Here is a 56065-nt window from a genome sequence, read left to right on the forward strand (position 1 = left end):
GCTTCCGCGAAGATCTATGGTACCGGCTCGCGGTGTTTCCGCTGATTCTCCCGCCGCTGCGCGAGCGGCCGCAGGATATCCCCGCGCTGACCCAGCATTTCGTTCAACGCGCGGCCAAGCGCCTGGGCGTCACGGTGCCGCTGGTGCGACCAGCCGACATCGAGCGGCTCCAGGCCTATCGCTGGCCCGGCAATGTGCGCGAGTTCGCGGCAGTGATCGAGCGCGCCGTGATCCTCGGGCAGGGGACACGGCTGGAGGTGGATGCGGCGCTGGGTATCGATGCACCGCGGCAGGCGTCGCAAATGTCGCCGGCGGCGACTCGCGAGCGCGACAGCCCCTCTGCGGCCGCGTCGGTGGAGGGCACTGGCATCGAGGCCCTCGATACGGTCATCCAGCGCCACCTGCAGAAGGCGCTGCGCGCGACGCGCGGCCGCGTCGACGGCCCACACGGCGCGGCGCGCCTGCTCGGGGTCAACGCGAGCACCTTGCGCGCCAAGCTGCGCAAGCACCGCATCGACCCGCGCGCCTACCGGGGCTGATGACTCACCACTTCATCATCGGCAGCGGGTGTAGCGGATCGGTGCACAGCTGGCGCAGCGTGAGCTGCACCAGGCGCTTGTGGAAGCCGGCGTTGGGAAAGCGCGCGCGCACCTCGGCGACGAAGGCGCGCGGCAGGCCGAAGCGCACCATGCCGAGTGACACGTCGACCAGGTCGGCCTTGCGGAAGGCCTCGACCAGTTCGCCGCCGGGTGCATCCCAGCGCCGGAAACGGTGGTGCTGGTCGATGATCGCGTCGATCTCGTCGGCCCAGTCGCCCAGTCCTTCGGCTTGCAGCCACTCGCGGGCGAGGTCTGCGGACGGACGCAGATAGTCGATGGTGCCGTGGGTCCAGATCGCCAGATCGTGGAACACGGCGGCGATCACCAGCTTGCGCTGCGCGTCGGTGTCGGGGCGGGCGAGGGCGAAGCAGAAATTCAGCATCCGCAACAGGTGATTGCGGTAGGCCTCGTGATCGGCGCCGAGCGCGTCGCGCCAGCGCTCGAGCAAGGCATCGAGTTGCGGGAAGTCCTGGTGGATGTGCATGAACCGGCGTCCGAGGGCTGGCTGGCCGCCACAGCTTCGCCGATTTCGTAGTGGTGATCGCCACCCGGCCGAACGGCGCGGCCGCCGCGGCGCTGTCGAAATCAGCCGCGGGCGTTCGACCATCCAGTGTGCACGGCCGCGGGCGGCCGTGCGCGCTCACCTGCACTGGAGATCCGCGATGTCCTCTCTCGATCCGCCACCCGGCCATGCTCTGGGTTATGGTGCGGCGGCTGCCGACCCGGGGCGCCATTCGACGACGATGAAGCGCCTCCAGGATCGCAGGCGCCGACGTGCAAGCAAGGAGAAGACGATGAAGTACCTGTGTCTGGTGTACTGCGATGAGCGCAAGCTCGAAGGTTGGGACGACGCCGAGTGCATGGCCTGCGGGCAGGCGTTTCGGGACAGCGGCCATCTGGTCGCCGCCGAGGCGCTGCAGCCGGTGCATACGGCGACCACGGTGCGCGTGCGTGGCGGCAAGGTGTCGATCACCGACGGGCCGTTCGCCGAAACCAAGGAGCAGCTCGCCGGCTTCTACTTGCTGGATGCGAAGAACCTCGACGAAGCCCTGGAGATGGCGGCGAAGATTCCGCCGGCAACGGTCGGCAGCATCGAGGTGCGGCCCATTCGCGAGCTGATGCCCCGCGAGCTGCTGCCCAGGTAGCGCCATGTGGTCGCTGCGGTTCTGCCTGCCGCTCGGTGCTGTCGAAAACCGTCGCAGCCGATCGACTGAAGAACAGCGGCAGTCGTCGCCGCGAACACCGGAGTGCGAGATGAAGTACCTGTGCCTGGCCTACGAACAGGAATCGAAGCTGGCGGCGCTGTCACGCGAGCAGTGGGCGTCGCTGCGCGAGGAGACGCTGGCCTATGTCGAGGAGCTGCGTCGCGGCGGCCACCTGATCACGACCGAGCCGCTGCAGACGGTGCGCAGCGCGATGACCGTGCGGGTGCGCAACGGCCAGTTGTCGGCCACCGACGGGCCCTTCGCCGAAACCAAAGAACAGCTCGGCGGGTTCTTCATCGTCGAGGCGCGCGATCTCAACGAGGCGATTCAGCTTGCCGGGCGCTGGCCGTCGGCGCGCATCGGCAGCATCGAGGTGCGGCCGATCGCCCAGGGGCTGCCCCAGGAGGGACGCAATGAAGCGAACTGATGTGATCACCTGCGTCGTGTCCGCGGCCTGCGCGCTGCTGGCGGGCGTGCCGGCTGTCGCGGCGCCGGTCGTCTACGAACTCGATCCGCTGCACACTTTCCCGAGCATCGAGTTCCCGCACATGGACATCTCCATCTGGCGCGGCAAGTTCGACCGCAGCAAGGGCACGGTCGTGCTCGACCGCGCGGCGCGCAGCGGTCGCGTCGAGGTCGAGATCGACACGGCGAGCATCAACTTCGGGCTCGATGCGATGGACGAGAAGGCGCGCGGCGAGGAGTGGTTCGACGTGGCGCAGTATCCGTCGGCGACCTACGTCGGCGACTTGCGCTTCGACGGCGATACGCCGGTTGCGGTCGACGGCCAGTTCACGTTCCGCGGCAAGACCCTGCCGTTGACGCTGACGCTCAACAGCTTCAAGTGCATCGAGCATCCGTACTACAAGAAGGAAGTCTGCGGTGCGGATGCCTACGGCGAGCTCAACTGGGGCGCCTACGGCATGAAGTACAGCGAGTTCGGCCAGGGCGACGCCGGTCGCGTGACGCTGCGCATCCAGGTGGAGGCGATGCCCAAGTCCGATTGACGGTGCATTGTCGAAACGGCGTCGGCCGGTTCGACCATGGAGTGGAAGCCATCGCGCATTGCGACGGCAGTCGATTCAGGGAGCTTGAGCGATGTCCACGATGATCTTCGTCAACCTGCCGGTCGCCGATCTGAACAAGTCGAAGCGCTTCTTCGAGGCGCTGGGCTGGCATTTCAATCCGCAGTTCACCGACGACAGCGCGGCCTGCCTGGTGATCAGCGACACCGTACACGCGATGCTGCACACACATGCTTCGTTCCGCCGCTTCACGCCCAAGGCGATCTGCGATGCGCACACGACCAGCGAGGTGCTGATCGCCCTGTCCTGCGACAGTCGCGCCCAGGTCGACGAGCGGGTCGACAAGGCGGTGGCCGCCGGTGCGAAACTGTTCCGCGATCCGCAGGATCACGGTTTCATGTACGAGCGTGCGTTCCAGGACCTGGATGGGCACATCTGGGAGCTGATGTGGATGGCCCCTGCGGCCGTATAAAGTCATGAGCGACCCGCGCCTGCAGATGGATCCGGCGACGATGCCGTTCGACGGCAAGCGCATGTTCTGGGGCGGCTTCAAGCCGTTCCTCGAGTTGTGACGCCACCGCGGCAATGAAAGTGCCGCAGGCCATCGACACCCGCCGCATCGTCGACGCGGTTTACCACGACGAGTCGCGGCGGGTGCTGGCGACGCTGATCCGTCTGCTCGGCGATTTCGATCTGGCGGAAGAGGCCTTGCACGAGGCCTTCGCCGCCGCGGTCGAGCAATGGCGCGACGAGGGCGTACCGGCCAATCCGCGCGCCTGGCTGGTGTCGACGGGCCGCTTCAAGGCGATCGACGTCATCCGCCGGCGTGCGCGCTTCGATGCCTCGCTCAACCTGATTGCGGACGAGCTCTATGCCGAGGCTGACGAGGAGCGCGACGACGAGCACCTCGAAGACGATCGCCTGCGGCTGATGTTCACCTGCTGTCACCCGGCCTTGCCCGCGGATGCGCAGATCGCGCTGACGCTGCGCGAGGTCTGCGGGCTCACCACCGAAGAGATCGCACACGCGTTTCTCACCGCGCCGTCGACGCTCGCTCAGCGCATCGTGCGCGCCAAGAACAAGATCCGCGACGCGAAGATTCCCTACGAGGTGCCGGGTCGCGCCGAGCTGCCACAACGGCTCGAAGCCGTGTTGCGCGTGATCTACCTGGTGTTCAACGAGGGCTATTCGGCCTCGTCGGGCGATGCGCTGACGCGCCATGACCTGTCGGCGGAGGCGATCCGCCTGGGTCGCCTGCTGCTCGAACTGCTGCCGGACCCGGAGGTCATGGGCCTGCTCGCCCTGATGCTGCTGCAGGAGTCGCGGCGCAGCGCGCGCAGCACCGACGACGGAGACCTGATCCTGCTCGAAAACCAGGACCGCAGCCTGTGGAACCGCGAGCTGATCGCGCAGGGTCGGGCGCTGGTGGAGCGCGCGCTGTCGTCGCGGCGCTTCGGTCCGTACAGCCTGCAGGCGGCGATCGCCGCGGTGCATGCCGACGCGAGCACCGCCGCCGAGACCGACTGGAGCGAGATCGTCGGGCTCTACGAAGTGCTGTACCGGCTGGAGCCGTCGCCGGTGGTCGAACTCAACCTCGCGGTCGCCGTCGCGATGCGCGACGGGCCACAGGCCGGGCTTGCCCGGGTCGACGCGGTCCTCGAACGCGGCGAGCTGCGCGACTACCACCTGGCGCACGCCGCGCGCGCCGAGTTCTGCCGTCGGCTCGGCCTGCGCGCCGAGGCGCGAGCCAGCTACGAGCAGGCGCTGGCATTGGCGCGGCAGACGCCCGAGCGACGCTTCCTCGAGCGGCGCCTGGACGCGCTGCAATGACCTCGCAGGTCATCGCCGCGACGGCAAGCCGGCGCTAGGCTGCCCGGGTCCGATCACGGGAGTAACCCGATGCACGCGTTCGCCGAGCGTTTCGCCGATGCCTGGGCGCGGCCGACGCCGGCGCGGCTCGTTGCTCTGCTGCACGATGACATCGTGCTGCGCCAGCCGCATCTGCCGGCCATCCGCGGACGTGCGGCGGCGAGCAGTGCGATGTCGAAGCTACTGCGCTGCCTGCCCGAGCTGCACGGCGAAGTCGATCGAGCCAGCGGTGACGCGAACGCCGTGTTCATCGAATGGCGCATGAAGCCTTTGCGCGACACCACAACCGCGATCCACGCGGTGGACCGCTTCATCCTGCGCGACGGTCTTGCCGCAGAGCGCACGGTCTACTTCGATCAGCTCGCCATGCGGCGCAGCGTGCTGCGTCATCCGCGCCTGTGGTCGGGCTTCGTGCGCTACTGCCTGACGTGATCGTCGCGACGCTGGGCAGTGCTACAGGCTCGGGGCGACGGCCAAAAGGCCGAAGGCGATGACCTGCGCGATACCGACGCAGAAGCCCAGCGCGGCGCCGACGGCGATCAGCATCCACTCGTCTTCCTTGAACGCTGGGCGCAGCATGCTCTCGAACTCTGCCGGCGGCAGGGCTTCGAGCCGCTGCGCCAGCGTCTGGCTGATGTCCATCGCGTCCTTGGCGTAGCGGTCGACGGCGCGCACGGCCTGCGGCAAGCGCGCGACGATGCGGCTGACGGCGGCCTCCTTCATAGCGACGTAGCGCTTGGTGCCGATGGTCCATGCGATGAAGGGCCGGGCGATGCCGGACTGCTCGTCGATCGTGCGCTTGACGTGCTTGGCGATCATGCTGAACACGCGATCGGCAAACGGTCCCTTGAGCACCGATTCGATGATGTTCGAAGGCGTGACGATGCGGTCCGCGATCAGCCGCCCGTAGTCGCGGGAGATCTCTTTCTGCCGCTTGAAGAACAGTCCCTGTATCGTCAGCGGGCCGATGCGGCGCGGCTCGTGCGGGCGGAAGATCATCTCTAGCGCAAGGTAGTTCGTCGCCCAGCCGACGACCAGGCCGAACAGCGGCAATTGCCAGTCCGCCTTGTAAAACATCCAGCCGATCATCTGGAAGATGCCGAACAATAGGCCGAAGTAGAAGCCCGAGCGGCCGATGAACTTGAACTCCTCGCGGCCGGTTTCCTGGAAGACGGCGTTGATCAGCGCGGGCTCGCGCAGTAGGGTCGTCGTGACCATGTCCTTGAGGTCGAACACCGTATCGACCTGCTCACGCAGATCGTTCATGACTTGCGCGACGACTTCCGGCGCATCGTCCTGCACGCGCCGGATGATGAGGTTGCGAACCCGCAGCGGCAGTGTCTCCCACAGCGTGGGCTCGTACTCGCGCATGATCTCTTCCATGAGATCCTCGACCAGGTCGAGCAACGGCTTCTCGATCTCCGAAGCCACGCGTGCGGGATCTAGGCGATCGAAGATCTCGCGCTCGCTGATCAGTTGCGGCACCAGGGTGTCGCAGGCGATCGCCGCCATCTTGCCCGCCTTGCGCGGGATGATGCCCTGCCAGCCGAGATACGGCGGTATCCCAACGAAGTGCAGCGGATAGAACATCATCTTGATGGCGATGACGTTGGTCACGTAGCCGACCAGGCCGCTGGTGACCGGGATCGACAGATACAGCCAGAACTTGGCCTTGAAGTCGGCGATCGCCGCTGCCAGCAAGCTCATGCCGATGACGTCGTTCACGATGACTGGACCTCGCGAGGCGACGGTGCGCCGGCGCAGGCCTGCCAGAACGCCTGACCCAGACTCGACAGCCGCAGCACGCGCCGCTGATAGTGCACGCCGCTCAGCGGACCGGGCTTGGCCTGCTCGACGGCGGCCCGGATCGCCGGGTCGGCTTGGAGCATCTGATACTTGACTTCGAAAGCAGCATCCTCGGCGCCCGCCTCGACCAGTCCAAGCGCGCGCAGGCGTTCGATATAGCCGGGCAGATGCGAGGGGAGCTTGATTCCCGCCAGCTTGCCGAGCGTGCCGAGCGAGGACGCCAGTCGCTGCGTGGCCGGCCCCAGCCGTGGTCCGATTGCGGCGTGCAGCATCGGCACCGCGCCTTCCTTGGCCAAGGTTTGCAGGATGAGCATCTCGTCGGCGACGAGCTGGTTCAGCAGGGCATGGAATAGTTCATCGGCAGCCTGCTCCGGCGTCTGCGCCTGCGCGCGTTCGATCAGGCGCGCTGCTCGCGCGGGTAGGGCGGATGCCGCGCCGCGGTCCGTATCCGCGGTCTCCAGATGATCCAAGCGGTGTTTGAGCTCGGCAAGAATGCGCGCCTCGGCCCGTTCGATCTGGCGCTGTGCCAGGTGCGCGCCCGGCAGCGTTCGGACCATTCCTTTCACATGGCGGAGCAAGGCGCGGAAATCAAGGCCGGCGGCCGCGTGCTGATCATCTTGCATTGGCTGGTCAATCCCCCGGACTGTACTGGCCGGCGCATCAGAGTTCGCCTAACGCAGTGCCAAGCCCAACAAAACGGAAGCCTACCATCAATCGATGGCGAGATCGCAGCTCGCTCGCGCTCGCGCGGCGCCGCATGCACCGCTGTACACTGCGCACCCCGACACCGCGCCCGTAGCTCAATGGATAGAGCATCAGGCTTCGAACCTGAGGGTTGGGAGTTCGAGTCTCTCCGGGCGCGCCAGCGTCGATGCGGGGTCGGCACCGCTGTCTCCGCGGCAACGGCGCCGTGGTGCGCATCAAGACCGGGAGGTTCCGCGTCTGTCCGCATCGCGGCCCAAGGGCCGAGTGCGGTGGCTGACGTGGCCGCCGCGGTTCGGCCATGGTTAGCCTTTGATCCTGGGGCGCTGTGCTGTCCCTTGTGCGTTGCAGCAGGGTTGACAGGTCATTTTTGCTAATGGCGACGGCTGGGGCGGGGACTATCATTGAGGGTCCGTTTGCGAAGCGATTATGCGGGACGGTTGCGAGGGTGCCTCGCCACCGTCGGGAGGAGGTGGGATGAGAACCAGGACGAGGTCTGCGGGTGACCCCGCACGGGTCATGACGGTACTGCTGCTCGCTCTGGCCGCCGCCGGCTGCGGTGGCGGATCACCGACGGGCGATCCCGGTGCCAGCCCCAGTCCCAGCCCCAGCGCCAGTCCGAGTCCGAGCCCGAGTCCGAGCGCGAGTCCCAGCCCCAGTCCGTCCCCGACGCCGGGCGTGGGCGTGGGGCGCAGGTTTCTGATCACGCCCGGCGCGGATGCGACCACCGAGATGATCGCCGCGATGGTGCAGGCACTGCCTGGCGATGTCATCGAGTTCGGCTGCGGATACTTCGAGCTCAGTTCCGCGCTGCAGCTCACCAACACCGAAGACGTGACCATCCGCGGCTGCGGCCGCGACGAGACGGTGCTGTCGTTCAAGACCAGCACTACGCCCGAAGGCATCCTCGCGGTCAACGTGCATGGCCTTTGGATCGAGGACCTGACCGTGCTCGACACCGGCGGCAACGGCATCGAGCTGCGCGGTGTCGATCATGCGCGCATCCAGCGGGTGCGCACGATGTGGTCGTCGGGCGGCGGTCGCGAGAGTCCGAGCCCGATCACCGCCGACAATGCCTTTGCCAACGATGCGGCGCTGCTCAACGTGGCCTGCACCGATCCGCCTACGCTCAATCCGGATGCGCCGGAGAACCAGTTGCCGGGTCTGGACACGAGCTCGCCGGATTACACGGTGAGTCCCAAGTCGGGTCGCTACGGCATCTATCCGGTCGCGTCCGAGAACATCCTGATCGACGAGGCGGAGTCGATCGGTGCATCGGACGCTGGCATCTACGTTGGCCAGACTAACAACGCCATCATCCGTAACAGCCGCGCCGCCTACAACGTGTTCGGCTTCGAGATCGAGAACGTGCAGGGCGGCGAGTACGCCAACAATCTCGCCGAGTGCAACACCGGCGGTTTTCTGATCTACGACCTCGACGGCCTGCGCCAGTACGGTGACCGCTCGCGCATGTACGGCAACATCGCGCGCAACAACAACACTTACAACTTCACCTCGGGCGGCTTCGTCGGCAACGTGCCGCCGGGCAGCGGCATGATCACGCTGTCCTACGATCGCATCGACATCTTCGACAACCTGTTCGAGAACAACAACACCGCCGGCATCATCCACGTGAGCTACGAGCTGTTCCCGGAGGGTGCCGGGCGTCCGGTGGAAAGGCGCATCGACTGGTACAGCGAAGGGGTGCGCATCCGCAACAACCGCTTCGTCAACAATGGCAACGGTCTGCCGCGGCCGACGACCACGGATTTGATCAACGGCGACATCGCGCGCGTGCTGCCGGCACTGGTGGGGCTGAAGAATGCCGCCGCCTGCCTCAATCCGCTGAATCTCGCGACCTGCCTGTCTGCGGCCGCGGACGGTGGCATCGGTCTGCAGGCGCTGGGTTATCGCGGTGCGCACATCATCTGGGACGGCCTGCTCGACCGCTTTGATGCCGACTGCCCGTATCCGGTCGACGCCAACGGCGATCCGGTCCCGGAGGACGAGCGCGGCAAGCCGCAGCTCACCAACGATCATCCCAACCCGAGCTGCCACTACAACGCCTACAAATTCGATACCGACGCGCCTGGTGCGCCGCGCATCGTGCCGGACTGGTTCGCGTCCTGCATCGACGCCGACAACGACTTCAGCGGCGATAGCTTGAAGTTCGCGCGCTTCAACGGCACCAAGGGGCTGGAGGCCGTGATCGCCGCGGCGACCGCAAACCCCGCATCCGGCGGTGAGGCGCTGGTGCGGATCCTGGGCGGCCTTACGGCCACTGACCTCGCCAATTTCGCATCGAGCTTCGACACTGCAGCGCACGACTGCCCGACGGCATACGGGCGCAACCTCGATCCGCTGCCGCCAGTGGTGATCCCGCCATTCCAACGCAGCGGCGAGTTCGATCCGGCCCCCAGTGAGGCCGAAGTGCGCGACCTGTGCGAGGCGGCGGTGGCCGACGGCGCGGTGAACTTCGCGGCGGCCAAGGTCAATTGCCCGACCCTCGACCAGTATGCGCTGTTCGCCGATCCGCAAGACCCGACCAGCGCGCCGCGTGGGGGCGGCGTGCCGTTCGCGCTCAACACCCGGCTGTTCTCGGACTACGCGCTCAAGTATCGCGTCGCTTATCTGCCGCCCGGCACTCAGGCGGTCTATCGCGACGGTGCCACCGACGGGGCCAACGCGGCGATCAGCTTCCCGGTCGGCACCATCATCGCCAAGACCTTCGTCTTCGCCGACGAGAATGCCGGTACCGAAGTGCCGGTGGAGACGCGCCTTTTGATCAAGCGCCGCAATTCGCGCGGACTCGAACGCTGGGACGGCGTGCCCTACATCTGGACCACCGAGAACGGGCGCCGCGTGGCCAAGCTGGCGATGGGCGGTGGCAAACGCGAGGTCGCGTGGCACTACACCGACGTCGATTCCGGTGCGCTCTTTACCGGCAGCACGCCGGCGTACCAGATCCCGCACGCCAATCAGTGCCTGAGCTGCCACGCCAACGAGGATGCCGATACCGGCTCGGCGCCGATCGGGCCGAAGATCCGCAACCTCAATCGGCCGTACCGCTCGGAATCGAACCGTGTCACCGGGCAGGCCCTGCACGAGGTGGCCGGCCAGAACCAGATCGCCTACTGGTGCGCCAGCGGCCGGCTTGCCGGCTGCCCGGCGGACCTGGGCGTCGATCCGCAGACGCAGATCGCCACCGCACTCGAGCGCCTGCCGGTGTTCAACAAGCCGGGCGACGCCGGTGCCGCGCCCGGCAGCGCCGCCGACATCGAAGCGCGTGCGCGGGCTTATCTGGAAGTGAACTGTCAGTACTGTCACAACCCGCGCGGCTTTGCCGGCAGCACCGGGCTTTATCTCGACGTGTTCCGGCCGGTCAACGAGAGCTACGGCATCTGCAAGCGGCCGACGGCGACCGGCCGGGAAGGCAACGGCGGACGCACCTACGACATCCACCCGGGCAACGTCGGCGACTCGATCATGCCGTACCGCATCGGCCCCGAGGCAACGACGCCGGCGGCGCGCATGCCGCCGCTGGCGCGCAGCGTCGTCCACGCCGAGGGCCACGCGCTGATCGAGCAGTGGATTCGCGACGTCGTCGTCAAGGACGAGGCGAAGTATCCGGGCTCGACGAGCTGCACCGGCGATTAGGGCTGACTGATTGGGAAGTCGACCTCCGGCGGGCGTGCGCAGACGAGGTCGGCGAGCGCACGGCCGGAGCCGCAGGCAAGGGTCCAGCCGAGCGTGCCGTGGCCGGTGTCGAGGTAGAGGTTGCGGTAGCGCGTGCGCCCGATGCACGGCAGGTTCGACGGTGTCGACGGCCGCAGTCCGCACCAGTACTGCGCCTGCGTGGCATCGCCAGCACCCGGAAACAGCGCCTCGGTGCGTTGCAGCAGCAGGGCGCAGCGGCGCGGATCGAGCGTCGTGTCGACGCCGCCGAGTTCCGCCATGCCGGCGATGCGCAGACGCTCGCCCAGCCGCGAGAACACCAGGCGATGTTCGTCGTCGGTCAGTGACACGTTCCAGGCGCGGTCCGGATCGCGCACCGGCATCGTCAGCGAGTAGCCCTTGGCCGGCTGGATCGGCAGATGCAGTCCGATCTGGCGGGCAAGGGCAGTGCTGTGACTGCCGAGCGCGAGCACGTAGGCGTCTGCGCTGATCCGATGTTCGCCGTCCGCGCCAGTCAGCCGCACCGCCGCGATGTGCTCGCCCACTGGTTCGAGCGCCTCGATGCGCTGGCCGAGCAAAAAACGTACGCCGCGGCGGCGACAGTGCTCGGCGAGCTGCTGTGTGAACGCATGGGCATCGCCGGACTCGTCATCGGCGGTGTAGGTGGCGCCGACCAGGCGCGATGCGCTGCTACGCAGTGCCGGTTCGATGGTCAGTGCCGCGTCGACATCGAGGACCTCGCGCGCGCAGCCGAACTCGCGCATCAGCGCCGCGGCCTTTGCCGCCGCGCGCAGTTCACCGGCATCGGTGTAGATGTGCAGGATGCCGCGCGTGCGCTGTGCGTACTGCAGGCCGAGCTCGGCGCGCAGCGCCTGAAGCTGCGCGCGGCTGTACAGACCCAAGCGGACCAGATCGCGGATGTTGCGGCGCACCCGTTCCGGGCGACATTCGCCGAGAAACGCGAACAGCCAGCGCCACAGCGCGGGGTCCGCCGTCGGCGACCAGCGCAGCGGAGAGTCGCGATCGAGCAGCCAGGCCGGCAGCTTGCGTAGCGCGCGTGGCGTCGCCCAGGGCTCGGCATGGCTGACCGAGATCTGGCCACCGTTGGCAAAGCTGGTCTCGGCGGCGACCGTCTCGCGGCGGTCGATGACCGTGACCGTGCAGCCGGCCCGCTGCAGATACCAGGCGGCGGCGACGCCGACGACACCGGCGCCGAGCACGGCTACGTGCATCGGGCATTCCTCGATGGTGTTGGCTGGGACGGGGAGGGGCAGTGCATGCGGTGTGCAGTGTAACGACGCACGGGTGCCAACGAGGTGCGGGCGGCGTGCCACTGCACGCTGGTCCACAATCACGCCGACGTCCTGACCCTCGCTTACGGTCCGACGGATACTGCCCTAGCCCGGATCGCCCATCGCTGGGCGGCGGGCGAGCCAGTCGGGGATGTCGACGCCGGTGTCTGGGCTGCGCCATCCCCGCCACAGCAGGCCATCGAAGACAGGCTGGGACGAACGAGCGGCATGAGATGGGGCGTCGAACGCGCCGACGGTTCGGTCCCGGGTGCGGCAACGTTAACCGCGCGGAACCGCTGCGGCGAGGCCTTCTAGGGCAAGTCCTAGTTCCAGCTCTTCGAGCACTCGGCGCTTGAGTCGCTGGGTGCAGACATGACGCGTGTAGCGCAGAAGGTGCTTGTCCCGGATGGCCAACTGCAGCGCCAGCGCGTGCGCCCGCGGGAGGAGCTCGTGCGACGGCAGCACTTCGGCCACCACGCCCAGCCGTTGCGCTTCGGCCGCGTCGAGTTCGGCGCCGGTGAGCAGGAAATGCCGGCCGCGGTTGAGACCGAGCAATTCCAACCAGATCACTTGCACTCCATCGCCAGGGACGAGGCCGTTCTCGAAGTGTGGTGCATCCTTGAACAGCGCGGTCTGGCTGGCAAGTACGATATCTGCCATGACCGCGAGCTCGGAGTGGGCGCGCGCCGGACCGTTCACCGCGGCGATTATCGGGACGTCGATGTCGAGATACTGGGTGATCAGACGCTTGCCTTCCCAGAGGATGCGGTCCCACAGCCCCGCCGGCACGCCTTCCCGGGCCAACAGCCCCGCAGCTTCGGTGGCGTAGTCGATGAAGTGCGATCCGGTGCCGGTGAGGATCACCACCCGGTTGTCTCGGTCGGCAGCCACGGCAGCGAACAGCTCGGGCAACTCACGGTGCGGACCGCCGCCCCACCACAGAGGGCCGCCATCGCTGTGCAGACGGATTTGCAACACTCCCTCGGGGCTACGGTCCAGGACGGCGTGGCGCCAGCCGTTTCGATAATCGTCGAAGTGCATGCCGATCTACCTCAGAAAGTGGTTCAGGGAGCTCAGCGCCGCGTCTACGCGGATAGCGCCGTCGGCGAAGAGTCCCGTGATGTGACCGTGGGTGAGGAATAGCGCATCGAGGTCGCCGGCGGCGTCAAGGGCCGCCCGGTAGGGGGCTCGTTGCTCGAAAGGCGCGTCGTCGTCCAGCGTGGCGTGATACAGGAATACCGACGGGCCGGGACGGTCCATCGCGTTACGCGCCGATACATGCTGTTCACCAAAGAGATTGCCATGCGTCGTCATTTGGGTGGCGGGGCCGCTCGATCCGGCGCCGGTCGACCCGCGTGCAAGCTGGGCCCTCGCTTGGCTCGAAACACCTCGGCGAACAAGGTCTGGGGCCAGTCGTACGGGCTGATCGTCACGTCGCCCGTTGCGGGATGGCGTGAGATCATCCGGGTCGGCGGCGTGACCGAGCGACCGCGGTGGGGCGCCGCAGCCCGCCAGAAGCAGGACCAGTGCAAAGGCAAGGTTTCGCATCGACCGCGCCCTTCGAAGAGCGTCTGCGTTACGTGGCGGCACGCCGTCCGGACGCGGCGCTGCGTCCAGAATCGCCGTTCCCACGTTTGTTGCACACGCCTTGGAGAGTCTGCCATGTGGATCCCCCGACTGATCGCTGTCATCCTCAGTCTGTGCCTGGGCGCTTGCGCGAACCTCGACCCCCGTGCGCCGTCACCGGTGCCGCTGGCGGGTCCGATCGATCTGGAACGCTTCGCCGGAGATTGGTATCTGATCGCCCACATCCCCACCGATCGCGACCGCGAAGCTCACAACGCCATCGAGCGCTATCAGCCGCGGCCGGACGGCTCGGTCGCGATCGTTTACACAAACCGTTTGGGCGGTTTCGATGGTAGGCCCAAAAGAATGACGCCCACCGGTTTTCCGGTGGCCGGATCTGGAAACGCGCTCTGGGGAATTCGCTTTCAGATTCCAGGGACCCGCATTCCCTGGCCCTTTCTCTACGAGTACCGGATCGGCTGGCTGGAGCCGGATTACTCAGTGATGATCGTCGCGCGCTCGAAACTCGACTACCTCTGGCTGTTCGCCCGTGAGCCGCACATGGCTGACGAGCACTTGGAGCGCTACCGCCGAATCATGGCAGGATGGGGCTACGACACCACCCGTTTGTTGAGGGTGCCCCAGCGCTTGGATTAGCCGCTTCCATGTCGATCCGCTCTTCCCAGGCGTGGCTCAGAGCGCCTCTGCCGTCCGAGCGGGGGCAGGATGCCTCTGCGGGCCACCGCCGAGCGCGACTACCCGCCTCGTGTTCGCTCGTCTGGCGATCCGGACCTTGGAGCCGACCTGTTCTCACGGACACCTGATCTTTTGAGAGTGGATGAGCGTGAACCGCTCCGGCTTCTCGGAGGCTCCGAACCTAGAGAGGCTTGGAGCATGAGCAGCTACGCCCCTGAGGTGTGTGAGCGGGCGGTTCGGATGGTCCTGGACCACCCGGGCGAGCACAGTTACCGGTGGGCGGCGATCACGTCGATGGTCGGAAAGATCGGCGGCCCGCCGGAGACGCTGCGGACATGGGTCCGGCGGGTCGAGCGCGACAGCGGGCGGGCGATTGATCGCCCGCGCTCTGGCCATGTCCGCAGCGTTCAGGTCGCGCCCCGGACATCGGTTTGGCGCCGCTCGGCGTGCAGCTCGGCCTCGTGCTGCAGTACTGCGCGGCGCAACTGCATCAGGTTCTCGCGCAGCATGTCGGCGACCAGCTCGTCGGTGCGCGGGTCGCGCAGCACTTCGAGCACCACGCGAAACCCGGCACGGGTGACCGCGCGCACGATCTCGTCATAGAACGGCAGTCGCGCGAGAAGCCCGGCCTGTGGGTCCTCACGCAGCTTCTCGGCGATCATCGCCTCGATCTCACGCTCGTTTTCGAGTAAGGCGCGGGCGATGTTCTGCGAGTAATGGCCCTTGGACATCACTGCGGCGACCTCGCCGAGCACGCCGGCGGTGATCGGCGCCTTGATCGCCTCGACGATGGCGCTGCTGAAGCGGTTGACCAGCCGATAGAAGAACTCGTCGCCGAAGGCGCGATCGGCGGCGCGGCCAAAGCGCGACAGCAGCACGAGGATGCGCAGGATGCGGAACAGGCGAAAGCCGCGCAGCGCCGGCTCCGACAGCGGGATCATGCCGATGATCTCGTACCAGTTGCGCTGGACGTAGCGCCATTGCCAGCCGGCGCCGCGCCAGCGCCAGAGGAACTCGACGGCGAAGATCGCGCAGATCGCGATGTCGATGCGGATGATCCAGCGCGTCGTCTGTGCAGGCAGATCCCAGAACGTCTCCCAGCACAGCAGCGCGACCGAGACGATCGCCAGCAGCAGCATGATCCAGTCGATCATGCCGATGCGGTGTTCTTCGACGGCTTGCGGGGCGCTGTTCATGTGTGCGGCTCGGCATCGACCGGTCTGACGCCGTCGCGCTCGTGCACAGTGGTGGGCAGCACCGGCAGAAAACTCGGCGTCATCACATCCGGACCGCGATACGGCGCACTGCCGCCGCCGATGCCGAGCGCTGCGGTGGTCATGTTCACCAAAGGATATCCCGGTAGGTGAAGATCGCGAGTCGCAGAAGGTAGCAGAGCGAGCGCGCGGGCAGAACGTTGCCGGCGCCCCGTGCGTCCGACGCGCGCGGCACGGCGGGCAGCACGGTCGAACTCGATTCCCGTTGCCCGACCTTGGCTGATCCCACCCCGCCATTTGTGGTTCAATACGCGGCGCGGGAGGAGAGCCACAAGGAAAACCCGCCCACGCCAATCCAAGGCGTATCCATGGACGCATTGCTGCTCTCGCGCATCCAGTTCGGTTTCACCGTCGGCTTCCACATCCTGTTTCCGACGCTGACCATCGGCCTGGCCTGGTTCCTGGTCTTCTTCGAGGCGCGCTGGCGGCTGACGCAACGGGCGCACTGGCTCGAGCTGTACCGCTTCTGGGTCAAGATCTTCGCGCTGACCTTCGGCATGGGCGTGGTGTCCGGCTTGGTGCTGTCCTACCAGTTCGGCACCAATTTCTCGCGCTTTTCAGAGCTCGCCGGTCCGGTGTTGGGGCCGCTGCTGTCGGTCGAGGTACTGACCGCCTTCTTCGTCGAGGCCGGCTTTCTCGGCGTGATGCTGTTCGGCTGGGACAAGGTCGGCCCACGCCTGCATTTTCTGGCGACGCTGCTGGTCGCGATCGGCACCACCAACTCGGCGTTCTGGATTCTGTCGGCCAACAGCTTCATGCACACGCCGCAGGGCGCGGCCTTCGTCGACGGCGTGCTGATTCCCAAGGACTGGTGGGCGATCGTCTTCAACCCCTCGTTCCCGTACCGGCTGACGCACATGCTGCTGGCGTCGGCGATCACCACGGCGCTGGTCATCGCCGGCGGTTCGGCCTGGTGTCTGTCGCAGGGCCTGTACCGCGACGCCAGCCGCTCGGCGCTCAAGACCGCGATCGCGGTACTGGCCGTCGCCGCGCCGGCGCAGGTCGTCGTCGGCGACCTGCACGGCCTGAACGTGCGCGAGCACCAGCCGATGAAGGTCGCGGCAATGGAAGGCCTGTGGCAGACCACACGCGGCGCGCCGCTGGTCGCCTTCGCCTGGCCCGACCAGGACGCGCAGACCAATCGCTACGCGATCGAGATCCCCAAGCTGGCGAGCCTGATTCTCACGCACGATGCGGATGGCGAGGTGCTCGGCCTCAACGAAGTGCCGCGTGCCGAGCAGCCGCCGGTGCTGCCGGTGTTCTTCGGCTTTCGGCTGATGGTCGGCCTGGGCGTGATCTTCGTGCTGCTCGCCGCTTGCGGCGTGTGGACCTGGCTGCGCGGACGCCTCGACGCGGCAGCGCGCCTGCAGCAGGCCTTCATGCTGGCGACGCCGCTCGGCTTCGTCGCCACGTTGGCCGGCTGGATCGTCGCCGAAACCGGCCGCCAGCCGTACCTGGTGCACGGCATGATTCGCACCGCCGACGGCGTCTCGCCGATTCCGGCGGCCAGCGTTGCGATCTCGCTGACGCTGTTCGTGTTGGTCTATGGCCTTTTGTTCGCCGCCTATCTGTATTTCGTGCTCAAGCTGGTGCGCAAGGGACCGGCGTTGCCGGACAAGCATCTGGAAGCGATCCGCGGCGCACGCCCGGGTGAGCTCTTGATCGACGACGCCGACGCGCAAGGAGCCCGCTGATGGATCTCACGCTGATACTCGCCGGCATCATCGTCTTTGGCGTCGGTGCCTACGTCATTCTCGACGGCTTCGATCTGGGCGTCGGCATCCTGTTTCCGTTCATTCCCGATGATGCGATGCGCGACACCGCGATCAACAGCATCGCCCCGGTCTGGGACGGCAACGAGACCTGGCTGATTCTCGGCGGCGCGGTGCTGTTCGCGGCGTTTCCGGTGGTCTACGCGGTGGCGCTGTCGGCGTTCTACATTCCGATCATGCTGCTGCTATTCGCGCTGATCTTCCGCGGCGTGGCCTTCGAGTTCCGCTTCAAGGCCAAGCGCAGCAAACACTGGTGGTCGCGCGCGTTTACCGGTGGTTCGACGCTCGCGGCCTTTGCGCAGGGCCTTTTGCTCGGCGGCGTGCTCGAAGGCGTGACCACCGGCCCCGGGCCGGCCGGTTCCGGGATCGCGCTCGAGTTCGCCGGCGGCAGCTTCGACTGGCTGACGCCGTTCTCGGTGATCACAGGTCTGGGCGTCGTCGGCGGCTATGCGCTGCTCGGCGCCACCTGGCTCAACATGAAGACCGAGGACGGCCTGCGCGACTGGTCGCGCGCCGCGGCGCGGCGCGCACTGTTCGTGTCACTGTTCGCGCTGGCCGTGGTCAGCCTCTACACCCCCCTGAAGTTCGACTACATCGCCGAGCGCTGGTTTGCCGACATGCACTGGCTGAGCCTGTCGCCGGTGCCGCTGGCCACAGTGGTCGTCGCCTTCTCGCTGTATCGCGAACTCAAGGCGGGGTCGCACTATCCGCCGTTCTTCTACGCGATCGCACTGTTCATGCTCGGCTACTTGGGCATCGGCATCAGCCTGTGGCCGCACATCCTGCCGCCGGCGCTCACGGTGTGGAACAGCGCATCGCCGCCGCAGAGTCAGAAGTTCGTGCTGATCGCGCTCGCGATCACGCTGCCGATGGTGCTGATCTACACCGTCTACGCCTACTGGGTGTTCCGTGGAAAAGTCGAGGCCGGCGCCGGCTACACCAGCCACTGAAGCCGCCGCCGGATGGCGGCGGCTGGCGTGGTTCGTCGGCCTGTGGGCCGCCGGCGTCGCCGTGTTCGGCCTGCTGAGCTACGGTCTGCGCGCGCTGCTGTTCTGAATCAGGTCTGCGTCAGGGCTGCTTGTCGTGAAGACGCGCCTTGATCGGGTTCAGCACTTCGAGGCTGTGCACCGGCTCGGGCTTGCGCTCCGGCGGACCGTAGATCGACAGTTCCACCAGATCGCGTAGCAGGCGGCCAAAGCCGCTGCGCGCGTCGGCGGCCTCGCAGTCGCCGATGCACGGCAGGCGCTCGCGGTGTGCACCGATCGCATCGAGCGGATCGCGCTGGCCTTCGACGATGATCGGGTCGAGTTCGTGCTCCGGCTCCGTCACCGTCTGCGCCGTTGCGAGTCGGGCGAACGCAACGCAGCCGAGCGCGATGAGCAGCGCGCGACACAGGTACGCAATCGGTGCCGACATGGCGGTCACGCTCAGCGCCGTGCCGCGGGCTGGTAAGGGCATCATGACGAACAGCTCACGGTGATGTGCCGCGCGTCCGGCGGCGGCACCGCCGCGAACTCGGCGCGCCGCGGCACGTCGAAGGGCTTGCGCAGTGCAGCGAGCAGTTGCTCGAGCTCGGTGGTGTTGCCGCGCTCGCAGTCCTCGATCACGCGCTGTGCCAGATGATTGCGAAGCACCACTTGCGGATTGACGCGGTTCATCTGTGCGGCGCGCACGTCGTCGGCCATCGCCTCGGCGTGCAGGCGCGCACGGTAGTCGTGCAGCCACGCGCGCAGCGCATCGAGATCGAGAATGTGATCGGCGAGCGCCGCCGGCACGGCGTCGTCGTCGCGACGCACCTTGGCGAGTCCGCGGAAGCTCAGCGTGAAATCGCTGCGGCCGCGATGCAGCAGCGTGAGGAAGCGGTTCATCAGCGCCTCGTCGCCGTCGCGCACCTCGTTCAGGCCGAACTTGGCGCGCCAGCGCGCCGTCATCGCCCGCGTGTAGGTCTGTGGATAGCGATCGACGATGGCCTGGCCGATCTCCGCCGCCCGTTCGGCCGGCTCGCCGAGCAGCGGCACCAAGGCCTGCACCAGGCGCGCGCAGTTCCAGTGCCCGATGCGCGGCTGGTTGTCGTAGGCGTAGCGGCCGCCCTCGTCGGAGTGATTGCAGATGTGATGGGCATCGAAGCCGTCGATGAAGCCGTAGGGACCGAAGTCCAGGGTGACGCCGACGGCGGACATGTTGTCGGTGTTCATCACACCGTGACAAAAGCCCACGGATTGCCATGCGGCGATCAGTTCCGCGGTGCGGTCGACGAGCCGTTCGAGCCAGCGCGCGTGGCGATCCGGCGCAGCGGACAGATCGGGAAAATGTTCGTCGATCACATGATCGGCGAGCACGCGGATCCGCTCGAACTGACCGCGGTCGTAGAACACTTCGAAGCTGCCGAAGCGCACGTGGCTCGGCGCGACGCGGCAAATCACCGCTGCGCGCTCGAGGGTCTCGCGCTGCACCGGATCGTCGGCGGCGATCAGGCACAGCGCGCGCGTCGTCGCAATGCCCAGATGATGCAAGGCCTCGCCGGCGAGGTATTCGCGTACCGAGGAGCGCAGCACCGCGCGACCGTCGGCGAAGCGCGAATACGGCGTCCGTCCGGCGCCCTTGAGTTGCAGGTCCCAGCTCTGGCCGCGCGCATTGCGCACCTGCGCGAGCAGGATGGCGCGGCCGTCGCCGAGCTGCGGCACCCAGACGCCGAACTGGTGGCCGGCGTAGAGCATGGCCAGCGGCTCGGCGCCGGGCAGCGGTGCGTTGCCGGCGAACACCTGCGTGAACGCCGCTTGATCGAACGCTGCAGGATCGAGATCGAGCAGTGCCGCCACGTCGGCGTTCGCGTGCAGCAGACGCGGATTCGTCAGCGGCGTCGGCATCACCCGCGAGAAATACGCCTCGCCCAGTCGCGCGAAGCGGTTGTCTATCCGCAGCGCGTCGAGGCGGCGATGGGTCGGGGTGATGCGGTCGTCGGCCTGCGCCATGAAGCGTTCCGTCGGATGAGTGTGGCTACACTGCGAGCATGTGCGATACACAGGTTTTGATCGCCGACGGTGCGGTCTGGTTCGCGAAGAACTCGGATCGCGAGCCGTCCGAACCGCAGTCCGTCGTGCGCTACGCTGCGGTCCGCGGCGATGCCACGCCCAGGCTCAAGGTCACGCACATCGAGATCGACCAGGTGCCGCAGCGGCACGCGACCATCCTCTCACAGCCGGCCTGGTGCTGGGGTGCCGAGATGGGCATCAACGACGCCGGCGTCGCCATCGGCAACGAGGCGATCTTCTCCAAGCGGGCAACGCTGCAGCCCGGTCTGCTCGGCATGGATCTGGTGCGCCTGGGCCTCGAACGCGCGGCGAATGCCCGCGATGCGCTGCAGGTCATGACCACGTTGCTCGAACGCCACGGCCAGGGAGGGCCGGCCGGCTACAAGGATCGTGGCTTCTGTTACGACAGCAGCTTCATCGTCGCCGACGCCGGCGAGGCCTGGATACTCGAAACCGCCGGCCGCGACTGGGCTGCGCGGCGCATCGAGAGCCGCGGGGCGATTTCCAATGCGCTGACGATTCGACGCGACTACGAACAGGCTTCGACCGCCGTCAGTGCCGCAAGGCTCGATTTCGCGCAGCGCTTCGACACACGACTGATGCCGGCCTTCGCATGCGCGGACGCAAGACGCCGGCGCGCGCTGGCCGGCCTGGATGCTTCCAAGTTGCCGGCGTTCTCGCGCATGGCCGCGCAACTGCGCATGCATGCGCGCGACAACGAGAATCCCGCCGACGGCAGCAATGCCGACCTGTGCATGCACGCCGCCGGCTTCATCCGCCGTCACCAGACCACCGGCTCGATGATCGCGCGGCTGGCGCCCGACGGCGCGGATGCCCTGTTCACCGGCACCTCGGCGCCGTGTCTGTCGATCTTCCGGCCAGCGCGCTTCGACGGGGATTGGACCGTGCTGACCCGTGAGGCGGAGCGCATCCACGCACCGCTGTGGCGCCGCCACGAATGGCTGCACCGCTGGGCGCTCGCCGATCCCGGCCTGCGCGAACGCCTGCGCACGACCCGCGACGTCATCGAGCCGCAGATCTTCGCGCTGATCGCCCTCGGTGACGTGCAGGGCGCACGACGCGCCGATCGTCTCGCCGCGTCCTGGCACAAGGTGCTGTGGGAATCCTTGTCCGGCCTGGAGCCACCGCGTCTTGGCCGCTTCTGGCGACGTGTCGCCGCCGGCGATGGCATCGATCCGACGCGGGCTTGAACGCATTCGCACCATCGGTTGCCGGCCCGAGAGCGGGAAAGATCCACACACGCTCAGTTCAGCAGCGCGCGCACGCTCGCGACCAAATGGCGTAACACCGGCGCCGGCACGCTGCCGTCTGCGCTGCCGTTGAGCCGCGACCATTCGGGGTGCGCACGGCAGCGCAGCACCGCCTGGCGCAGAGCCTCGCTCGGCCAACCCTGCGGCGTGTCGGTATGCACGCGATCCTGGCTGGCGTGGCCGCGGCGCAGCAGCGCACGCAGCAGCAGGCACTGGCGCGCGGCAAGCAAGGCCAGCGTCGGCTCTTCGAGCGCGATCCGCTGTTCGCCGCGCAGGCGATCGAGCCACGGCTGGCCGAAGCTGCGCAGCGCGCTCCAGCCGGCGCCGATGCCGGCGCCGAGCAGCGCCGCCGCGCCCAGGCTCATGCCGCCGACCGCGGCGTCGACGGCCAGACCGGCGGCGCCGCCGGCCGCCGCCGCCGAGCCGGTGCGAATGCCAAAGTGCCGCAGGGTCTGCGGATCGAAGGCGTCGAGCTGCCAGCGCCCCTGCTGCAGCGGCAGCGCCGGCGGGATGTAGGCATCGAGTTCGAAGCGGAACAGGCCGAGCAGGGTGTCGACGCAGCGTTGCTCGGCACCGCGGATCGCATCGCGCAACTGTTCGTGCAAGGACTCGCTGTCGGCATCGAGCGCGCCATGGCGGCGCGCGCCGGCGGCGTCCACCAGCAGCTCGGCGACGGCGCGGCAGGCGGCGTCGATCAGGGCCTCGCGCTCGCGCTCGCGGCTGGCCTGCAGGCGCTCAAAATCCGCGCGCCGGTCTTCGAGCAGGCTCGCGAGCCGTTCGAACACGCTGCGCTCGGCCCGCGCGTCGTAGACTACGGTGTCGAACTCGGCGAGTACGTGCAGGCCGAGGCGCGCGAGCTGCGCGCGCCAGGTGCCGGCATCGGCCTCGCCGCTGGCGACGAAGTTGAGCACCGGCAGCAGCGGCTTGCCGCAGGCCGCGAGCAGGCGCAGCTCCTCGCGATGCTTGGCGCGCACCGGCTCGCGTGCGTCGACGACGTAGAGCGCGGCGTCGCTACGCAGCATCTGGCGCAGCACCTTGGCCTCCTGCTCGTAGCGGCCGTTGCCGTGATCGCCGGCGAGGAAGACTTCGACCGCAGCGACCGGATCGGCGGCATCGGCATGCTGCTCCGCGAGCAGTGCGGATACGCCCATCGCGTCCTCGAGCCCGGGCGTGTCATAGAGCGCGACCACCGGCTCGCCGTCGGCGAGCAGCAGCACGCCGCGCACGTCGCGGGTCGTCGCCGGCCGGTCCGAGACTTCGCCGAAGCGCGTGTCGCGCGACAGCGTGCGCAGCAGCGAGGTCTTGCCGGTGTTGGTGTGACCGACGACCGCGATCTCGATGGTCTTTGCGCCGTTCATGCGTGCAGGATGGCGACGCCGCAGCGCTGCGCAAGCTGGCGCCAGTCGTCGATGCGCTGGGCAAACGCGGCTTCGCCGCGGGCGCGCAGGCGGTCGAGGCCGTCGAGCAGTAGCGTCGTCGGCGCGCGCGCGGCGCTGGCCAGTTCGGCAACGAAGCGTTCGATGCCGCGATCGGGGGTCAGCGTCGCGCGCACGCAAATGGCGAGGGCATCGACCGTGTCATCCCGCAACTGATGCAGCACGGCGGCACGCGAGGTCGCGTCGTCGACGCTGCCGAGCCAGACCCAGTCGACGCCGGGCAAGACCGGCGATGCCTCCCCGGCGTCGCCCTCCAGGCTCAGGCCGTGGACGCGGCCCTGCAGCACGGCTGGTGGCGCTGCGCGCGCCGCGGTGGGTACCGGCGCCGGCGGCGCCGGATCGACGGTGCCGAGCTCGGCATGATCGGGCAGCAGCCGCGCACGCAGGCGGGCGAAGCCGGGGCGGCTGAGATCGCCTGCCAGCGCGCGCTGGCTGCGCCACAGCATGAACAGGCTCGCCGCCAGCGCGAGCGCGCGCGGCAGCACGCCGTAGACCACGCTCGCGGCGAGCAGCCACAGCGACCAGCCCTGGCGCGCCGCATTGGCTTCGGTCACCGGCAGCGTTTCGGCGCCGGCGATACCGAACAGCGCCGGGCAGATCGAGAACACGCGCGCCCAGGTCGTGAGCGCGGCATCGTCGAGCAGTGTGGTTTCCCAGGACAGCGCGTACGCGCGCACGCTCAGCAGCAGCGCGAGTGCCAGTGCGGCACCGACGGCGAAAGCGAGCCAGGCCGCATGCACGACGGCGGCGGCATACCAGCGGCCGAGACCGCCGTCGCTCAGCGTGCGCAGTAGCGAGGCCGTGTCGGCATCGCCGCCGCCGGCGATGCGGCGCGCATAGGCGAGTGACAGCCGGTCCAGCAGCGCGCCGAGGCCGGGGGGCATCCGATCACTCAGCGGCTGCAGCACCAGCCACAGCAGCAGGGTCAAGAGATTGAAGCTGACGACCACCAGCAACACCAGCGGCAGACTCGCCGGCGTCGAAGCGCTGAGCGCCGAGGATGCGGCTGCCGCACCGGCAAGGCCGGCGACGACCACGCACAGCCCTGCGAGCACGCGCGCTGCGCGCAGTAGCCGGCGGATCAGGGCGAGACGCGCGTCGCTACCGGGCAGGGCACGCGCGCGCTCGACGATGCGCGCGGCGAGATCACCGCCGGCGCGGATTCCAGCAGCGTCCGCCTCGCTGCAGTCCTGCGGGTGGCCCGCAGCCTCTTCGCGGCGGCGGACCCATTCGGCGAGCAGCCGGTCGGCGAGGCGGATGGCAGGCATGCGATCTTGTAGCCGAATTCGCGCGTGCGCAAAAGCACGTCCGGCGCCTTACCCGGTGTGCACCCAGCGTAACCGCAGCCGCGCGCGCCGCTGCCTAGCGCAGCGGCGTTCGACGCACCAGCGATCGACGCATCAAGTTCCGGTGCGGCAGGGGCGTCGTACGCGCCAAGCGGCGAGGCCGAGGAACAGCAGCAGCAGCGATGCCGGCAGCGCACCGCCGAAGCGGCCGCGATCGGGCTCGCCGGGGCCGCCGCCGCTGCCGCCGGTGGACCCGCCGCCGTCGCCACCCTCGGTGGTGCAGACGTTGCCGACCACGGTGTAGTTCCGGGCCGCCGCGCCGCTGTCGGTGGTCAGACCGATGCCGTTGACCGGCGTGGTCTGGCGGATGCTCGCGGCGATGCTGCCGAGCACGGTGCCGGTGTCGATGCCAAGGGCTGATTTGTCGAGCACCAGGCGGATGGTGCCGTCGGCGTCGAAGGTGCTGGCGGCGTCGAGCTCGCCGAGCGTCGTGAAGGTGCCGACGCCGCCGACCGCGGGCACCGGAATCTGGCCGCGCGTACCGTAGATGAAGCGAACGCCGGTGGTGGTGTTGTCCATCGCCACGAAATAGGCGTTCGGATCGTCGGGCAGGCTGAAGTAGGCGTACCAGCGGTGCAGCGGTGGCACAAAGGCCAGGCTCGCGACCTTGATCGTGAATACCAGCTTGCCCGGCATCTCCGCCGGTTCGGCGATCCACAACTGGCGCAGATCGTCCTGGCCGGAGGGCAGGCCGACGTTGCCGGTGACGCCGGGCGGGCTGGTGAACTGGGTTAGGCCCGGCAGCTCGCAGCTCTTCTCCGTCGACGGCGGCGGTGTGCCCGGTTCGAGCCGTGTGGTGAAGGCGCGGCCGTACATCGGTCGTTTGAGCAGGTCCGGCACCAGCGGCAGCTCCGGCTGGTCCGGCGGCTCCGGCAGGACGTCCGCGGCCGAGGGCGCGGCGTCGAGGGTGAACAGCGCGCCGTCGGCATAGGCGCGGATGTTGTGGATCGGCTCGCCCGGTTCGGGGAAGCCGAGCTGTGCGTAGGGCACGAAGAAGCTCAGCACGTTGCCGTCGAGCGACGCGCGCTGGGCCACCGCGGTGTTGCCGGCGCCGCCCTCGGGAATCTCGACGCCGTCGCTGCTGGCGACCACCGTCGTCGACACCGGCAGGCCGGCCACGTTGGCGCTGACGCGGTAGGCCACGCGCGAGGTGGGCGGCGCGCCGAGCGTGAGGCGGTACTGGATGCCGGGTAGATCGTCGAGCGCGCCTTCCTGCATGGTCAGGCGCCGGATGTCGGCGCCCGGATCGCTGACGAAGGTCTCGGTGTCGCCGTCGAGTACGACCCATTCCTGCGCCAGCGGCGGCAGACCCTCACGCGGCGTGTCGAGCGCGTCGAGGACCGCGGGCAGGTCGAGCAGGCCGGCGCCGTAGGCGAAATGCGTGGTGCTGCCGGGCAGCTTGGGATCGGGCTCGTAGTCGCTGCCGATCTTGCGCGCATTGCGCTTGATCGCTTCCTCGATCTGCGCCGGCGTGAGGTCGGGATGGGCCTGCGCGATCAGGCCGACGGCACCGGTGACGTGCGGCGCCGCCATCGAGGTGCCGGAAATCGTGCCGTACCACGGCAGCCAAGTGCCCTCGATCGGTCCTTCGCTGCCGCCGAGGCAGATCGCCTGGCTGGGTAGAACCTGCGCGCAGGTCGAGGTGATCAGGTCGCCGGGCGCCGAGACGTCGGGATAGTTCTCGGGGGCACCCTTGAGCGCGCGGCTGGAGAAGCCCGACAGCGCGCCGTCGCGTCTGCCGGTACCGGCGTCGTCGTAGCTGGCGACACAGATCACGCCCGGGGTCGGGTCCTTACAGTAGGACGAGGTGTTGTCGACGCTGCCGTCACCGCCGTCGTTGCCGGCGGCGAACACCATGACCACGCCGCGATCGACGATCTCTTTGATCAGGCACGAGGCAGTCGAGCCGGGATCGTACTGCGAGCCGGCGGCATCGCCGTAGGAATTGTTCACCGCGCGCAAGGGGGGATCGAAGCGGTCGAGGTTGTCGAGCAGGTGGCGGTAGGCGCTGGTCACGTCGAGGACCAGGATCGCCGCGCCGTTGGCCCAATGGATGATGCGGGCGCCGGGCGCGACGCCGGCATAGGTGCCACGGATGTTCGGCGCGGCCTCGGCCACGGGGTAGAGCCCGTCGGAGGCCGCGCCGCTGCCGGCCACCGTGCCGGTCACGTGGGTGCCGTGGCCGCCGACCTGGCTTTCGCTGTCGAGCGGTCCGATGTCCACGTACAAGGGGTCGGTGGCCAGACCCGGCACCAGCAGCTTGAAGTTGTGCAGCAGGTTGTCGGCAAAGTCCGGATGCGGACCGAACAGGCCGCTGTCGATGATGCCCAGCGAGACGCCCGCGCCGGTGAGGATGCGACCCTGGGCATCGTAATACGGCCCGCCCGCGACCGGCTCCTGAGCGACGCGCACGCGCGTCGCCCACACCCCGGTGCTGCCGAAATAGCGCAGCGGCTGGTTGTATTCGATGCGTGCGACCAGCGGCTCGTTGAGCAGCGCGGTGAACGCGGCCACCGGCCCGGTGACGAACACGGACGAGACATAGCGGCGAAAGTCGTGCGTCGGCGTCAGCCCGAGCCGCTGTAGCAGATGATCCTGCTGTTTGCGCGTGCCGCCTGCAAAGCGCACGAAGGCGCCATAGATCGCGTTCTGGGCGAGATTGGCGAGGTCGATCGCGACCTCAGTGTCCATCTGGCCGATGTCGCCGGCGGTTTGCTCGCAGGCATCGCCGCCGCCGCCGTCTTCGGGATTGGCGATCAGGGCGATGCTCAGCGTGCTGGTCGAGCCGGTGACCAGGAACGGAATCGCCTCGATGCGCAACGGCGTCGGCAGATCGGCGAGGCGCAGACGCACGCGCTCGCCCGGATCGGACGAGGCCGATGCGCCGAGCAGCGCGCCGCTGGCCTCGTCACGCACGTACAGATCGAGATCGTCGCCAGCATTGCTCCATTCCAGACCGATGACGACCTCGGCTCTGGGGTGCGCGGCGCGGTAGGCGTCGTCCAGGGCGATGCCCAGGCTGAAGGTGTCGCAGCTCACCCCATCGCCGGTGCAGACCGGATCGAGCACGAGGCCCGTGGGATTCGACACCAGATAAGGTCCGCCCTCGGCGACCAAGGCCGGGTTGGAGCTGCTCAGTTCGCCGCCGTCGGGTGAAAACGCCGCTACCGTCAGCGGCAGCCACAGCAGGCCTGCCAACGGCAGGCTCGATCGCGGATTGCCCATCGTCCTCGTCTTGATGTCCGGTGATGAACGTTCATCGGTTTGGGTGGCGCCGCGCGGCGAGTCGCAAAGCCGTCGCCGCGTCGGCAGGCCGCAGTGTGCGGCGCCCGGCACCGTGCGGCAAGAAGAAAATCCCTGTGCGTGCAGGAAATTGCTTACACGGCGCCAGCCGTCAGAGTCGGTGACGCATGCACGTCCTGTGCATGTCTTCCGTCGCCAAGTCCGGTACACGCCCACCCTGGCTGGCCCGAGAGCCTGAAAAGTGTGCGGGCGCTTAAGCCAGCAACTGGCGCACCACACGCTCGCAGTCGGCACGGTCCATGTAGCGCGGCACGGCATAGGTCCAGCGCGCTTCGCGGATCGCGGAGTCGACGACGGCCGGGATGTCGTCGGCCTTGAGCTTGTCCACCTTGGCCGGGATCTTGAACGCGGCATTGAGGCTGCGGATGTGACCGATGAAGGCGTCCGCGAGCCGGTCCGCGCTTTCGCCACCTCGCTTCAGCCCGGCGGCTTCGGCCAGCTCGGCGAGGCGTTGGGTGCACGCGGGCTTGGAATACTCGAGCACATAGGGCAGGACGATGGCGTTGGCCAGGCCATGCGGCACGTGGTAGAGCGCGCCGAGCTTGTGCGAGATCGCGTGCACGTAACCGACGCCGGCCTTGGTGAAGGCGACGCCGGCCTTGTAGGAGGCCAGCGCCATGTTCTGGCGCGCCTGCAGGTCGCTGCCGTCGGCCATGACCTTGGGCAGGTTGTGCATGATCAGGCGCGTGGCTTCGAGCGCATCGGCATCGGTCTCGGGTGTCGCGTTGCGCGAAATGTAGGCCTCGACCGCGTGCGTCAGCGCGTCCATGCCGGTGGCGGCGGTGATCGCCGGCGGCAGCCCGGTCATCAACGCGCCGTCGAGCGCCGCGCCGACCGGCACCAGCTTGGGATCCATGATCGCGAACTTGCGCGCGCTGGCCGGATCCGAGACGACGGCGGCGATGGTCACTTCCGAGCCGGTCCCGGCGGTGGTCGGCACCACGTACAGCGGCATCGGCTTGAAGAGGATGCGCATCAGCCCCGCCATCCACGCGATCTTGTGCGGATTGGTCGCGCGCGCGGCGATGACCTTGGCCGCGTCCATCGACGAGCCGCCGCCGATCGCGAGGATCGCCGTGCACCGTTCGCGCTTGAGCAGGGCCAGCCCGGTTTCGATCTGCTCGATGGTCGGGTCGGGCTGCACGCCGTCGTAGAGCACGGTGTGCACGCCGAGGGCCTTGAGTTTGTCCAGCATCGGCTGCAGCAGGCCGATCTTGACCAGCATCGCGTCGCTGACCACCAGCAGCCGCTGCACGCCGGCGCGGGCGATGGCCTCGCACAACTGCAGCGAGGAACCGGGGCCGCTGTACAGCTCGGGCTGACGGAAGTTGAGGATCTTGGTCGCCAGTTTCAGCACGAGCATGAACAGGCGGTAGAAGAACACCTGGATCTTGAACGGAATCATGGCGGTCTGTCGGTCCAGTGGCGGGTGTGGGCGCGCATCATGACCGATCCTGCCGGTACTTGGTGTAACCCTGGCAGCGGCGACGGCTCACGCCGCGCCATGCAGTAGACTGCGCCGCGTTGTCGTCGACGGATATCCGAGCTTGGCCAGGCTGCGCCTGATCATCTGCGAATGCTGCGATGCGGTCTACGCACGCCGGGACCTCGCGCCCGGGCAGACCGCGCATTGCCGTCGCTGCGGCGCCGAGTTGTACCGCAACCGCCGCGTGGATCTGGACGCGATGCTGGCGATCGCCCTCGGCGGCCTGATCGTGCTCGTCATCGCCAATGCCTATCCGGTGCTGATCATGGAGCTGGGCGGCACGCGGGCCGATGTGACGCTCTGGGACGCAATCCTCGCCACCTTCGATGCGGGCGTCGGGCCGGTCGCGGTGCTGGCGGCGCTGAGCCTGTTCGTGCTGCCGCTGACGCAGATCCTGCTGTTCCTCTACGTGCTGCTGCCGCTGCGCGTCGGTGCCGTGCCGGCCGGTTTCGTGCCGGTGATGCACGCGATCCGTCACCTGCGGCCGTGGAGCATGGTCGAGGTGTTTCTGGTCGGGGTGCTGGTGTCCGCGGTCAAGCTCGCCGCAGAGTCGCAGCTCACGCCCGGCGTCGGCTTATGGGGCTTCGCCGCGCTGACCATCCTGCTGACGCTGCTGACGCTGTTCGATCTTCAGGCACTATGGGACCTGGCGGCCGAGCGCGCGGCGCAGGAGGCCGCCGCATGAGCGTGGTCGTCACGGCGCGCGAGCTGGGCCTGCTGCGCTGTCACGCCTGCGGCGCGATCTACCGGCTGCCGTCGCAGGACGACTGCTGCCACTGCCGGCGCTGCGGCGTGCGCCTGCATCTGCGCAAGTACAACGCGCTGACGCGCGCCTGGGCGCTGCTGATCGCGGCGGCGATGCTGTACCTGCCGGCGAACCTGATTCCGATCATGAAGACTTCGACGCTGCTGGAGCAGCGCTCGGACACCATCCTCTCCGGCGTCGTCGCGCTGTGGCAGCAGGGGTCGCCGGAGATCGCGGTGATCGTGTTCGTCGCCAGCATCGTCGTGCCGCTGGCAAAGATCGCGGTGCTGGCGCTGCTGCTGGTCACCGCGCAGCGGCGCTCCGCGTGGCGCCAGGCCGAGCGTGCGCGGCTGTACCGCTTCATTGAGTTCATCGGCTACTGGTCGATGCTCGACGTCTTCGTCGTCGCGCTGCTGGTGGGCCTCGTCCACTTTCGCGGCTTGGCCGAGGTGCAGCCCGGTGGCGGCGCGGTGGCATTCGCGGCGGTGGTCGTGCTGACGATGCTGGCGTCCAAGAGTTTCGATCCGCGCCTGATCTGGGACAGCGAACCGTCGCGCCAGGGTCGTCAACCATCATGAGCAAGGAACGCACGTGAGCGCATCTGACTCGCCGACGGATTTCGACAGCACCCATCTACCGACGCCCGAGATCCGCCGTCACCGGCGCGGGATTCCGTCGCTGGTGTGGCTGGTGCCGATCGTCGCGGCGCTGATCGGCATCGCGCTGGTGATCCGCGCCGTGCTGTCGGCCGGGATCATGCTGGAGATCACGTTCAAGTCCGCCGAGGGGCTGAAAGCGGGGCAGACCGAGCTGCGCTACAAGGACGTGGTCGTCGGCATGGTGCGTTCGATCGCGCTGTCGGAGGACCTGCAGTCGGTGATCGTCTCGGTGGAGCTGGATCGTCACGCGAGCCGACTCGCGGTCGAGGATTCGCGCTTCTGGGTCGTGCGCCCGCGCATCGACACCGGCGGCATCTCCGGACTCGGCACGCTGGTGTCGGGTGTGTACATCGCGGTCGATGTCGGCAAGTCGGCGCAGCCACGCACCGAGTTCACTGGCCTGGAAACCGCGCCGGCGGTGACCAATGACAGCGTCGGCACCTCGTTCGTGCTGCGCAGCGCCAGCCTGGGCTCGCTCGGCGTCGGTTCGCCGGTGTACTTCCGGCGTATCCAGGTCGGCCGTGTCGGCGCCTACCAGCTCAACGAGGACGGGCGCGGCGTAACCCTGCAGGTCTTCGTCGATGCGCCCTATGACCGCTTCGTCACCGCCGACACGCGCTTCTGGAACGCCAGCGGCGTCGACTTATCGCTCGGCGCCAGCGGCCTGCGCGTCAACACCGAATCACTGGCCGCGGTGCTCGCCGGCGGCGTGGCCTTCGAGTCGCCGCGCGACGGTGATCCGGCACCGGGTGGCACCGAATACTGGCTGCACGACGATCGCACCAGCGCGCTCGCGCCGCCGTCGGGCCGGCCGGTGCGGGTGCGCATGCGCTTTGCCGAATCGATCCGCGGTCTGGCCATCGGCGCGCCGGTGGACTTTCACGGCGTCGAGTTCGGCACCGTCGAATCGCTGGAGCTCGAATACGATGCCGACGGGCGCACGCTGGTGGGGAACGTGGTCGCCCGCCTGTTCCCCAAGCGCCTCGGCCGCGGCTATGACAGCCTGCGTGCCGCCGCCGGTGGCGGCGAGCGCAGCGACGCCGACGTGCTCGCGGCACTGGTCGGCGACGGCCTGCAGGCGCAGTTGCGCAGCGGCAACCTGCTCACCGGCCAGCTCTACGTCGAGCTCGATTTCGCGCGCCGGCCGCCCGGCAAGGTCCCGGCCCCGATCGTCACGGCCGACGGCATGATCGAGATTCCCACCGCGCGCGGTAGTCTGGCGCAGTTGCAGGATCAGATCGCGAGCATCGTCGAGCAACTCGGCAAGGTGCCCTTCGAGGATCTGGGCAACAACCTGCGCGACGCCATCGCCAGCGCCGATGCGCTGCTCACGCGGCTCGAAGGCGAGCTCGCGCCGGAGGCGACCCGGCTTCTGACCGAGGCGCAGCGCGCGATCGCGCACGCCAACCGCGCGCTGCTCGCCGACGATTCTGGCCTTCAGCAGGATCTGCGACAGTCCTTGCAGGAAGTGGAACGGGCAGGGCGCTCGCTGCGCGGGCTGGCGGACTATCTGCAGCGGCATCCCGATGCCTTGATCCGCGGTCGGCGTTCGTCCGATGAGGAACCGCGGTCCGCCACCGAGGAGCAACCATGATCGCACCGACTCGCGACACGCTTGTTGCGCGGCGCGCGGCGGCCGCGCTGCTCGCCGCGCTGATGCTCGCCGCCTGCGCCAGTCCGGCGCCGACCCGCTTCTACACCCTGCTGGCGCCGGCCGGACCGACCGCCGCTGCACCGAATCCGGCCTACGCCATCGAGGTGCTGCCGGCCGAGGTGCCGGGGCAGGTCGACGTGCCCCAGCTCGTCGTGCGCAGCGGCGCCGGCGAGCTGACGCTGGTCGAGACGCGGCTGTGGGCCGCACCGCTGCGGGATGAGCTGCGCACGGCGCTGTCCGAGCTTTTGCGCGCGCGGCTCGGCGTGCGCGACGTCTACCGGCTCGCGCGTGCGGACGAATTGCCAGTGTGGCGGATCAAGCTCGTCGTCGGCCGCTTCGACACCGAGCTGGGCGTCGCTGCGCGCATCCAAGCCGGCTGGAGCATCCGCGGCGACAAAGCCACGCTGTCCTGCGCCTCGCTCGCGAGCGAGGCGATCGGTGCCGGCTTCGAAGCCGCGGTGCAAGGCCACCAGCGCGCGCTCGCGCACATCGCCGACGAGATCGCCGCGGCCGTGCGTGCGCTGCAGACCGGCCCGCTGCCGAGCTGTTCGCCGTGAGCGATCGTGCCGACGCTTTCGACGTCGATCTGTTCGTCATCGGCGGCGGTTCCGGCGGCGTGCGCGCCGCACGCATCGCCGCCGGCCATGGCGCGCGCGTGGCGATCGCCGAGGCCGACCGCTTCGGCGGCACCTGCGTGATCCGCGGCTGCGTGCCGAAGAAGCTGCTGGTCTACGCCTCGCGCTTCGCCGACGAGTTCCGCGACGCCGCCGGTTACGGCTGGAGCATCGACAGCGCACGTTTCGACTGGCCGACGCTGATCGCCAACAAGGATCGCGAGATCGCGCGGCTGGAACGGCTGTACGCCGAGGGCCTGGAAAAGGCCGGCGTGCGGCTCTACCGGCAGCGCGCGGCGCTGGCCGGGCCGCAGGCGGTGCGCCTCGCCGATGGCAGCGTGATCCGCGCGGCGCACATCCTCGTCGCCACCGGCGGCGTGCCGCGGCGCGATCCCAACTGGGCGGCGCATCCGCGGGTACTGGTGTCGGACGACATGTTCCGCTTGCCCAAACTGCCGGCGCGCCTGATCGTGGTCGGCGGCGGCTACATCGCCGTCGAGTTCGCCTGCCTGATGCACGGGCTGGGTGTGCGCACGACGCTGATCCATCGCGGCGCCGAACTGCTGCGCGGTTTCGATCGGGAGCTGGCGACGGCTTTGCGTCAGGCGATGCAGGCGCGCGGCATCGAGGTGCTGCTCGGCGCGCGGCCGACGCACATCGACGGCCGCGCCGATCGGGTGTCGCTGCGGCTCGACGACGGCCGCGTACTGGACGCCGACTATGCGCTGATGGCGATCGGCCGCGACCCGGCGACCCACGGTCTGGGCCTCGAAGACGTCGGTGTCGTACTCGAGGCCAACGGGGCGATCGCGGTCGATGCCGCCTCGCGCAGCTCGGTGCCGAGCATCTACGCCGTCGGCGATGTCACCGATCGAGTCAACCTGACTCCGGTGGCGATCCGTGAAGGGCAGGCCTTTGCCGACAGCGTCTTCGGCAAGCGCGAGGCGCGCGTCGATCACGCGCTGATTCCGACCGCGGTGTTCAGCACGCCGGAGCTCGGCTGCGTTGGCTTGACCGAAGCCCAGGCCCTGGATGAGTACGCGGCGATCGAGATCTATCGTGCGAGCTTTCGGCCGCTCAAGGCGACGCTCGGCGGCAGCGCCGAGCGCACGCTGCTCAAGCTGATCGTCGACGCCGACAGCCAGCGCGTGCTCGGTGCGCACATGCTCGGCCCGGACGCCGCCGAGATGGCGCAGTTGCTGGGCATCGCGCTGCGCATGAACGCGCGCAAGGCCGATTTCGACGCGACCATGGCCTTGCACCCGACGCTGGCCGAGGAGTGGGTCACGCTGCGCGCGGCGCAGCGCATCACTCGCGGCTGATCAGACGCAAAGCCGCGCGCGCAGCGCCGCCGGTGTCAGGTACGGCGGCGGCGACTGTCCCTCGAACTTCTGGATCAGGCTGACGATCTTGGCGTTGACCGGCGTCGCCACTTTGTGTTCGAGACCCAGGCAGACGATCTCGCCGTTGAGCTGGCCGATCTCGGTCGGGCGACCGGCCTGGACGTCGGCGACCATCGACGGGTACGAGCCCTCCTGCAGGCCGTTGCGTAGCCTAGCGAACCACCACGGCAGCGGTGTGCGTCCACCGAGCAGACGGCGATACACGCCGTAGGGGATCGGCATCGGCAGTGTGTAGGCGATGCCGGCGGCGTCGAGCAGGCGAACCGCCTCGTCGAGCACGGCGACGTAGATCGCACGCAGGTCGCGGTCGGTCAGCAGGTCTTTGAAGGTGGTGTGCGTCAGCGCGCAGATCGCGTTGGCCAGATTGATCAGCAGCTTGCCCCAGGCCGCCGATTCGCCGGCGACCTGCTTGACCTGCATGCCGCTGCCGAAGGCGCGCAGCAGGCGTGCGTCATCGCTGCCGATGACGATCTGCGGCTTGGTGGTGATGCGCGCGTGCAGGGGTTCGAGCAACTGGCCGTTGAACATCACCGTCAGCGGAACCGTGCGCGCTTGCGCAAAGCGCTCGCGGATACGCCGCAGCGCCCCGACGCCGTTGAGCGTCGACACGATGCTGCAATGCGCCGGCACCTCGCCGAGCTGGTCGAGCACGCCGTCGAGCTGCGGAAACTTCACGCACAACAGCAGGTAGTCGATGTCGTCGAGTGCGAGCGAGCGCGTGAGTTGCGGCTTGGGCGCGATGATCGGCGGATGCCCGGCGCCGGCGTGTTCGACGCGCAGGTTCTGCACCGTCTGCATCACCTCGACGTCCTTCTCGCGCACGTACAGCTTCACCGGTTCGCGCCGCGCGGCGGTGAGGTGGGCGCAAAGAATGGTTCCGACCGCTCCGGCTCCGACCACGAGCATCATGTTCCGGGATTCCTGGCTGGCATGGGCTGGCTGATGGCAACGTCGCGCATCGCCTGGCGCAAGTCAATCCGGGGGGCCAAGATCGCATCTGCGCGAGCAGCGGGCTTGCCACCGCTGCCCGCGAACCGCAGAGGATGCGAGAATCAAGCTTCAAAGAAACGCTCATCAGGGGTGGGTCATGGATCTGGCCATGCGGCGTCTGGTCCTCATCGGCTGCGGGCTCGCGGCGCTGCTGGCGTGCGCGCCGGCACTGGCTCGGGACGGACTGGATGCGGTGCTCTCGTGCATGCGCGCCAACATCCCACGCTCGGTGCTGGTCAAGGAGGTGGAGCTCACAGCTACTGACCGGGTCGGTGGCACGCGGGTCTTGCGCGGCCGCCTGTATGGCCAGCGCGAGGAAGGGCTACTGCGTACCACGTTGAAGATCGCCGCGCCGGCGGATCTGGCCGGCGCCGCCTATCTGCTGCGCGAGAAGGATGGCGGTGACGAGATGTACATGTACCTGCCGGCGCTGCAGCGCGTGCGTCGCATCAGCGGCGCCAGCACCCAAGGCGCGCTGTGGGGCACGGACCTTTCCTACGGCGACATCAAACAGATCAACAATGCCTTCTCGGGTGGCGGCGGCAGCGTCGACGGGCAGGGCGAGCTCGGCGGGCGCGCCGTGCACCTGCTTTCGCTCGAGCCCGACCCGGCCGAGGCTTCGCGCTACACCAAGATGAAAGTCTGGGTCGACCAAAAGACCTGCGTGAGCCTGCGCGTCGACTTCCACGAAGGCGAGAACGTGCGCAAGCGCTGGACCGTGGACCCGGCGTCCCTGAAACAGGCCGGTACGCACTGGTACGCCGGTGATTCGACGATGCACGATTTGATCGAACAGACGCACACGCGCCTGCGCGTGATCGGCGTCGACAGCGACGTCGAGCTGGCCAGCCGCCTGTTCAATCCACAGACGTTCTACCTGGGCAGCTGAGCGCGCTCGATGCAGCGGATGGTCTCGACGCTGGCGGCGCACCCGCTCGCCGTGGTCGCTGCGGTGCTGCTGCTGACGTTGTTGGCGGTGTTGACTCTGTTCGATGCACGCAGCCTGACCATCCGTCTGCGGATCGATCCTGCGATCGAAAGCCTGCTGCCGCCGCAGGACGGGGATCGCGCGTTGTTCGATCGTGTGCGTGCGCAGTTCGGCGAGACCGACCCGGTGCTGCTCGCGGTCGAGCTCGATCACGTCTACACCGCCGAGAACATCGAGCGTATCGACCGGCTGACGCGACGACTTGGCGAGCTCGAGGGCGTGCGCCAGGTGCTGTCGATTGCCAACGCGCAGAATCCCGTGGCCGACGAATTCGGCATCGACCTCGGCACCTTCGCCGCCCAGGCCAGGGCCGATCCGGCATCGGTGGCGGGCTTTGCCCGTCAGATCGCGGACAATCCGATCTACCGCGATGCGCTGGTGTCGGCCGACGGCAGGGTCGCGGCTTTCGCGCTGACGCTGTCCGACATCGACGAGACGCGCTTTCGCACCGAGGACTATCCGGGCCGCATCCGCGCGCTGGCCCAAGAGCTCACCGGCGCGCAGCGCGTCTGGGTGACCGGCAGCCCGGTGATCAAGGCGGCGACCACCGATGCGATCCTGCGCACGCTCAAGTTCACGATTCCGGCGATCTTCGTACTCGTGGTGGCGCTGTTGCTGGTCGCGTTCCGCAGCCTGCCGACGGTGCTGTTCGCGGCGCTGACGGTCGCGATCTCGGTGCTGTGGACGCTGGCGGTCGCCGCCGCACTAGAGCTGCCGCTGAACCTGGTGACGGCGCTGGTGCCGGTGCTGGTGGCGACCCTGTGCCTGGCCTACACCGTGCACGTGCTCGCCGAGTACTTCCATCCCAAGCGTGACGAAGGCCGGCGCGAGCGCTTGGCGCGCGTGTATCGGCGCATGGGGGCGAGCCTGACCTTGTCCGGGGCGACGACCGTCGCCGGCTTTCTCGCCCTGGTCCCCGGCTCGCTGCCGGCGGTGGCGCAGTTCGCCGCGCTGTCGTCGCTGGGGGTCGGCTTCTCGGCGCTGCTGGCGCTGCTGTTCCTGCCGGCGTTGCTGAGCCTGGTCGGCCCGCGCGGCCGGCGCCGGCCGCTCGGTGAGGCCATGTTCGCGCGCAAGGCGCGCAGGATCGCGGTCTTCGATCTGAAATGGCGCAACTGGATCATCGCCATCGCCGTGCTGACGCTGCCGGTGGACCTGTATTTCGCGAGCAAGATCCGTGTCGGTACCGAATACATCGGCGGCTTCGACGCCGATGCGCGGGTGCGCGTGGACTACGAGGCGATCAACACGGCGTTCAACGGCGCCAACCTCGTGTCCATCCTGATCGAGACGCATGTCGACGACGCGCTGACCAGTCCGGCGCTGATCCACGAGATCGAGTCGCTGCAGACATGGCTCGAAGCGCAGCCGGAAGTCGGTGCGACGGTGTCTTACGTCGATCATCTGAAATTGATCAACCGCAATCTCAACGACGGCGACCCCGCATTCCACCGCATACCGGACGACGCGACCGCGGTCAAGCAGTTGCTCGTCTTTGGTGGCAGCGACGAGATCCACCGGGTGATCGATTCGCGCTTGCGCACGGCGCTGATCGCGGTGCGCATCAAGGTCGATGGGTCGATCCAGATCGCCGATTTCGTCGCGCGTACCGAAGCGCGCTTGCGGCAGATGTCGCCCCCGCTCAACGGCCGCGTCACCGGCGGTCCGGTGCTCGCCACGCGCACGGTCAACGAGATCGCCTCCGGACAGCTCACTTCGTTGCTGGTCGCGTTCGCGATGATCTGGGCGATGCTGACGCTGATGTTCACCTCGGTGCGGTCGGCGCTGCTGGCGATGCTGCCGAATGCGCTGCCCGTGGCACTGTACTTCGGAACGCTCGGCGCGCTCGGCATCACGCTGAACCCGACCACCAGCCTGATCGCCTGCGTGGTGCTCGGCATCGCCGTCGACGACACCATCCATTTTCTGACGCGCTTCAATCATGATGCGCGCGCCAAGGCCAACGAGAAGGCCGCGGTCAAGAGCGCGCTGGCCGCGGTGCTGCGGCCGGTGACGTTCACCACCGTGGCGCTGGCGCTGGGTTTTCTGGTGTTCACCGGCAGCGAGCTGCGCAACCAGGTGCAGTTCGGTGCACTCGCAGCGTTCACCATCGTGCTCGCTTGGATATCCGACATCACCCTGACGCCGGCGCTGGGCTCGCGCCTTCGCATCGTGACCTTGTGGGACATCCTGCGCCTGGACCTGGGTCAGTCGCCCCAGCACACGATTCCGCTGTTCTCCGGCCTGTCGCTGCGTCAGGCGCGCTTGTTCGCGCTGATGTCCAAGCTCGAAAGGCACCCGGCAGGGGCGCGCGTGATCAGCCAGGGCGATTCGGCGCGTGACATCTACGTCGTCATCGATGGCACGCTGCAGGTGTGGGTCGAGCGCAACGGCGAGCGCAAGGCGCTGGCCGTGATGACGCGCGGCGCGGTGATGGGCGAGGCCGGCTACTTCGGCCAGCGACGCACGGCCAATGTCGATGCGCTGACGCCGGTCCGTCTGCTGCGCTTCGATTCGCAGGACCTGGAGCGCCTGCGTCTGCGCTACCCGCGCATCGCCGCGGTGATCTACCGCAACCTCAACCGCATCCAGGCCGAGCGCCTGGCGCGCGCGACGGCGATGATCCAGTAGCGCCGATGCAGTCCTTATGCAGCGTGCGCGGCGCGCGCCGACGCGCTAGGGTTCGGCGTCGACGAGATCAACATCACCCACGAGGAGTCCCATGAGCCTGAAAGGCAAGACGCTGTTCATCACCGGCGGGTCGCGCGGCATCGGTCTGGCCATTGCGGTGCGCGCGGCGCGCGACGGTGCCAACGTCGCCATTGCTGCCAAGACCGCTGAACCGCACCCGAAACTGCCTGGCACGATCTACACGGCGGCGGAGGACATCGAAAATGCCGGCGGCAAGGCCCTGCCGATCGTTTGCGACATCCGCGACGAGGCGCAGGTGCAGGCAGCGGTCGACAAGACGGTCGAGACCTTCGGCGGCATCGACATCCTGGTCAACAACGCCAGCGCGATCAGCCTGACCGGCACGCTGGCCACCGACATGAAGCGCTACGATCTGATGAACGGGATCAACGCGCGCGGCACCTATCTGTGCGGGCGGCTGTGCATCCCGCATCTGAAGAAGGCATCGAATCCGCACATCCTGACTCTGTCGCCGCCGCTGGACTTGCGGCCGCGATGGTTCGCGCCGCATCTTGCCTATTCGATCGCCAAGTACGGCATGAGCCTGTGCACGCTGGGCTGGGCCGAGGAGCTCAAGCGCGACGGCATCGCCGCCAACTCGCTGTGGCCGCGTACCACGATCGCGACCGCGGCGATCAAGATGGTCGGCGGCGATGCGGTGATGAGAATGTCGCGCACGCCCGAGATCATGGCCGACGCCGCGTACGTGATTCTGAGCAAGCCGGCGCGCGAGTTCAGCGGCCGTTACTGCATCGACGAGCTGGTGTTGCGCGCCGAGGGACAGACCGACTTCTCGCGCTACGCCGCGGTGCCGGGCACGCCGGACAGCGCGCTGGCACCGGACCTGTTCCTGCCGGACGACCTGTCGACATTGGCCTGATGGCGCGCTGGCGTCCGCCTACGGCGAAGTCCTCGCCGCACATCACCGCCGAGGGCCATGCCCGGCTCAAGGCCGAGTTCGACCAACTCTGGCGCGTGCGCCGGCCCGAGGTCGTGCGCGCGCTCGCGGCGGCCGCGGCCGAGGGCGACCGCAGCGAGAACGCGGAGTATCAGTACCGCAAGAAGGAGCTGCGCGAGATCGACGCGCGGCTGAAGTATCTGACCACGCGGCTGCAGGAAGTGACTGTCATCGACGTGCGCCCGCGCGACGACGGCAAGGTCTATTTCGGCGCCTGGGTGGAGATCGTCGACGACGAGGGCAACGAGCGCTGCTATCGCATCGTCGGCGCCGACGAGGCCGATGCGCACGCCGGCTTGATCAGCGTCGACTCGCCGGTCGCGCGCGCCTTGCTCGGACGCAGTGAGGGCGACGTGGTCGAAGTCGTGCTGCCGGCCGGCCGCCAGCAACTGGAGATCCTGGCGGTGCGCTATCGACCATAGCGCACCGCGGCAGGTTCACGCCGCTTTGCGTGCGCTCGCCGGCGCGGACGTGCGGATCAGGTGGTCGAAGGCCGACAGCGCCGCCTTAGAGCCTTCGCCCATCGCGATCACGATCTGCTTGTACGGCACGGTGGTGACGTCGCCGGCGGCGAACACGCCGGGCACCGAGGTGCGGCCGTGCGCATCGACTTCGACCTCACCACGCGCCGACAGCGCGACCGTACCCTTGAGCCACTCGCTGTTCGGCAGCAGACCGATCTGCACGAAGACGCCTTCGAGTGCGATCGTGTGCCGCTCGCCCGTGCCACGGTCTTTGTAGACCAGCCCGGTGACCTTTTGCCCGTCGCCGGTGACTTCCATGGTTTGCGCCGAGACGATGACGTCCACGTTCGGCAGGCTGCGCAGCTTGCGTTGCAGGATCTCGTCGGCACGCAGTTTCGCCTCGAACTCGATCAAGGTGACGTGGGCGACGATGCCGGCGAGGTCGATCGCCGCTTCGACGCCGGAATTGCCGCCGCCGATCACGGCCACGCGCTTGCCCTTGAACAGCGGGCCGTCGCAGTGCGGGCAATAGGCAACACCCTTGTTGCGGTACTCGCTCTCGCCGGGCACGTTCATCTGCCGCCAGCGCGCGCCGGTGGCGACGACCACGGTCTTGGACTTGAGCGAGGCGCCGCTTGCGAGTTGCACCTCGATCAGACCATCGTCGCCCGCCGGCACCAGCTTCTCGGCGCGCTGCAGATTCATGATGTCGACCTCGTACTGCCGGACGTGCGCCTCCAGCGCAGCCGCCATCTTCGGGCCTTCGGTGTGGCTGACCGAGATGAAGTTCTCGATGCCCAGAGTGTCGAGCACCTGGCCGCCGAAGCGCTCGGCGGCGATGCCGGTGCGGATGCCCTTGCGCGCGGCGTAGATCGCCGCCGCGGCACCGGCGGGGCCGCCGCCGACGATGAGCACGTCGAACGGTGCCTTGCCCTTGATCTTCTCGGCCTCGCGCGCGCTCGCCCCTGTGTCGATCTTGGCGAGGATCTCCTCGACGCCCATGCGCCCGGACGCGAAGACCTCGCCGTTGAGGAACACCTTGGGCACCGACATCACCTGGCGGCGCTCGACCTCGTCCTGGAACAGCGCGCCGTCGATCGCCACGTGTTGGATGCGCGGGTTGAGCACGGCCATCAGATTGAGGGCCTGTACCACGTCGGGACAGTTCTGGCAGGACAAGGAGAAATAGGTTTCGAAGCGGTAGTCACCGTCCAGGCCCTGGATCTGCTCGATCACCTCCGGCGCGAGTTTGGGGGGATGGCCGCCGACGTGCAGCAGCGCCAGCACCAAGGACGAGAACTCGTGGCCCAGCGGGATGCCGGCGAAACGCAGGTGGATGTCCTGGCCTGGCGTGCCCAGCGAAAATGACGGCGTGCGTTCGCCGGCGTTGCGAGTCTCCACCACGTGGATCTGATCCGACAGCAGCGTGAGATCCTGCAGCAGGCTGCGCATTTCCTGCGAAGCCTCGCCGTCGTCGAGATTGGCCCTGATCTCGATCGGGCGCGTGATGCGGGCGAGATAGGCCTTCAACTGCTCCTTGAGATCGGCGTCCAACATGATTCGATGCTCCAATGACGAACGACGGACACGAAAATCCCGTCATGCCCGCAGCCGCGGGCCGTAGGGCAGGGCAGACCGCCCTACGTCCCGTCGCGGCGGCAGCGCGCGCCACGACGGGAATGACGGGAGACGGCCTTAGATCTTGCCGACGAGATCCAGCGACGGCGCGATGGTCTTGGCGCCTTCCTTCCACTTGGCCGGGCAGACCTGGCCCGGGTTGGCGGCGGTGTACTGCGCAGCCTTGAGCTTGCGCAGCGTCTCCGATACGTCGCGCGCGATCTCGTTGGAGTGCACCTCCATGGTCTTGATCACACCCTCGGGATTGATGACGAATGTGCCACGCAGCGCCAGACCTTCCTCCTCGATGTGCACGCCGAAGGCACGCGTGAGCTGGTGGGTCGGATCGCCGACCAGCGGGAACTTGGCCTTGCCAACCGACGGCGAGGTTTCGTGCCACACCTTGTGCGAGAAGTGGGTGTCGGTGGTGATGACATAGACCTCGGCGCCGGCCTTCTGGAACTCCTCGTAGTGGGCGGCGGCATCTTCGACTTCGGTCGGGCAATTGAAGGTGAAGGCGGCCGGCATGAAGATCAGGACCGACCACTTGCCCTTCAACGTCTCGTTGGTCACCTCGACGAACTTGCCGTTGTGGAACGCCTGGGCCTTGAACGGCGGAACGGTCGTGTTGATCAGCGACATGCGTGTGTCCTCTTGAGTTGGGGTGGTGAATGGGCGACAAGCTTATGCAAGTCGGGGCCATTAATGAAATGGATTGTTCAAATCGCGGCCATAGCGAATGCATATGCCGCGATGCGCATCGGCGGTCGAGCCTAGCGCACCCCGCTCGCCTTGGGGCGGAGCGCGCCGATTCAAGCCCCGCATCCGCGATTGACGCGCCGACGGGCCGCACCTAGCATCGCGGCGCTCCATGAAACTCCCCGACATCCTCGAACCGGTCGCCGGCGAGCTCAAGCGCGTCGACGCGACCATCCGCGAGCGCCTGCGCTCCGAAGTCTCGCTGATCAACGACATCGGCGCCCACATCGTCTCGGCCGGTGGCAAGCGCCTGCGCCCGGCCCTGGTGCTGCTCAGTGCCCGCGCGCTCGGTTGCGCGACCGACGAGCCGGTGCTGCACGCGGCGACGATCGAGTTCATCCACACCGCCACGCTGCTGCACGACGACGTCGTCGACGAATCCGCGCTGCGCCGCGGCATGAAGACTGCGAACGCGGTCTGGGGCAATGCCGGTGCCGTGCTCGCCGGAGACTTCGTCTATTCGCGCAGCTTCCAGATGATGGTCGACAGCGGCCGCATGGAGGTGATGCGCGTGATGGCCGACACCACCAACGCGATCGCCGAGGGCGAGGTGCTGCAGTTGCTCAACTGCGGCGACCCGGATGTCGACGAGGCGCGCTACCTGCGCGTGATCGAACTCAAGACCGCGCGCCTGTTCGAGGGTGGCTGCCGGCTCGGTGCGATCGCGGCCGAAGCGTCGGCGTCGCAGCAGCACGCCATCGCACGCTACGGGCATCACCTCGGCATCGCCTTCCAGCTCATCGACGACCTACTGGACTACACCGCCGATCCCGCAGTCAGCGGCAAGAACCTGGGCACCGATCTTGCCGAAGGCAAGCCCACGCTGCCCTTGATCCATGCGATGAAGGTCGGCCAGCCCGAGCAGGCCGAGCGGATCCGTCAGGCGATTCGCGACGGCCGCATCGATCGTCTCGACGAGGTGCTGGAAGCGGTTGAATCCACCGGTGCGATTCCTTACACTCGCGCCCTCGCTGAACGGCATAGCCGCGATGCGGTGCAGGCGTTGAGCGACATTCCCGACTCGCGATACAAAAGCGCTCTGCTGGAACTGACGCGCTTCAACCTGATGCGCGGGGTTTGATCAAAGCATCGAATACGGGGCGTAGCTCAGCTTGGTAGAGCGCTTGCTTCGGGAGCAAGAGGTCGCAGGTTCAAATCCTGTCGCCCCGACCAATTCCCCAGCGCGTGCAGCCATCCGTGGCGAGACTTTGCGCCGTTTCTCGTGCACCTGCCCGCACGTCCCTGTGCGGGCGTTCGTCGGCGTGAACGTCCGCTGGACGTTCACGACAGCCCCGACTCACCCTGTCGCCCCGACCAATTCCCCAGCGCGTGCAGCCATCCGTGGCGAGACTTTGCGCCGTTTCTCGTGCACCTGCCCGCACGTCCCTGTGCGGGCGTTCGTCGGCGTGAACGTCCGCTGGACGTTCACGACAGCCCCGACTCACGCGCTGGCCGCCGCTCGGAACGGTTCGTGTTGACGGAGGTGGGGCGCGGGCCTATAATCGCTCTCTTGTTTCGGGCCGGGCGCCGCTGGTGTCGCGGCTTACAACTAAAACGAGATTTGGAGTCAACACGATGTACGCCGTGATCAAAACGGGTGGCAAGCAGTACCGCGTCGTTGCGGGCGACACGCTGAGAATCGAACGCCTCACGGCGGACGTCGGCAGCACCGTGTCTTTCGACGAGGTGTTGATGATCGGTGCCGGCGACGCGATCAAGGTCGGTAGCCCGAAGGTCGAGGGCGGTGTCGTGACCGCCGAGGTGCTCTCGCATGGCCGCGGCCAGAAGATCCGCATCGTCAAGCACCGTCGCCGCAAGCACTATCACAAGGAACAAGGTCATCGCCAGAACTTCACCGAGGTGAAGATCACGGCGATCCATGGCGCCTGATCGCCGGCCTTTTTAAGGAAATTCTGGAGCTCGTCAAATGGCACACAAAAAAGCAGCGGGCAGCACCCGCAACGGCCGCGACTCGGAGTCCAAGCGTCTGGGCGTGAAGAAGTTCGGCGGCGAGGCGGTGGTCGCCGGCAACATCATCGTCCGTCAACGCGGTACGCAATATCACGCCGGCGTCAATACGGGCCTGGGCCGTGACCACACGATCTTCGCGATCGCCGACGGCAAGGTCGAGTTCCGCCGTCGCGGACCGAAGAACAAGCTGTTCGTGGACGTGGTTCCGGCCTGATCAACCGACATGCATCGAGAAAGCCCCGGAATCCCGGGGCTTTTTTGTGTGCAGGGCGCAGGGATCTCACGATGAAGTTCGTCGACGAAGCCAAGATCGTTGTCGAGGGCGGCCGGGGAGGAAACGGCTGCATCAGCTTCCTGCGCCTGAAATACATGCCGTTCGGCGGTCCGGACGGCGGCGACGGCGGCGAGGGCGGCAGTGTCTGGGCGATCGCCGAGCCCAATCTCAATACGCTGGCGGACTTCCGCTACACGCGCCGCTTTCGCGCCGCGGCGGGTGCGCACGGCCAGGGCTCCAACTGTACCGGCGCAAACGGTGCGGATCTGGACGTGCGGATGCCGCTCGGCACCCGCATCTTCGATCTGGCCACCGATGAGCTGATCGGCGAGCTGCTGCGTGCTGGACAGCGCATCAAGCTGGCGCAGGGCGGCCATCGCGGTCTGGGCAATCCGCATTTCAAGTCCTCGGTCAACCGCACGCCGTACAAGGCGACCAAGGGCGGCGAGGGCGAGGTGCGTGAATTGCGGCTCGAGCTGTCGCTGATGGCGGACGTCGGCCTGCTCGGCCTGCCCAACGCCGGCAAGTCGACGCTGCTCGCCGCGGTGTCCGCGGCGCGTCCCAAGATCGCCGACTACCCGTTCACGACGCTGTATCCGCAGCCGGGCGTGGTGTCGCTGGGTGCGGGGCGTTCGTTCACGATGGTCGACATTCCCGGCCTGATCCAAGGTGCGGCCGACGGCGCCGGCCTGGGCATCCGCTTTCTCAAGCACCTGCAGCGTACCCGCCTGTTATTGCATCTGGTCGACGTCCAGCCGCCGGATGGTGGCGACATCGTCGCCAACATCCGCACCATCGACGCAGAACTGCAGCGCTTCAGCGCCGAGCTGATGCGCAAGGAGCGCTGGCTGGTGTTCAACAAGACCGACTTGATGCCCGAGCTCGAGTGGCGCGCGCTGGTCGAGAAGGCCGTGCGAAAGCTGCGCTTCAAAGGGCGGTGGTTCGCGATTTCGGCGGTGACGCGACGCGGCTGTGACGAGCTCTGCGAGGCGGCGATGGCCTGGGTCGAGGCGCAGGCGGTGCCCCGGCTCGATGCTGCGGCCGTCGAGTCGGCCGCAGCCCCGGACCGCGAGACGCCGTCGCGCCAACGCGCGACCCGACCGCGCCGCGATGACGATGAGCCGGTGCCGAACAAGGATCTGGGCCGGCCGGTGACCCGCAGCACCCGCTCGCGTCGTCCACCAGCGCCCAAACGTCCGCGCGACTGAGAACCCATCGCCGATACCGCCACCGAGATCATGAGCGTCACACGCAGCAAGCTGGCGGCGAGCCGCCGCTGGGTCATCAAGGTCGGGAGTTCGCTGGTCACCGCCAAGGGCGCCGGGCTCGACCAAGCGGCGATCGCCGACTGGTGTGCACAGATCGCGGCGCTGCGTGGCGCCGGTGTGCAGGTCGTGTTGGTGTCGTCCGGCGCCGTCGCCGAAGGCATGGCGCGTCTCGGGCTGCGCCGGCGACCGACCGATCTGCACGCCTTGCAGGCGGCTGCCGCGGTGGGGCAGATGGGCCTGGTGCGCGCGTACGAGGCCGAGTTCAAGCAACATGGCATAAAAGCCGCGCAAGTCCTTCTCACACATGAGGATGTTGCCGATCGCTCTCGTTATCTGAACGCCCAGGGCACGCTCACCGCGCTGCTCGAGTTCGGCGCGGTGCCGGTGGTCAACGAGAACGACACCGTCGCCACCGACGAGATCCGGCTCGGTGACAACGATACCCTGGGCGCGCTGACCGCCAACCTGATCCAGGCCGATCTGCTGGTCATCCTCACCGATCAGGAAGGGCTGTTCGAGGCCGATCCGCGTATCCGGCCGGACGCGGCGCTGGTGAGCGAGGCGGAGCTGTCCGACCCGCGCCTGATGGCCATGGCCGGCACCAGCAAGGGCGAACTCGGCCGCGGCGGCATGCGCACCAAGCTGACCGCGGCGTACACCGCGGCGCGCTCAGGCGCGGCGACGATCATCGCCCACGGTCGCAAGCCCGAGGTGCTGACGCGGCTGCGCGCCGGCGAGAATCTGGGCACGTTGCTCAAACCGGCGCAGAACGTGATGGCCGCGCGCAAGCGCTGGATCGCCGGGCAGTTGCAGCTCCGGGGTCGCCTGGTGCTCGACGACGGCGCCGCGCGTGTGCTGCGCGAGCAGGGACGCAGCTTGCTGCCGGTTGGCGTGCGCGCGGTCGACGGCGAATTCGGCCGTGGCGATCTGGTCGCCTGCGTCGACGGCGAGGGTCGCGAGATTGCCCGCGGTCTGTGCAACTATGCCGCCGACGATGCGCGCCGGCTGATCGGCGCGCGGTCCGACGAGATTCCGAAACGACTCGGGCGTCCGGGCGAACCCGAGCTGATTCACCGCGACAATCTGGTGCTGTCGAGCTGACGACTCGCACCACGAAAACGGGGGCCATCGAGGCCCCCGTTTCGTTTTTGCGCGTGAATCAGAACCGTTGCACGAAGCGCGCGTACGGCATGCGCCCGACCGGGTCGTACAGCGTCTGGTCGTAGAACGGGCTGGTCAGGTTGAAGTTGGTCGACACGCCGCGATCGAACAGATCGCGCACGCCGACGAACAGCGTGCCGTTCCAGGGCGATTCCCAGCTCAGCTGGACGTCGTGCACGAGGTTCGACGCCACGTGTCCGGTCTGCTGCAGATCCAGCGGATCGGGATCACCCGGATCGAGGGAGGCCGCGGTGGCGGGGATGTAGCTCGCCGTCCACGTCGTCGTGAACGCATCGAAGGTCCACGGCACGACGGCGGTCAGGCGGTACTGCGGCACGCCCGGATCGTCGACTTGATTGCGCACCGGCAGCACGCCGTCATCCACTTCGTAGCGCAGCACCCAGGTCGCGGCGAGGCTCGGGCGCAGCATGCCCCAGTCGCCGAGTTCGAAGCGCGTGTTCAGCGAAAGATCAAAACCCTGGGTGTGGATTTCGGCGATGTTGTCGGTCGTGGTGATGATGCTTTCGATCGCGCCGGTGTCGCGACGATTGACGGCCGTGCCTTCGGGCAGCGGCTGGCCGAGGAGTTCGCGGAAGATCAGGCTCTGGGCGGAGTAGGTGGTGAGCGAATCCTCGATCGTGATGTTGAAGTAATCGAGCGTGAAATCCGCCCAATCGAGCGGCTGCATCGCGATGCCGAAGCCGAACTGTGTGGAAGTCTCGGGATCGAGATTCGGGTTTGCGGTGATGAAGGTGTTGTACTGCGCCTCGGCGCACTGTGAATCCGGAACGCCGGCTTCACGGCAGGTGACGAGGTCACGCGCACTCTCGGCACTAAAGCTGTCCTTGGCGTTGAGCTCGGACAGCAGCGGCGCGCGAAAACCCTTGCCGACCGAGCCGCGCACCGTCAGGTTGTCACGCGCCTGCCAGCGCGCCGAAACCTTGGGGCTGAACGCGCCGCCGGCAGCATCCGAGTAGTGGTCGTAACGCGCGGCGACGTCGACTTCCACGGCCTCGTAGACCGGCAGGCCGATTTCGCCGAACACCGCATAGGCGTTGCGCTTGCCGCCCGACGAATTGCCGGCCGAACCGCCGACTTCGCCCGCCTCGGACTGCGAGTCGTACTTGTCGAAGAAGCGCTCCTGGCGGTACTCGGCGCCAAAAGCACTGTAGACCGTGCCCCTCGGCATTTCGAACAGCGGTGCGCGCACCGTGCCGAAGATCTCGCGGTACTCGGTCAGACCGTCGCGCGTGGTGGTGACGGTCATCGAATTGAGCGTGTCCTCGTCGCCAGGATTGGCGAGGTCGAACGGGTTGTAGGCGCCGGATTCCGCGGCGGCGGCCGCGGCCGAGCGCAGCAGGTAGCCCGAGCCGAGTTCGGTGAAGGTGAAGCGGCTGATGCGGGCGCCGACCTCGAAGTCGTAGAGGTCGTAGGTGTAGGTCAGCACCGGCAGCACGCTGAACACGCCCGAACGGTTGCGGTTGTCGCGCGTGCCCAGCGGCTCGAAGCGGTGCGCCACGAAGACGTCCTCGCCGAACGGGTTGGTCGGCGCGGTGCCCGGCACGAACAGCAGGTCGGGCGCCTGGGCGAAACGGCCGAAGCTCTCGGACTGGGCGTAGGTCGCAGTGATCTCGAAGCCGAGGTCGAGGTTGATGTCGTAGCCGTACTTCACGAACACCGAGCTCGTGGTCAGTTTGGTCGTATCGGCGGCGTACTGGGTGAAATCGAAGCCGCACATGTCACCGCCCTGTATGCCGGTGAAATTGCCGACGTCGTCGATCAGGCGATAAAAGCCCAGCGACTCCACGCAGCCTGCATCGGGCACGCGCAGGGTGCGCGAGAAGTCGGCGCTGAACACGGTGTTGCCGAAGCCGGACAAGCCGGTCGTCTGCGAAAAGTTGTAGCTGCCGTCCGGATTCGGTTCGGGCAGGGTGCTGCGCGAATAATCGCGGTCGCGCAGGAAGATCGGCTCCATGTTGGTGTAGGAGGCGCCGAACAGCATGCGGCTCTCGCCGGTGGCGACGCCGGCGACGATCGAGGCATCCTGCTCGTCACGGCCCGGGTTGTCGGGGCGGCCGATGCCAGCGGCGAGTTCCACGCCGCTGTAGTCCTTGCGCAGGATGACGTTGATGACACCGCCGATCGCGTCCGAGCCGTAGATCGCCGAGGCGCCGTCGGACAGCAGTTCGATGCGCTCGACCGCAGCCAAGGGAATGGTGTTGAGATCCACCCCGCTGCCTTGCAGCGACGGCGATGTGGCGACGCGGCGGCCGTCGACCAGCACCAAGGTGCGGTTCGAACCCAAGCCGCGCAACGACACGACGGTCTGTCCCTGGCCGCTGCTGCCGGAGATCGAAGTGAACGAGCCGAAGCTATTGAAGGTCGATGCGCGCAACGCATCGGCCACCGAGATCTTGCCGCTGGCGAGAATCTCCTCGCGGCTGATCACGGTGACCGGCAGCGCGCCTTCCATCGCCACGCGCCCCAGGCGCGAGCCGGTGACTTCGATGGCATCCAGTTCGGCCGGCCCGTCCTGTTCGGCCACGTCCTGCGCCAGCGTCTCCGCGCGCATGGGGTCGACGGGAATGGTGTCGTCCGTCGCCGGTTCGGCAAACAGCGCGTCGACGATCGCCTGGTCCTCGCCGCCGCTTTGGGTTTGCGCACCCGCCGGGGTGCTGGCGAATGCCGCCAGTGCGGCCGCAAACGCGGTCAGGCGCAGCCACGGCGCCCGGCGCCGATGCCGATTCGAAAACATGCTCTAACCCCCTGGTATGGTTCGTGATCGCCGTAAGGCGTGATGCCGTCGGTCAGCTCCGCTGCGCGCCGCAGCACGGTTCGCGTCGAAAAGTTCCGACGGCGCGGCGGCGAGTTTACTCATAGCCGCCGGCAAACCAAAAGGTGGTTTTCCACCGCGCAAGCGGTCGCGGGACCTTGCAACAGGCACAAAAAAGCGGGCGCTTCGCCCGCTTTTCGTCGGCCGGGGGAGGCGCGTCTTAGGCGAGCGCGGCGATGCGGGCCAACAGGCGCGACTTGTGCCGCGCGGCCTTGTTCTTGTGGATCAGACCCTTGGTGGCGTAGCGGTCGATGACCGGGACCATGTCCTTGTACGCCGCCAGGGCGGCGTTCTTGTCCTTGGCCTCGATGGCCTTGACGACTTTCTTGATCGTGGTGCGGACCATCGAACGCTGCGCGACGTTGCGGGCGCGGCGCTTTTCCGCCTGTCGGGCGCGCTTCTTAGCGCTGGCGATGTTGGCCAAGGGCTTGACTCCATGAAACCGGCCAGCGGCCGGGGGCATACGAAAAGGGCGCGGAGTATGGACACCGACGCCGCGGATGTCAATCGGCATCGGCGGCGAAACCGCTGAAAAGCCACACGTTTCATGTCACGGGAAGCGCCGGCAGCGGCTACACTTCGGCGGCCCATGTCCGCCTCCCTGCTCAAATCTTCCGGCGTCGTCGGCGCGATGACGCTGCTGTCGCGCGTGCTCGGTTTCGCGCGCGACGTGCTGTTCGCGACCGCCTTCGGTGCCGGCGCGGCGATGGATGCCTTTTTGATCGCGCTGAAGATCCCGAACTTCGGCCGCCGCATGTTCGCCGAGGGCGCGTTCTCGCAGGCCTTCGTGCCGGTTTTCACCGAGACGCGCACCACCGGCAGCCACGACGACGCCCGCGCGCTGGTCGCGGTGACCATGGGCACGCTGGCGGGCGTGCTGTCGTTGATCACGCTCATCGGCTGCCTGGCGGCGCCGCTGCTGATGTGGCTGTTCGCACCCGGCTTTGGCGCCGATCCGGCCAAGCACGCGCTGGGCACGGAGCTGCTGCGCTGGACCTTTCCGTATCTGATGTTCATCTCGCTGACCGCGATGAGCGCGGGCGTGCTCAACAGTTACGGACAGTTCGCGATTCCCGCGTTCACCCCCGTCATCCTCAACATCTGCCTGATCGCCGCGGCGTTCATCGACGCCGGCTCGGTGCATCTGCTCGCGTACGCCGTGTTCGCCGCCGGCGTATTGCAGTTTGCGTTCCAGTTGCCGTCGCTGTGGCGGCTGCGTCTGCTGCCACGCCCGCGCTGGGGCTGGCGCGACGCCAGGGTGCGGCGCATCGTCCGCTTGATGATCCCGGTGATGATCGGTTCCTCGGTGGCGCAGCTCAGCCTGCTGCTCGATTCGGCGCTGGCGAGCTTTCTCGGCGACGGTGCGGTGAGCTGGCTGTACTACGCCGACCGGCTGATGGAGTTTCCGCTCGGCGTGTTCAGCATCGCCATCGGCACCGTGATCCTGCCGGCCTTGTCGGCCCAGCACGCGCTGCGCTCGCCGGCGGCGTTCTCGCAGACGCTGGACTGGGCGCTGCGCGTGCTGCTGCTGATCGGGCTGCCGGCGGCACTGGGGCTGGTGCTGTTCGCCGGGCCCTTGGTCGCGTCGCTGTTCGGCCACGGCGCCTTCGATGAGCGCGACGTGCGCATGACCACGTACGCGCTGTGGGCTTACGGCGCCGGATTCATCGGCTTTTCGTTGGTCAAGATTCTGGTGCCCGGCTTCTACGCGCGGCAGGAGACGCGCGTGCCGATGCGCTACGCGATCATCGCACTGTGCTGCGGCATGGTGATCAGCGTGACCGTATTCATCTGTGCGAAGTCGTTCGACCTGCCGGCGGCACACGCCGGGCTCGCCGCCGCCACGGCGAGTTCGGCCTGGATCAACGCCGGACTACTGTTCCGGCGGCTGCGCCGCGACGGCGCCTACCGGCCTGCGCCGGGCTGGGGTGTGTTCGCCCTGCGGCTGGTGCTCGCCAACCTGGCGCTGGGCGCATCGCTGCTCGCCCTCGCTGGGCCGCTGGACGGCTGGCTTGAGTCGAGCCTGGACGATCGCGCGCTGCGCCTGGCCGGTACCATCGGCCTGTGCGCGCTCGCCTACTTCGTGGTGCTGGCGCTTACGGGCCTGCGGCCGCATCACTTCCGGCGCGCGGGAGCGGCGTGATGGAACTGGTGCGTGGCCTGCACAACCTGCGCGCGGGTGCGACGGGATGCGCGCTGACGATCGGCAACTTCGACGGCGTGCACCGGGGTCATCAGGCCCTGATCGGCCGCACCGTCGCGCTGGCGCGGCGCCTGGGCGTGCCGGCGACGGTGCTGAGCTTCGAGCCGACGCCGCGCGAGTTCTTCGCACCCGAGTGCGCGCCCGGACGCATCAGCACGTTGCGCGGCAAGCTGCTCGACCTGCGTGCGCTGGGCGTCGACCGCTTGATCGTGCAGCGCTTCGATCGCGGCTTTGCCGCCTGCGAGGCGGGCGATTTCGTGCGCGACATCCTCTGCGCCAGACTCGGCATCCGCGCCATCGTCGTCGGCGACGATTTCCGTTTCGGTGCGCGCCGCGCCGGCGATCTGAACTTGCTGCGCGTTCTCGGCCGGGATCTGGGCTTCACCGTCGAGGGCATCGGCAGCGTCGAGTACGAGGGCCTGCGCTGCAGTTCCACCGCGGTGCGCGCGGCGCTGGCCGCCGCCGAACTGGAGCGCGCGGCGCTGTTGCTGGGCCGTGCGTATCGCCTGGTCGGGCGCGTGCGCGGCGGCTTGCGGCTCGGACGCCGGCTCGGCATGCCGACGGCCAACATCCATCTGACGCGCCGTCCGGCACTGCGCCTTGGGGTCTATGTCGTCGAGCTGCGTCGGTTGTGCGCGGACCAGGATGTGGCCATGCCGGCCGTGGCCAATCTCGGCGTGCGGCCGACGCTGGGCCTGACCCGCTGCCTGCTGGAAACCCATGTGCTGGATCGCGAGGTCGATCTGTACGGCGCGACGGTGGAGGTGCGTTTCCTGCGTTTTCTGCGGCCGGAGGCGCGCTTCGATACGCTCGATGCGCTCGCCGCACAGATGCAGCGTGACAAGGCTGCGGCATTGGCGTTTTTTGCCGCCGAGTCCGCATAATTCGCGGGTTTTCCGCTCAATGGCAAGGCGGCGCTGGTGCGTCCGCCGCCTCGAACTCCACCGCTGCCGTGACCGACTACAAAGCCACGATCAACCTGCCGCAGACGGCGTTTCCGATGCAGGCCAACCTGGCCAAGCGCGAACCCGAGATGCTCTCGCGCTGGCAGCAGGAGAATCTCTACGCGACGGTCCAGCAGGCGACCGCTGGCCGCACGCCGTTCTGGTTCGTCGATGGTCCGCCTTACGCCAACGGCGACATCCACATCGGCCACGCGGTCAACAAGGTGCTCAAGGACATCGTCGTCAAGGCCGCGCGCCTGGACGGCCATCACGCGGTATTCACGCCGGGCTGGGACTGCCACGGCCTGCCGATCGAGCTGCAGGTCGAGAAAAAGTACGGCAAGGTCGGCGAGAGACTGGATGCCAAGGCCTTCCGCGCGAAGTGCCGCGAGTACGCGAGCGAGCAGATCGCCCGCCAGCGCGCGGATTTCGAGCGCCTGGGTGTGCTCGCCGACTGGGACCGGCCTTATCTGACGATGCAGCCGGCCTTCGAGGCCGAGCAACTGCGCTGTCTCGCGCGCATCGTCGAGAACGGCCACGTCGTGCGCGGCTTCAAGCCCGTGCATTGGTGTCTGGACTGCGGCTCGTCGCTGGCCGAGGCCGAGGTCGAGTACCAAGACAAGCAGTCGCACTCGATTTACGTGAAGTTCGCCGCGGTGGCCGATGCGGCGCTGCGGCGCGTGTTCGGCGCGCATGCCGACCAGCCGCTGGAATTTTTGATCTGGACGACGACGCCGTGGACGCTGCCGGCCAACCGCGCGATCGCGGTCGGGCCGGAGCTGAGCTACGCGCTGGTGCGTGCCGCCGACGAGTACCTGATCGTCGCGGCCGATCTGGTCGAGCCACTCAGCGAGCGGCTCGGTTTGGCGCTGGAGACGGTGATGACCGTCGCCGCTGCCGCGCTGGAGCATCTCAAGGCGCGTCACCCGTTCGCCGAGCGCGAGGTGCCGGTGATCCTCGGCGAGCACGTCACCCTGGATGCCGGCACCGGCCTCGTGCACACCGCGCCGGCGCACGGCCAGGAAGACTACGCCGTGGGCCAGCGCTACGGCCTTGCGGTCGACAATCCGGTCGGCGCCAATGGCGTGTTCGTGGACGGCACCCCCGTCGTCGCCGGCCAGCACGTACGCAAGGCCGACGCGCTGGTGATCGAGGCGCTCAAGGCGGGTGAACGCCTGCTCAAGCACGCGACGATCACGCACAGCTATCCGCATTGTTGGCGCCACAAAACGCCGCTGATCTTCCGGGCGACACCGCAGTGGTTCGTGTCGATGGACGCGAACGGCCTGCGTGAAGCCGCGGTGCGGGCGATCGAGCAGACACAGTGGATTCCGGGCTGGGGCGAGAGCCGCATCCGCGAGATGGTCGCCGGGCGTCCGGACTGGTGCATCTCGCGCCAGCGCTACTGGGGCGTGCCGCTGGCGCTGTTCGTCGACCGCCAGACGCAGACCATGCATCCGCAGACTGCGCAGATGCTGCGGCAGATCGCCGATCGCGTAGAGCAGCAAGGGCTTGAAGCCTGGTTCGGCTCGACGCCGGATGACTGGGGTGTCGACGCACAGCGGTACGAGAAATGCCAAGACACGTTGGATGTCTGGTTCGATTCGGGTGTCGCCCACCAGTGCGCGTTCAAGTCGGTGCACGCCGATGCGCTGGTCGACGGCGTGGCACCGCAGGCCGACATCTATCTCGAAGGTTCGGACCAGCACCGCGGCTGGTTCCAGTCGTCGCTGCTGACCAGCGTGGCGATGCAGGGTAGGGCACCGTACAAGGCCGTGCTCACCCACGGTTTCACCGTCGACGAGCAGGGGCGCAAGATGTCCAAGTCGCTCGGCAACGTCGTCGCGCCGCAGCAGGTCACCAAGACGCTCGGCGCCGACGTGCTGCGGCTGTGGGTCGCGGCCAGCGATTATTCCGGTGAGATCGCGATCTCCGACAAGCTGCTCGCGCGCATGGCCGACGCCTACCGGCGCATCCGCAACACCGCGCGCTACCTGCTCGGCAACCTGCACGGCTTCGATCCAGCGCTGCACCTGGTGCCGCCGGAGAAGCTGGTCGCGGTCGATGCCTGGGCGATCGGTGAGGCGGCGCGGCTGCAGGACGAGTTGCGCGAAGCCTATGCACGGCGCGAGTTCCACGTCGTCTATCACAAGCTGCACAACTACTGCGTGGTCGATCTGGGCGGGCGTTATCTGGATCTGCTGAAGGACCGCCTGTACACCATGCCGCGTGAGTCGCTCGGGCGGCGTTCGGCGCAGACCGCGCTGTATCACCTCACCGAGGCATTGGTGCGCTGGATCGCGCCGGTGCTATCGTTCACGGCCGATGAGATCTGGCGCGCGATGCCCGGCGATCGCAGCAGCCCGGTGTTCGCTCAGCGCTGGTATCGGCTGCCTGCCGTACCGCCTTCGTCGATCGACTGGACGCTGCTGTGCGAGGCGCGCGCGGCCGTGCAGAAGGTGCTGGAGGAGCTGCGAGCGGGCGGCAAGATCGGTTCTGGCCTCAACGCCCAGGTCA

General features: G+C 67.9%; 49 protein-coding genes, 2 tRNA genes and 2 pseudogenes (2 of these 53 running past the window's edge). 34 read left to right on the plus strand and 19 right to left on the minus strand.

Features of this window, described 5'->3' with window-relative positions; all coding sequences use genetic code 11:
• On the plus strand, positions 1-539 hold the final stretch of the coding sequence (locus ABSH63_RS05040; protein ID WP_352887976.1) for a sigma-54 interaction domain-containing protein. The gene continues 931 nt to the left of window position 1, outside the view; the window shows 539 of its 1470 coding nt (coding positions 932-1470); its start codon lies off the left edge, out of view; the stop codon is at positions 537-539.
• A gap of 4 nt (positions 540-543) precedes the next feature.
• Here the strand turns inward: ABSH63_RS05040 and ABSH63_RS05045 are convergent, their stop codons facing one another.
• On the minus strand, positions 544-1083 hold the full coding sequence (locus ABSH63_RS05045) for an HD domain-containing protein (RefSeq protein WP_352887977.1): 540 nt from the start codon (positions 1081-1083) through the stop codon (positions 544-546).
• Between the two features lie 310 nt (positions 1084-1393).
• Between ABSH63_RS05045 and ABSH63_RS05050 the strand changes: the two genes are divergently transcribed.
• From ABSH63_RS05050 to ABSH63_RS05080, 7 genes and pseudogenes are all read left to right on the plus strand, one after another.
• Positions 1394-1744 carry a YciI family protein gene (locus ABSH63_RS05050; protein ID WP_352887979.1) on the plus strand — a complete coding sequence of 117 codons (351 nt, stop codon included), beginning with the start codon at positions 1394-1396 and terminating at the stop codon, positions 1742-1744.
• 109 nt (positions 1745-1853) lie between these two features.
• Complete coding sequence (locus tag ABSH63_RS05055; protein WP_352887981.1) at positions 1854-2231, plus strand: YciI family protein; 378 nt, start codon at positions 1854-1856, stop codon at positions 2229-2231.
• Positions 2218-2811 (plus strand): YceI family protein, encoded by a 594-nt coding sequence (locus ABSH63_RS05060; protein ID WP_352887983.1) that lies wholly within the window; start codon positions 2218-2220, stop codon positions 2809-2811. Before ABSH63_RS05055 ends, ABSH63_RS05060 begins: the two co-directional genes overlap by 14 nt.
• Positions 2812-2902: 91 nt before the next feature.
• Entirely contained in the window at positions 2903-3301 is a 399-nt protein-coding gene (locus ABSH63_RS05065) for a VOC family protein (RefSeq protein ID WP_352887984.1), read from the plus strand.
• Position 3302: 1 nt separating this feature from the next.
• A pseudogene (locus ABSH63_RS05070) lies at positions 3303-3401 on the plus strand (DUF1428 domain-containing protein); the annotation flags it as partial.
• 13 nt (positions 3402-3414) lie between these two features.
• On the plus strand, positions 3415-4659 hold the full coding sequence (locus tag ABSH63_RS05075) for an RNA polymerase sigma factor (protein ID WP_352887985.1): 1245 nt from the start codon (positions 3415-3417) through the stop codon (positions 4657-4659).
• Between the two features lie 69 nt (positions 4660-4728).
• On the plus strand, positions 4729-5130 hold the full coding sequence (locus ABSH63_RS05080) for a nuclear transport factor 2 family protein (RefSeq protein ID WP_352887986.1): 402 nt from the start codon (positions 4729-4731) through the stop codon (positions 5128-5130).
• A 21-nt stretch (positions 5131-5151) separates the two neighbouring features.
• On the opposite strand, the gene ABSH63_RS05085 is transcribed toward ABSH63_RS05080, so the two are convergent.
• Both ABSH63_RS05085 and ABSH63_RS05090 read right to left on the minus strand, forming a co-directional pair.
• On the minus strand, positions 5152-6423 hold the full coding sequence (locus ABSH63_RS05085; RefSeq protein ID WP_352887988.1) for a DUF445 domain-containing protein: 1272 nt from the start codon (positions 6421-6423) through the stop codon (positions 5152-5154).
• The gene (locus tag ABSH63_RS05090) at positions 6420-7061 is read right to left on the minus strand and encodes an Abi-alpha family protein (RefSeq protein ID WP_352887991.1); all 642 of its coding nucleotides are present in this window, start codon (positions 7059-7061) and stop codon (positions 6420-6422) included. The genes ABSH63_RS05085 and ABSH63_RS05090 overlap by 4 nt, the downstream gene beginning before the upstream one ends.
• Before the next feature lie 232 nt (positions 7062-7293).
• On the opposite strand from ABSH63_RS05090, the gene ABSH63_RS05095 reads away from it, so the two are divergent.
• Positions 7294-7369, plus strand: a tRNA-Arg gene (locus tag ABSH63_RS05095).
• Between the two features lie 521 nt (positions 7370-7890).
• Positions 7891-10863 carry a parallel beta-helix domain-containing protein gene (locus ABSH63_RS05100; protein WP_352887993.1) on the plus strand — a complete coding sequence of 991 codons (2973 nt, stop codon included), beginning with the start codon at positions 7891-7893 and terminating at the stop codon, positions 10861-10863.
• Here ABSH63_RS05100 and ABSH63_RS05105 read toward each other — a convergent pair.
• The 3 genes from ABSH63_RS05105 to ABSH63_RS05115 all read right to left on the minus strand — a co-directional run bounded on the left by ABSH63_RS05105 (position 10860) and on the right by ABSH63_RS05115 (position 13487).
• Positions 10860-12113 carry a D-amino acid dehydrogenase gene (locus ABSH63_RS05105; protein ID WP_352887995.1) on the minus strand — a complete coding sequence of 418 codons (1254 nt, stop codon included), beginning with the start codon at positions 12111-12113 and terminating at the stop codon, positions 10860-10862. The genes ABSH63_RS05100 and ABSH63_RS05105 overlap by 4 nt on opposite strands.
• Before the next feature lie 339 nt (positions 12114-12452).
• Positions 12453-13214, minus strand: coding sequence for an enoyl-CoA hydratase/isomerase family protein (locus tag ABSH63_RS05110; protein ID WP_352887997.1), 762 nt, complete (start codon positions 13212-13214; stop codon positions 12453-12455).
• Between the two features lie 6 nt (positions 13215-13220).
• Positions 13221-13487 (minus strand): hypothetical protein, encoded by a 267-nt coding sequence (locus tag ABSH63_RS05115; protein ID WP_352888000.1) that lies wholly within the window; start codon positions 13485-13487, stop codon positions 13221-13223.
• A 348-nt stretch (positions 13488-13835) separates the two neighbouring features.
• Here ABSH63_RS05115 and ABSH63_RS05120 point away from each other — a divergent pair, with 348 nt between their 5' ends.
• Together ABSH63_RS05120 and ABSH63_RS05125 are read left to right on the plus strand one after the other, a co-directional pair.
• Positions 13836-14396 carry a lipocalin family protein gene (locus tag ABSH63_RS05120; RefSeq protein ID WP_352888002.1) on the plus strand — a complete coding sequence of 187 codons (561 nt, stop codon included), beginning with the start codon at positions 13836-13838 and terminating at the stop codon, positions 14394-14396.
• 237 nt (positions 14397-14633) lie between these two features.
• A pseudogene (locus ABSH63_RS05125) lies at positions 14634-14804 on the plus strand (IS3 family transposase); the annotation flags it as partial.
• A 38-nt stretch (positions 14805-14842) separates the two neighbouring features.
• On the opposite strand, the gene ABSH63_RS05130 reads toward ABSH63_RS05125, so the two are convergent.
• On the minus strand, positions 14843-15631 hold the full coding sequence (locus ABSH63_RS05130) for an ion transporter (protein ID WP_352888004.1): 789 nt from the start codon (positions 15629-15631) through the stop codon (positions 14843-14845).
• Positions 15628-15780: a hypothetical protein gene (locus ABSH63_RS05135; RefSeq protein WP_352888006.1), complete on the minus strand. Its 153-nt coding sequence runs from the start codon at positions 15778-15780 to the stop codon at positions 15628-15630. The genes ABSH63_RS05130 and ABSH63_RS05135 overlap by 4 nt, the downstream gene beginning before the upstream one ends.
• A gap of 237 nt (positions 15781-16017) precedes the next feature.
• On the opposite strand from ABSH63_RS05135, the gene ABSH63_RS05140 reads away from it, so the two are divergent.
• Genes ABSH63_RS05140 through ABSH63_RS05150 form a run of 3 tightly spaced genes read left to right on the plus strand, consistent with a single transcriptional unit; the run spans position 16018 to position 18537 of the window.
• Positions 16018-17403 (plus strand): cytochrome ubiquinol oxidase subunit I, encoded by a 1386-nt coding sequence (locus tag ABSH63_RS05140; RefSeq protein ID WP_352888009.1) that lies wholly within the window; start codon positions 16018-16020, stop codon positions 17401-17403.
• The gene (gene cydB / locus ABSH63_RS05145) at positions 17403-18431 is read left to right on the plus strand and encodes a cytochrome d ubiquinol oxidase subunit II (RefSeq protein WP_352888012.1); all 1029 of its coding nucleotides are present in this window, start codon (positions 17403-17405) and stop codon (positions 18429-18431) included. The genes ABSH63_RS05140 and cydB overlap by 1 nt, the downstream gene beginning before the upstream one ends.
• Positions 18391-18537 (plus strand): DUF2474 domain-containing protein, encoded by a 147-nt coding sequence (locus ABSH63_RS05150; protein ID WP_352888015.1) that lies wholly within the window; start codon positions 18391-18393, stop codon positions 18535-18537. The genes cydB and ABSH63_RS05150 overlap by 41 nt, the downstream gene beginning before the upstream one ends.
• Before the next feature lie 12 nt (positions 18538-18549).
• Here the strand turns inward: ABSH63_RS05150 and ABSH63_RS05155 are convergent, their stop codons facing one another.
• Together ABSH63_RS05155 and ABSH63_RS05160 are read right to left on the minus strand one after the other, a co-directional pair.
• Positions 18550-18942, minus strand: coding sequence for a hypothetical protein (locus ABSH63_RS05155; protein WP_352888018.1), 393 nt, complete (start codon positions 18940-18942; stop codon positions 18550-18552).
• Complete coding sequence (locus tag ABSH63_RS05160; protein ID WP_352888021.1) at positions 18939-20453, minus strand: protein adenylyltransferase SelO; 1515 nt, start codon at positions 20451-20453, stop codon at positions 18939-18941. Before ABSH63_RS05160 ends, ABSH63_RS05155 begins: the two co-directional genes overlap by 4 nt.
• A 38-nt stretch (positions 20454-20491) precedes the next feature.
• Here ABSH63_RS05160 and ABSH63_RS05165 point away from each other — a divergent pair, with 38 nt between their 5' ends.
• A complete protein-coding gene (locus ABSH63_RS05165; RefSeq protein ID WP_352888024.1) occupies positions 20492-21724 on the plus strand; it encodes a C69 family dipeptidase in 1233 nt (410 codons plus the stop codon).
• Positions 21725-21777: 53 nt separating this feature from the next.
• On the opposite strand, the gene ABSH63_RS05170 is transcribed toward ABSH63_RS05165, so the two are convergent.
• The 4 genes from ABSH63_RS05170 to ABSH63_RS05185 form a co-directional block, all read right to left on the minus strand.
• A complete protein-coding gene (locus ABSH63_RS05170; protein WP_352888027.1) occupies positions 21778-23142 on the minus strand; it encodes a GTPase/DUF3482 domain-containing protein in 1365 nt (454 codons plus the stop codon).
• Entirely contained in the window at positions 23139-24488 is a 1350-nt protein-coding gene (locus ABSH63_RS05175) for a DUF2868 domain-containing protein (RefSeq protein ID WP_352888030.1), read from the minus strand. Before ABSH63_RS05175 ends, ABSH63_RS05170 begins: the two co-directional genes overlap by 4 nt.
• Positions 24489-24620: 132 nt before the next feature.
• Positions 24621-27791, minus strand: coding sequence for a S8 family peptidase (locus tag ABSH63_RS05180; protein WP_352888033.1), 3171 nt, complete (start codon positions 27789-27791; stop codon positions 24621-24623).
• 271 nt (positions 27792-28062) lie between these two features.
• Entirely contained in the window at positions 28063-29274 is a 1212-nt protein-coding gene (locus ABSH63_RS05185) for an iron-containing alcohol dehydrogenase (protein WP_434223247.1), read from the minus strand.
• Between the two features lie 142 nt (positions 29275-29416).
• Between ABSH63_RS05185 and ABSH63_RS05190 the strand changes: the two genes are divergently transcribed.
• From ABSH63_RS05190 to gorA, 5 genes are read left to right on the plus strand one after another with little or no spacing between them, the layout of a single operon-like run.
• The gene (locus tag ABSH63_RS05190; RefSeq protein WP_352888036.1) at positions 29417-30040 is read left to right on the plus strand and encodes a paraquat-inducible protein A; all 624 of its coding nucleotides are present in this window, start codon (positions 29417-29419) and stop codon (positions 30038-30040) included.
• A complete protein-coding gene (locus tag ABSH63_RS05195; RefSeq protein WP_352888038.1) occupies positions 30037-30678 on the plus strand; it encodes a paraquat-inducible protein A in 642 nt (213 codons plus the stop codon). Before ABSH63_RS05190 ends, ABSH63_RS05195 begins: the two co-directional genes overlap by 4 nt.
• A 13-nt stretch (positions 30679-30691) precedes the next feature.
• A complete protein-coding gene (locus ABSH63_RS05200; RefSeq protein WP_352888041.1) occupies positions 30692-32353 on the plus strand; it encodes a PqiB family protein in 1662 nt (553 codons plus the stop codon).
• Positions 32350-32970, plus strand: a complete 621-nt coding sequence (locus ABSH63_RS05205) for a PqiC family protein (RefSeq protein ID WP_352888043.1) — start codon at positions 32350-32352, stop codon at positions 32968-32970. The genes ABSH63_RS05200 and ABSH63_RS05205 overlap by 4 nt, the downstream gene beginning before the upstream one ends.
• Positions 32967-34349 carry a glutathione-disulfide reductase gene (gene gorA, locus ABSH63_RS05210; protein WP_352888045.1) on the plus strand — a complete coding sequence of 461 codons (1383 nt, stop codon included), beginning with the start codon at positions 32967-32969 and terminating at the stop codon, positions 34347-34349. Before ABSH63_RS05205 ends, gorA begins: the two co-directional genes overlap by 4 nt.
• Here the strand turns inward: gorA and ABSH63_RS05215 are convergent, their stop codons facing one another.
• On the minus strand, positions 34350-35339 hold the full coding sequence (locus ABSH63_RS05215) for a ketopantoate reductase family protein (protein WP_352888048.1): 990 nt from the start codon (positions 35337-35339) through the stop codon (positions 34350-34352). It lies immediately after the preceding gene.
• Positions 35340-35517: 178 nt separating this feature from the next.
• On the opposite strand from ABSH63_RS05215, the gene ABSH63_RS05220 reads away from it, so the two are divergent.
• From ABSH63_RS05220 to greB, 4 genes are all read left to right on the plus strand, one after another.
• Entirely contained in the window at positions 35518-36309 is a 792-nt protein-coding gene (locus ABSH63_RS05220; protein WP_352888051.1) for an outer membrane lipoprotein-sorting protein, read from the plus strand.
• Positions 36310-36318: 9 nt separating this feature from the next.
• Entirely contained in the window at positions 36319-39036 is a 2718-nt protein-coding gene (locus ABSH63_RS05225) for an MMPL family transporter (RefSeq protein ID WP_352888054.1), read from the plus strand.
• Positions 39037-39127: 91 nt separating this feature from the next.
• Entirely contained in the window at positions 39128-39976 is an 849-nt protein-coding gene (locus ABSH63_RS05230; RefSeq protein ID WP_352888056.1) for an SDR family oxidoreductase, read from the plus strand.
• Positions 39976-40476, plus strand: coding sequence for a transcription elongation factor GreB (gene greB, locus ABSH63_RS05235; protein ID WP_352888058.1), 501 nt, complete (start codon positions 39976-39978; stop codon positions 40474-40476). The genes ABSH63_RS05230 and greB overlap by 1 nt, the downstream gene beginning before the upstream one ends.
• A 15-nt stretch (positions 40477-40491) precedes the next feature.
• Here greB and ahpF read toward each other — a convergent pair whose 3' ends face one another.
• Both ahpF and ahpC read right to left on the minus strand, forming a co-directional pair.
• The gene (ahpF, locus tag ABSH63_RS05240; RefSeq protein WP_352888060.1) at positions 40492-42075 is read right to left on the minus strand and encodes an alkyl hydroperoxide reductase subunit F; all 1584 of its coding nucleotides are present in this window, start codon (positions 42073-42075) and stop codon (positions 40492-40494) included.
• Between the two features lie 138 nt (positions 42076-42213).
• The gene (gene ahpC / locus ABSH63_RS05245) at positions 42214-42777 is read right to left on the minus strand and encodes an alkyl hydroperoxide reductase subunit C (RefSeq protein ID WP_352888062.1); all 564 of its coding nucleotides are present in this window, start codon (positions 42775-42777) and stop codon (positions 42214-42216) included.
• Positions 42778-43006: 229 nt separating this feature from the next.
• Here ahpC and ABSH63_RS05250 point away from each other — a divergent pair, with 229 nt between their 5' ends.
• The 6 genes from ABSH63_RS05250 (at position 43007) to proB (ending at position 47508) form a co-directional block, all read left to right on the plus strand.
• Positions 43007-43975 (plus strand): polyprenyl synthetase family protein, encoded by a 969-nt coding sequence (locus ABSH63_RS05250; RefSeq protein ID WP_352888065.1) that lies wholly within the window; start codon positions 43007-43009, stop codon positions 43973-43975.
• Positions 43976-43990: 15 nt separating this feature from the next.
• A tRNA-Pro gene (locus tag ABSH63_RS05255) sits at positions 43991-44067 on the plus strand.
• Between the two features lie 402 nt (positions 44068-44469).
• Positions 44470-44784: a 50S ribosomal protein L21 gene (rplU, locus tag ABSH63_RS05260; protein WP_352888067.1), complete on the plus strand. Its 315-nt coding sequence runs from the start codon at positions 44470-44472 to the stop codon at positions 44782-44784.
• Between the two features lie 37 nt (positions 44785-44821).
• Positions 44822-45079 (plus strand): 50S ribosomal protein L27, encoded by a 258-nt coding sequence (gene rpmA, locus ABSH63_RS05265; protein WP_352888069.1) that lies wholly within the window; start codon positions 44822-44824, stop codon positions 45077-45079.
• A 71-nt stretch (positions 45080-45150) separates the two neighbouring features.
• The gene (cgtA, locus tag ABSH63_RS05270; protein WP_352888070.1) at positions 45151-46347 is read left to right on the plus strand and encodes an Obg family GTPase CgtA; all 1197 of its coding nucleotides are present in this window, start codon (positions 45151-45153) and stop codon (positions 46345-46347) included.
• A gap of 30 nt (positions 46348-46377) precedes the next feature.
• Positions 46378-47508, plus strand: a complete 1131-nt coding sequence (gene proB / locus ABSH63_RS05275) for a glutamate 5-kinase (RefSeq protein ID WP_352888071.1) — start codon at positions 46378-46380, stop codon at positions 47506-47508.
• 58 nt (positions 47509-47566) lie between these two features.
• Here proB and ABSH63_RS05280 read toward each other — a convergent pair whose 3' ends face one another.
• Positions 47567-50323, minus strand: a complete 2757-nt coding sequence (locus ABSH63_RS05280) for a TonB-dependent receptor plug domain-containing protein (protein ID WP_352888073.1) — start codon at positions 50321-50323, stop codon at positions 47567-47569.
• A gap of 238 nt (positions 50324-50561) precedes the next feature.
• A complete protein-coding gene (gene rpsT, locus ABSH63_RS05285; RefSeq protein ID WP_352888074.1) occupies positions 50562-50825 on the minus strand; it encodes a 30S ribosomal protein S20 in 264 nt (87 codons plus the stop codon).
• Between the two features lie 165 nt (positions 50826-50990).
• Between rpsT and murJ the strand changes: the two genes are divergently transcribed.
• The 3 genes from murJ to ileS all read left to right on the plus strand — a co-directional run.
• Positions 50991-52544 carry a murein biosynthesis integral membrane protein MurJ gene (murJ, locus tag ABSH63_RS05290; RefSeq protein ID WP_352888076.1) on the plus strand — a complete coding sequence of 518 codons (1554 nt, stop codon included), beginning with the start codon at positions 50991-50993 and terminating at the stop codon, positions 52542-52544.
• Positions 52544-53488, plus strand: a complete 945-nt coding sequence (locus ABSH63_RS05295) for a bifunctional riboflavin kinase/FAD synthetase (protein ID WP_352888077.1) — start codon at positions 52544-52546, stop codon at positions 53486-53488. Before murJ ends, ABSH63_RS05295 begins: the two co-directional genes overlap by 1 nt.
• A 68-nt stretch (positions 53489-53556) precedes the next feature.
• Positions 53557-56065 carry the 5' portion of an isoleucine--tRNA ligase gene (ileS, locus tag ABSH63_RS05300; RefSeq protein WP_352888078.1) on the plus strand. It continues 305 nt past the right edge of the window, so the window shows 2509 of its 2814 coding nt (coding positions 1-2509); it begins with the start codon at positions 53557-53559; the stop codon falls past the right edge of the window.

The sequence above is a fragment of the Sinimarinibacterium thermocellulolyticum genome (assembly GCF_040327995.1).
GTDB classification, from domain to species: domain Bacteria; phylum Pseudomonadota; class Gammaproteobacteria; order Nevskiales; family Nevskiaceae; genus Solimonas; species Solimonas thermocellulolyticum.

Excerpts from the sequence above, each read along its gene's own strand:
- proB (WP_352888071.1), top strand. The coding sequence starts at position 46,378 with ATGAGCGTCACACGCAGCAAGCTGGCGGCGAGCCGCCGCTGGGTCATC.
- ABSH63_RS05115 (WP_352888000.1), bottom strand. The coding sequence starts at position 13,487 with ATGACGACGCATGGCAATCTCTTTGGTGAACAGCATGTATCGGCGCGT.
- ABSH63_RS05130 (WP_352888004.1), bottom strand. The coding sequence starts at position 15,631 with ATGAACAGCGCCCCGCAAGCCGTCGAAGAACACCGCATCGGCATGATC.
- ahpF (WP_352888060.1), bottom strand. The coding sequence starts at position 42,075 with ATGTTGGACGCCGATCTCAAGGAGCAGTTGAAGGCCTATCTCGCCCGC.
- ABSH63_RS05180 (WP_352888033.1), bottom strand. The coding sequence starts at position 27,791 with ATGGGCAATCCGCGATCGAGCCTGCCGTTGGCAGGCCTGCTGTGGCTG.
- ABSH63_RS05170 (WP_352888027.1), bottom strand. The coding sequence starts at position 23,142 with ATGAACGGCGCAAAGACCATCGAGATCGCGGTCGTCGGTCACACCAAC.
- ABSH63_RS05060 (WP_352887983.1), top strand. The coding sequence starts at position 2,218 with ATGAAGCGAACTGATGTGATCACCTGCGTCGTGTCCGCGGCCTGCGCG.
- ABSH63_RS05175 (WP_352888030.1), bottom strand. The coding sequence starts at position 24,488 with ATGCCTGCCATCCGCCTCGCCGACCGGCTGCTCGCCGAATGGGTCCGC.
- ABSH63_RS05295 (WP_352888077.1), top strand. The coding sequence starts at position 52,544 with ATGGAACTGGTGCGTGGCCTGCACAACCTGCGCGCGGGTGCGACGGGA.
- ABSH63_RS05280 (WP_352888073.1), bottom strand. The coding sequence starts at position 50,323 with ATGTTTTCGAATCGGCATCGGCGCCGGGCGCCGTGGCTGCGCCTGACC.
- greB (WP_352888058.1), top strand. The coding sequence starts at position 39,976 with ATGGCGCGCTGGCGTCCGCCTACGGCGAAGTCCTCGCCGCACATCACC.
- ABSH63_RS05195 (WP_352888038.1), top strand. The coding sequence starts at position 30,037 with ATGAGCGTGGTCGTCACGGCGCGCGAGCTGGGCCTGCTGCGCTGTCAC.
- ABSH63_RS05045 (WP_352887977.1), bottom strand. The coding sequence starts at position 1,083 with ATGCACATCCACCAGGACTTCCCGCAACTCGATGCCTTGCTCGAGCGC.
- ABSH63_RS05075 (WP_352887985.1), top strand. The coding sequence starts at position 3,415 with ATGAAAGTGCCGCAGGCCATCGACACCCGCCGCATCGTCGACGCGGTT.
- ABSH63_RS05225 (WP_352888054.1), top strand. The coding sequence starts at position 36,319 with ATGCAGCGGATGGTCTCGACGCTGGCGGCGCACCCGCTCGCCGTGGTC.
- murJ (WP_352888076.1), top strand. The coding sequence starts at position 50,991 with ATGTCCGCCTCCCTGCTCAAATCTTCCGGCGTCGTCGGCGCGATGACG.
- ABSH63_RS05065 (WP_352887984.1), top strand. The coding sequence starts at position 2,903 with ATGTCCACGATGATCTTCGTCAACCTGCCGGTCGCCGATCTGAACAAG.
- ABSH63_RS05050 (WP_352887979.1), top strand. The coding sequence starts at position 1,394 with ATGAAGTACCTGTGTCTGGTGTACTGCGATGAGCGCAAGCTCGAAGGT.
- ABSH63_RS05230 (WP_352888056.1), top strand. The coding sequence starts at position 39,128 with ATGAGCCTGAAAGGCAAGACGCTGTTCATCACCGGCGGGTCGCGCGGC.
- ABSH63_RS05155 (WP_352888018.1), bottom strand. The coding sequence starts at position 18,942 with ATGATGCCCTTACCAGCCCGCGGCACGGCGCTGAGCGTGACCGCCATG.
- ABSH63_RS05105 (WP_352887995.1), bottom strand. The coding sequence starts at position 12,113 with ATGCACGTAGCCGTGCTCGGCGCCGGTGTCGTCGGCGTCGCCGCCGCC.
- cydB (WP_352888012.1), top strand. The coding sequence starts at position 17,403 with ATGGATCTCACGCTGATACTCGCCGGCATCATCGTCTTTGGCGTCGGT.
- ABSH63_RS05055 (WP_352887981.1), top strand. The coding sequence starts at position 1,854 with ATGAAGTACCTGTGCCTGGCCTACGAACAGGAATCGAAGCTGGCGGCG.
- ABSH63_RS05090 (WP_352887991.1), bottom strand. The coding sequence starts at position 7,061 with ATGGTCCGAACGCTGCCGGGCGCGCACCTGGCACAGCGCCAGATCGAA.
- rpmA (WP_352888069.1), top strand. The coding sequence starts at position 44,822 with ATGGCACACAAAAAAGCAGCGGGCAGCACCCGCAACGGCCGCGACTCG.
- ABSH63_RS05110 (WP_352887997.1), bottom strand. The coding sequence starts at position 13,214 with ATGCACTTCGACGATTATCGAAACGGCTGGCGCCACGCCGTCCTGGAC.
- ahpC (WP_352888062.1), bottom strand. The coding sequence starts at position 42,777 with ATGTCGCTGATCAACACGACCGTTCCGCCGTTCAAGGCCCAGGCGTTC.
- ABSH63_RS05220 (WP_352888051.1), top strand. The coding sequence starts at position 35,518 with ATGGATCTGGCCATGCGGCGTCTGGTCCTCATCGGCTGCGGGCTCGCG.
- ABSH63_RS05205 (WP_352888043.1), top strand. The coding sequence starts at position 32,350 with ATGATCGCACCGACTCGCGACACGCTTGTTGCGCGGCGCGCGGCGGCC.
- ABSH63_RS05215 (WP_352888048.1), bottom strand. The coding sequence starts at position 35,339 with ATGATGCTCGTGGTCGGAGCCGGAGCGGTCGGAACCATTCTTTGCGCC.
- ABSH63_RS05140 (WP_352888009.1), top strand. The coding sequence starts at position 16,018 with ATGGACGCATTGCTGCTCTCGCGCATCCAGTTCGGTTTCACCGTCGGC.
- ABSH63_RS05250 (WP_352888065.1), top strand. The coding sequence starts at position 43,007 with ATGAAACTCCCCGACATCCTCGAACCGGTCGCCGGCGAGCTCAAGCGC.
- ABSH63_RS05080 (WP_352887986.1), top strand. The coding sequence starts at position 4,729 with ATGCACGCGTTCGCCGAGCGTTTCGCCGATGCCTGGGCGCGGCCGACG.
- cgtA (WP_352888070.1), top strand. The coding sequence starts at position 45,151 with ATGAAGTTCGTCGACGAAGCCAAGATCGTTGTCGAGGGCGGCCGGGGA.
- ABSH63_RS05120 (WP_352888002.1), top strand. The coding sequence starts at position 13,836 with ATGTGGATCCCCCGACTGATCGCTGTCATCCTCAGTCTGTGCCTGGGC.
- ABSH63_RS05165 (WP_352888024.1), top strand. The coding sequence starts at position 20,492 with ATGTGCGATACACAGGTTTTGATCGCCGACGGTGCGGTCTGGTTCGCG.
- ABSH63_RS05160 (WP_352888021.1), bottom strand. The coding sequence starts at position 20,453 with ATGGCGCAGGCCGACGACCGCATCACCCCGACCCATCGCCGCCTCGAC.
- rplU (WP_352888067.1), top strand. The coding sequence starts at position 44,470 with ATGTACGCCGTGATCAAAACGGGTGGCAAGCAGTACCGCGTCGTTGCG.
- ABSH63_RS05185 (WP_434223247.1), bottom strand. The coding sequence starts at position 29,274 with ATGATTCCGTTCAAGATCCAGGTGTTCTTCTACCGCCTGTTCATGCTC.